General features: G+C 59.0%; 53 protein-coding genes and 1 tRNA gene. 38 read left to right on the top strand and 16 right to left on the bottom strand.

What is annotated here, in order from left to right:
* Positions 1-57: 57 nt before the first annotated feature.
* Positions 58-1,956, top strand: a complete 1,899-nt coding sequence (locus AB1805_08200) for an ATP-dependent DNA helicase (GenBank protein MEW5745400.1) — start codon at positions 58-60, stop codon at positions 1,954-1,956.
* A gap of 49 nt (positions 1,957-2,005) precedes the next feature.
* On the opposite strand, the gene AB1805_08195 is transcribed toward AB1805_08200, so the two are convergent.
* Both AB1805_08195 and AB1805_08190 read right to left on the bottom strand, forming a co-directional pair.
* Complete coding sequence (locus AB1805_08195; protein MEW5745399.1) at positions 2,006-2,866, bottom strand: hypothetical protein; 861 nt, start codon at positions 2,864-2,866, stop codon at positions 2,006-2,008.
* Positions 2,867-3,172: 306 nt separating this feature from the next.
* Positions 3,173-3,649 (bottom strand): OsmC family protein, encoded by a 477-nt coding sequence (locus AB1805_08190; GenBank protein MEW5745398.1) that lies wholly within the window; start codon positions 3,647-3,649, stop codon positions 3,173-3,175.
* A gap of 215 nt (positions 3,650-3,864) precedes the next feature.
* Here AB1805_08190 and AB1805_08185 point away from each other — a divergent pair, with 215 nt between their 5' ends.
* Complete coding sequence (locus AB1805_08185) at positions 3,865-4,500, top strand: PHP domain-containing protein (GenBank protein MEW5745397.1); 636 nt, start codon at positions 3,865-3,867, stop codon at positions 4,498-4,500.
* A gap of 203 nt (positions 4,501-4,703) precedes the next feature.
* Here AB1805_08185 and mgtE read toward each other — a convergent pair whose 3' ends face one another.
* Positions 4,704-6,050, bottom strand: a complete 1,347-nt coding sequence (gene mgtE / locus AB1805_08180) for a magnesium transporter (protein ID MEW5745396.1) — start codon at positions 6,048-6,050, stop codon at positions 4,704-4,706.
* Positions 6,051-6,250: 200 nt separating this feature from the next.
* On the opposite strand from mgtE, the gene AB1805_08175 reads away from it, so the two are divergent.
* Together AB1805_08175 and AB1805_08170 are read left to right on the top strand one after the other, a co-directional pair.
* The gene (locus AB1805_08175; protein ID MEW5745395.1) at positions 6,251-6,457 is read left to right on the top strand and encodes a DUF6516 family protein; all 207 of its coding nucleotides are present in this window, start codon (positions 6,251-6,253) and stop codon (positions 6,455-6,457) included.
* Between the two features lie 79 nt (positions 6,458-6,536).
* On the top strand, positions 6,537-6,905 hold the full coding sequence (locus tag AB1805_08170; GenBank protein MEW5745394.1) for a hypothetical protein: 369 nt from the start codon (positions 6,537-6,539) through the stop codon (positions 6,903-6,905).
* A 144-nt stretch (positions 6,906-7,049) separates the two neighbouring features.
* On the opposite strand, the gene AB1805_08165 is transcribed toward AB1805_08170, so the two are convergent.
* Positions 7,050-7,123, bottom strand: a tRNA-Met gene (locus tag AB1805_08165).
* 245 nt (positions 7,124-7,368) lie between these two features.
* Between AB1805_08165 and nifH the strand changes: the two genes are divergently transcribed.
* From nifH to AB1805_08070, 19 genes are all read left to right on the top strand, one after another.
* Positions 7,369-8,211: a nitrogenase iron protein gene (nifH, locus tag AB1805_08160; GenBank protein ID MEW5745393.1), complete on the top strand. Its 843-nt coding sequence runs from the start codon at positions 7,369-7,371 to the stop codon at positions 8,209-8,211.
* A 103-nt stretch (positions 8,212-8,314) separates the two neighbouring features.
* Complete coding sequence (gene nifD / locus AB1805_08155) at positions 8,315-9,742, top strand: nitrogenase molybdenum-iron protein alpha chain (protein ID MEW5745392.1); 1,428 nt, start codon at positions 8,315-8,317, stop codon at positions 9,740-9,742.
* Positions 9,739-11,262, top strand: coding sequence for a nitrogenase molybdenum-iron protein subunit beta (nifK, locus tag AB1805_08150; GenBank protein ID MEW5745391.1), 1,524 nt, complete (start codon positions 9,739-9,741; stop codon positions 11,260-11,262). Before nifD ends, nifK begins: the two co-directional genes overlap by 4 nt.
* A 422-nt stretch (positions 11,263-11,684) precedes the next feature.
* Entirely contained in the window at positions 11,685-12,902 is a 1,218-nt protein-coding gene (locus AB1805_08145) for an efflux RND transporter periplasmic adaptor subunit (protein ID MEW5745390.1), read from the top strand.
* A gap of 66 nt (positions 12,903-12,968) precedes the next feature.
* Positions 12,969-13,661, top strand: coding sequence for an ABC transporter ATP-binding protein (locus AB1805_08140; protein MEW5745389.1), 693 nt, complete (start codon positions 12,969-12,971; stop codon positions 13,659-13,661).
* Positions 13,648-14,805 (top strand): FtsX-like permease family protein, encoded by a 1,158-nt coding sequence (locus AB1805_08135; GenBank protein ID MEW5745388.1) that lies wholly within the window; start codon positions 13,648-13,650, stop codon positions 14,803-14,805. Before AB1805_08140 ends, AB1805_08135 begins: the two co-directional genes overlap by 14 nt.
* Positions 14,805-15,971: an ABC transporter permease gene (locus tag AB1805_08130; GenBank protein MEW5745387.1), complete on the top strand. Its 1,167-nt coding sequence runs from the start codon at positions 14,805-14,807 to the stop codon at positions 15,969-15,971. Before AB1805_08135 ends, AB1805_08130 begins: the two co-directional genes overlap by 1 nt.
* Positions 15,972-16,209: 238 nt before the next feature.
* Positions 16,210-17,256: a hypothetical protein gene (locus AB1805_08125; protein ID MEW5745386.1), complete on the top strand. Its 1,047-nt coding sequence runs from the start codon at positions 16,210-16,212 to the stop codon at positions 17,254-17,256.
* 18 nt (positions 17,257-17,274) lie between these two features.
* Positions 17,275-19,347 (top strand): hypothetical protein, encoded by a 2,073-nt coding sequence (locus AB1805_08120; GenBank protein ID MEW5745385.1) that lies wholly within the window; start codon positions 17,275-17,277, stop codon positions 19,345-19,347.
* A 221-nt stretch (positions 19,348-19,568) separates the two neighbouring features.
* Positions 19,569-19,913, top strand: coding sequence for a hypothetical protein (locus tag AB1805_08115; protein MEW5745384.1), 345 nt, complete (start codon positions 19,569-19,571; stop codon positions 19,911-19,913).
* 162 nt (positions 19,914-20,075) lie between these two features.
* The gene (locus AB1805_08110; GenBank protein ID MEW5745383.1) at positions 20,076-20,522 is read left to right on the top strand and encodes a pyridoxamine 5'-phosphate oxidase family protein; all 447 of its coding nucleotides are present in this window, start codon (positions 20,076-20,078) and stop codon (positions 20,520-20,522) included.
* Positions 20,523-20,599: 77 nt separating this feature from the next.
* Entirely contained in the window at positions 20,600-21,403 is an 804-nt protein-coding gene (locus AB1805_08105; protein ID MEW5745382.1) for an inositol monophosphatase family protein, read from the top strand.
* Positions 21,396-24,077 carry an AMP-binding protein gene (locus AB1805_08100; GenBank protein ID MEW5745381.1) on the top strand — a complete coding sequence of 894 codons (2,682 nt, stop codon included), beginning with the start codon at positions 21,396-21,398 and terminating at the stop codon, positions 24,075-24,077. The genes AB1805_08105 and AB1805_08100 overlap by 8 nt, the downstream gene beginning before the upstream one ends.
* 64 nt (positions 24,078-24,141) lie before the next feature.
* A complete protein-coding gene (locus AB1805_08095; protein MEW5745380.1) occupies positions 24,142-25,557 on the top strand; it encodes an MASE3 domain-containing protein in 1,416 nt (471 codons plus the stop codon).
* Positions 25,558-25,806: 249 nt separating this feature from the next.
* Complete coding sequence (locus tag AB1805_08090) at positions 25,807-26,172, top strand: hypothetical protein (protein MEW5745379.1); 366 nt, start codon at positions 25,807-25,809, stop codon at positions 26,170-26,172.
* A gap of 9 nt (positions 26,173-26,181) precedes the next feature.
* Positions 26,182-26,442, top strand: coding sequence for a glutaredoxin family protein (locus AB1805_08085; GenBank protein ID MEW5745378.1), 261 nt, complete (start codon positions 26,182-26,184; stop codon positions 26,440-26,442).
* Entirely contained in the window at positions 26,439-26,795 is a 357-nt protein-coding gene (locus AB1805_08080) for a ferredoxin-thioredoxin reductase catalytic domain-containing protein (protein MEW5745377.1), read from the top strand. Before AB1805_08085 ends, AB1805_08080 begins: the two co-directional genes overlap by 4 nt.
* Complete coding sequence (locus AB1805_08075) at positions 26,792-27,166, top strand: DVU0772 family protein (GenBank protein MEW5745376.1); 375 nt, start codon at positions 26,792-26,794, stop codon at positions 27,164-27,166. Before AB1805_08080 ends, AB1805_08075 begins: the two co-directional genes overlap by 4 nt.
* Positions 27,167-27,281: 115 nt before the next feature.
* Entirely contained in the window at positions 27,282-27,470 is a 189-nt protein-coding gene (locus AB1805_08070; GenBank protein ID MEW5745375.1) for a Rho termination factor N-terminal domain-containing protein, read from the top strand.
* 44 nt (positions 27,471-27,514) lie between these two features.
* Here the strand turns inward: AB1805_08070 and AB1805_08065 are convergent, their stop codons facing one another.
* Together AB1805_08065 and AB1805_08060 are read right to left on the bottom strand one after the other, a co-directional pair.
* Positions 27,515-28,174 carry an HAD-IA family hydrolase gene (locus AB1805_08065; protein MEW5745374.1) on the bottom strand — a complete coding sequence of 220 codons (660 nt, stop codon included), beginning with the start codon at positions 28,172-28,174 and terminating at the stop codon, positions 27,515-27,517.
* On the bottom strand, positions 28,171-28,731 hold the full coding sequence (locus AB1805_08060; GenBank protein ID MEW5745373.1) for a hypothetical protein: 561 nt from the start codon (positions 28,729-28,731) through the stop codon (positions 28,171-28,173). The genes AB1805_08065 and AB1805_08060 overlap by 4 nt, the downstream gene beginning before the upstream one ends.
* Before the next feature lie 116 nt (positions 28,732-28,847).
* Here AB1805_08060 and AB1805_08055 point away from each other — a divergent pair, with 116 nt between their 5' ends.
* The 9 genes from AB1805_08055 (at position 28,848) to AB1805_08015 (ending at position 39,369) form a co-directional block, all read left to right on the top strand.
* Positions 28,848-29,585: a 3-oxoacyl-ACP reductase family protein gene (locus AB1805_08055; GenBank protein ID MEW5745372.1), complete on the top strand. Its 738-nt coding sequence runs from the start codon at positions 28,848-28,850 to the stop codon at positions 29,583-29,585.
* A 22-nt stretch (positions 29,586-29,607) separates the two neighbouring features.
* The gene (locus AB1805_08050) at positions 29,608-30,609 is read left to right on the top strand and encodes an aminoglycoside phosphotransferase family protein (GenBank protein MEW5745371.1); all 1,002 of its coding nucleotides are present in this window, start codon (positions 29,608-29,610) and stop codon (positions 30,607-30,609) included.
* Complete coding sequence (locus tag AB1805_08045) at positions 30,603-31,346, top strand: HAD family hydrolase (GenBank protein MEW5745370.1); 744 nt, start codon at positions 30,603-30,605, stop codon at positions 31,344-31,346. Before AB1805_08050 ends, AB1805_08045 begins: the two co-directional genes overlap by 7 nt.
* Positions 31,343-32,089: a dethiobiotin synthase gene (bioD, locus tag AB1805_08040; GenBank protein MEW5745369.1), complete on the top strand. Its 747-nt coding sequence runs from the start codon at positions 31,343-31,345 to the stop codon at positions 32,087-32,089. Before AB1805_08045 ends, bioD begins: the two co-directional genes overlap by 4 nt.
* Positions 32,090-32,389: 300 nt before the next feature.
* Positions 32,390-33,310, top strand: a complete 921-nt coding sequence (locus AB1805_08035) for a DmsE family decaheme c-type cytochrome (protein MEW5745368.1) — start codon at positions 32,390-32,392, stop codon at positions 33,308-33,310.
* Between the two features lie 11 nt (positions 33,311-33,321).
* Positions 33,322-35,475 (top strand): MtrB/PioB family outer membrane beta-barrel protein, encoded by a 2,154-nt coding sequence (locus AB1805_08030; protein MEW5745367.1) that lies wholly within the window; start codon positions 33,322-33,324, stop codon positions 35,473-35,475.
* Positions 35,476-35,688: 213 nt separating this feature from the next.
* Positions 35,689-36,627: a DmsE family decaheme c-type cytochrome gene (locus AB1805_08025; protein ID MEW5745366.1), complete on the top strand. Its 939-nt coding sequence runs from the start codon at positions 35,689-35,691 to the stop codon at positions 36,625-36,627.
* A 13-nt stretch (positions 36,628-36,640) separates the two neighbouring features.
* The gene (locus AB1805_08020; protein MEW5745365.1) at positions 36,641-38,824 is read left to right on the top strand and encodes an MtrB/PioB family decaheme-associated outer membrane protein; all 2,184 of its coding nucleotides are present in this window, start codon (positions 36,641-36,643) and stop codon (positions 38,822-38,824) included.
* 149 nt (positions 38,825-38,973) lie between these two features.
* Positions 38,974-39,369, top strand: a complete 396-nt coding sequence (locus AB1805_08015) for a nucleotidyl transferase AbiEii/AbiGii toxin family protein (GenBank protein MEW5745364.1) — start codon at positions 38,974-38,976, stop codon at positions 39,367-39,369.
* 3 nt (positions 39,370-39,372) lie between these two features.
* Here the strand turns inward: AB1805_08015 and panD are convergent, their stop codons facing one another.
* The 9 genes from panD to AB1805_07970 all read right to left on the bottom strand — a co-directional run bounded on the left by panD (position 39,373) and on the right by AB1805_07970 (position 49,090).
* Positions 39,373-39,723 (bottom strand): aspartate 1-decarboxylase, encoded by a 351-nt coding sequence (panD, locus tag AB1805_08010; GenBank protein MEW5745363.1) that lies wholly within the window; start codon positions 39,721-39,723, stop codon positions 39,373-39,375.
* A gap of 114 nt (positions 39,724-39,837) precedes the next feature.
* Entirely contained in the window at positions 39,838-40,125 is a 288-nt protein-coding gene (gene gatC / locus AB1805_08005; GenBank protein MEW5745362.1) for an Asp-tRNA(Asn)/Glu-tRNA(Gln) amidotransferase subunit GatC, read from the bottom strand.
* A gap of 22 nt (positions 40,126-40,147) precedes the next feature.
* A complete protein-coding gene (locus AB1805_08000) occupies positions 40,148-42,268 on the bottom strand; it encodes a DUF3553 domain-containing protein (GenBank protein ID MEW5745361.1) in 2,121 nt (706 codons plus the stop codon).
* Between the two features lie 64 nt (positions 42,269-42,332).
* Complete coding sequence (gene glmS / locus AB1805_07995) at positions 42,333-44,159, bottom strand: glutamine--fructose-6-phosphate transaminase (isomerizing) (protein ID MEW5745360.1); 1,827 nt, start codon at positions 44,157-44,159, stop codon at positions 42,333-42,335.
* A gap of 39 nt (positions 44,160-44,198) precedes the next feature.
* The gene (gene glmU, locus AB1805_07990; GenBank protein MEW5745359.1) at positions 44,199-45,650 is read right to left on the bottom strand and encodes a bifunctional UDP-N-acetylglucosamine diphosphorylase/glucosamine-1-phosphate N-acetyltransferase GlmU; all 1,452 of its coding nucleotides are present in this window, start codon (positions 45,648-45,650) and stop codon (positions 44,199-44,201) included.
* A 1-nt stretch (position 45,651) separates the two neighbouring features.
* Complete coding sequence (locus AB1805_07985) at positions 45,652-46,296, bottom strand: DUF502 domain-containing protein (protein MEW5745358.1); 645 nt, start codon at positions 46,294-46,296, stop codon at positions 45,652-45,654.
* Between the two features lie 57 nt (positions 46,297-46,353).
* Entirely contained in the window at positions 46,354-47,106 is a 753-nt protein-coding gene (locus AB1805_07980; protein ID MEW5745357.1) for a YebC/PmpR family DNA-binding transcriptional regulator, read from the bottom strand.
* A gap of 245 nt (positions 47,107-47,351) precedes the next feature.
* The gene (gene mtnP, locus AB1805_07975) at positions 47,352-48,137 is read right to left on the bottom strand and encodes an S-methyl-5'-thioadenosine phosphorylase (protein ID MEW5745356.1); all 786 of its coding nucleotides are present in this window, start codon (positions 48,135-48,137) and stop codon (positions 47,352-47,354) included.
* Between the two features lie 89 nt (positions 48,138-48,226).
* On the bottom strand, positions 48,227-49,090 hold the full coding sequence (locus tag AB1805_07970; protein ID MEW5745355.1) for a M28 family peptidase: 864 nt from the start codon (positions 49,088-49,090) through the stop codon (positions 48,227-48,229).
* A 222-nt stretch (positions 49,091-49,312) separates the two neighbouring features.
* On the opposite strand from AB1805_07970, the gene AB1805_07965 reads away from it, so the two are divergent.
* Both AB1805_07965 and AB1805_07960 read left to right on the top strand, forming a co-directional pair.
* Entirely contained in the window at positions 49,313-51,442 is a 2,130-nt protein-coding gene (locus AB1805_07965; protein MEW5745354.1) for a Tex family protein, read from the top strand.
* A 38-nt stretch (positions 51,443-51,480) separates the two neighbouring features.
* Entirely contained in the window at positions 51,481-52,989 is a 1,509-nt protein-coding gene (locus tag AB1805_07960; GenBank protein MEW5745353.1) for a diguanylate cyclase, read from the top strand.
* Positions 52,990-52,995: 6 nt separating this feature from the next.
* On the opposite strand, the gene AB1805_07955 is transcribed toward AB1805_07960, so the two are convergent.
* The gene (locus AB1805_07955; GenBank protein MEW5745352.1) at positions 52,996-53,787 is read right to left on the bottom strand and encodes a lysophospholipid acyltransferase family protein; all 792 of its coding nucleotides are present in this window, start codon (positions 53,785-53,787) and stop codon (positions 52,996-52,998) included.
* A gap of 190 nt (positions 53,788-53,977) precedes the next feature.
* On the opposite strand from AB1805_07955, the gene hemL reads away from it, so the two are divergent.
* The 4 genes from hemL (at position 53,978) to AB1805_07935 (ending at position 57,493) form a co-directional block, all read left to right on the top strand.
* Positions 53,978-55,267 (top strand): glutamate-1-semialdehyde 2,1-aminomutase, encoded by a 1,290-nt coding sequence (gene hemL, locus AB1805_07950; protein MEW5745351.1) that lies wholly within the window; start codon positions 53,978-53,980, stop codon positions 55,265-55,267.
* A gap of 136 nt (positions 55,268-55,403) precedes the next feature.
* A complete protein-coding gene (locus tag AB1805_07945; protein MEW5745350.1) occupies positions 55,404-55,655 on the top strand; it encodes an AtpZ/AtpI family protein in 252 nt (83 codons plus the stop codon).
* Positions 55,630-56,010 carry a hypothetical protein gene (locus tag AB1805_07940; protein MEW5745349.1) on the top strand — a complete coding sequence of 127 codons (381 nt, stop codon included), beginning with the start codon at positions 55,630-55,632 and terminating at the stop codon, positions 56,008-56,010. The genes AB1805_07945 and AB1805_07940 overlap by 26 nt, the downstream gene beginning before the upstream one ends.
* A gap of 154 nt (positions 56,011-56,164) precedes the next feature.
* Positions 56,165-57,493 (top strand): glucose-6-phosphate isomerase, encoded by a 1,329-nt coding sequence (locus AB1805_07935; GenBank protein ID MEW5745348.1) that lies wholly within the window; start codon positions 56,165-56,167, stop codon positions 57,491-57,493.
* The last annotated feature ends 178 nt before the right edge of the window (positions 57,494-57,671 follow it).

The following is a 57,671-nucleotide window of genomic DNA, read 5'->3' as shown; positions in this document are numbered from 1 at the left end:
GCCTTTCAGAGAGGCAAGGTGAGCAGGTGCGGGAAGGTCGGAGAGAAGAGATTCGGGATGGACGGAATAGAAGAGCGTAACAGGGGCGAGGCGCCGGCCCTCGCCGGGCGGGCGGCGTGGTTTCTGAAAGAGGTGGTGGGCAGCGCCCTGGACGACTACGAGATCAGGCACTCCCAGGTGACGATGATGGGGGCCTGCGCCGGCGCGATAGAAGAGGGAGGGATGCTCCTGGCCGAGGCAGGGACCGGAACCGGCAAGACCTTCGCCTATCTCATCCCGCTCCTCCTCTCGGGCAAGCGGGCGACCATCTCGACGCGGACGATCAACCTCCAGGAGCAGATCGTTACGAAAGATCTCTCCCTGCTCGCTTCCCTGAGGGAGTTCGATTATGCGATCGCAAAGGGCCGGAGCAACTATCTCTGCCTCCGGCGGCTCGCTGCCTTCAGGACATCGGACGACAACAGCAGGGGAGAATACCACGAGCTGGTGCAGTGGGGAGCGAAGACCGAGACCGGCGACAGGGAGGAGTGGGGCGCTCTGAAGGCCGGGGTCTGGGATGCAGTGTCGTCGGACGCCGACGCCTGTAAAGGAGCGCAGTGCGGCTTCTTCAGGGACTGCTTCTATTTCAAGGCGCGGCAGCAGTGGGGAAAGGCCCGGATCGTCGTCGCCAACCACGCGCTCGTCGGCATCAACGCGCTGCTCGAGCGCGAATCCCGCCTGCTGCCCGAGACCGAGGTGCTCATCGTCGATGAGGCGCATGCGCTCGACAGCGTCCTCTCCGAAGTTGCCGGCGTGACCCTCGCCGCACGGGGATTCGACCGGATCTTCAGCACCCTTCTGCGTATGGATGAGCGCGGCGCATACAAAGGCATCCTCTCGAACTCGCCGCACCTCTTTCCCGCAGCCGAAGGGATAAAGACGGCGATGGGGGAGCTCTGGATGCGCGTTCGGCGCGAACTGGGCCACCGGGAGACCGTGCAGGGTACCTGTATCCTCGAAGAGCCGCTCGAGTCCGTCGCCTCTTCGCTCCGGGACTTTACCCGTCAGATACAGACGACCACCGTGGGGCTTTTCCTCGAGGATGACGAGCTCGAGCTCAAGGCGGCGATCGGCAAGCTCACCGCCTTCGCCGACGGCATGGAGGTGTTTGCGGAGGGGATGCCCGATTCCGTGCGCTGGGCGGAGATCGAAGAGAGAAATACGGCCCTCAGGATGGCGCCGGTCTATCCGAAGGATTTCGTCCGGAACAATCTCCTCCCCGACTACCGCTCCGCCATTTTTACGTCAGCCACGCTCTCGGTCTCGGGCGATTTCGGTTTCATCGGCCGGGTCCTCGGCCTGGAGGATGCACGGACGATAACGGTGCCCTCGCCGTTCGACCTCAGCGCACAGGTCTCCGTCGACATCAGGCGGGAGATCGATCCCCGGGATGTGGACAACGCCGAGAAGCTCGCCGCAGTGGTCCTCACGGAGTGCGCGAAACGGGACGGCGGTGTGCTCGTGCTCTTTACGTCGCGCGAGACGATGAAGAGGACCTGGGAGCTCGCCGCAGGATCTCTCGAGGCGCTCGGGCTCAACCCCATGCTCCAGGGCGAGCTGCCGAACAGGACGATGCTCGAGATCATGCGGGAGAGCAGGGACAGCATCATCTTCGGCCTCGACTCCTTCTGGGAGGGCGTTGACGTGAAGGGCGATGCACTGAAGTGCCTCATCATCACGAAGCTTCCGTTCGAAGTGCCGACCGAGCCGATCGTCAGGGCCAGGACCGAGGAGATAGAGAAGAGCGGCGGCAATGCCTTCTACGCCTATTCGCTCCCGCGGGCGGTGCTGAAGTTCAAGCAGGGCTTCGGCAGACTGATACGCTCCGGGAGCGACCGCGGCAGGGTGGTCATCTGCGACGGAAGGATAAAGACCAGGGCGTACGGCAGGACCTTCATGGAGAGCCTGTATCGCTGAGTGATCAGGGAGGGGCTGCCGGCAGCCGCGCCGGCAGCCCCTTCCCTTGTTAGAAGCGGTAGGTCAGGGCAGCGCCCGCATAGATATTGTCGTCGTCGCCGTCGAAACTGGCACGCTTCAGGGCATCCTCCGCGTCATTGCTGAGCGGCGTACTGAAGCCGATCTTCGGCTCGAAGGTGATCGTCGTGGTGAGCGGAATGTTCATGGCAACGGCGGCCTCGATATGGTGAAAGTTGGTATAGTCGTCACCCGCTCCCATGAGCTCGTTGTCCAGGTTGACGCTCATCAGCGCCGCTATGGTGAGGGTCGTCTCCTTGGGGAGGTTGAAATAGGGGACGTTGCGGGCCACGTCGAGGACATGGCTGAGCGACAGCGTGAGGAATCCGCCCTCGCCGTCATCGATATCCCCGTAAATGGTGAGCTTCGGGGTGATGATCGGGTGCTCATAGGCTGCGCTCACGAATATCTCGTGGGTATTGCCGCGGAAGAAGAGTGAGGGGCCGCCTGCCTCGAAGTTCCAGTTGTAGAAGGCATAGCCGAACCCGAAGGTAAACCTGTCCATCGGATACGTGTAGGTCAATATGACATCCGTTTCGGTGAGGTCGTTCTGGTTTTCGTCGTAGTTGGTCCAGATGCTCGCGCCGAATCCCCTGCTCTGCACCCCGACCACCGGCTGGAAGACGACGCCGTCGCCCAGCTTGAAGCCCCTCCAGAGATAGGTTGAAAAGAACCCCAGGGAGGCCATTCCCCTGGTGTCCTGGGTTCCCTTGGCCTCCACTGCGCCCCTGGTCTGCCGCTCGAGCGTCTGCGTCTGGGGAAATTTGGTGCCCAGAAGCTCCTGAGCAAAGAGACCGCTCGTACTCAAAAGCACTGCTGCGACTGCCGCTGCAACCGTCCTTAACCCTTTCATGACCGCACCTCCAGATAGTTAAGATGGAATAATTGCCGATAGGTAACGCGTTCCCTGTCTGTCGAGCTCCGTATCCGGGACAGAGGTGTGCACGTCGCATCATTGTTGAAAAGGCGCTTCTTCGAATACGAACAAGATTCCCCTGATGTCCTTAATGAATGGTTATCAGCAGCCGCACCTCCCGGTCACTGTGATGAGCGCAGTAAAACTGCAGCAGAAAGAGCGTAAGCAGCCCATTATGCAAATTATCTTCCAGGAGACGCTCTCTGTCAAGGAGTTTCTGCGCTGCCGGAAAGAAGGGAGCGACTAGATATCTCCCCTGAACCCCTGCTGTCCGGCGACAAAGGCATCTTCGGCAAGGTGCGACTGTATGGTGATCCCGTCGCCGAGCATGCGATGGACAGGGCAGTGCTTCGATACCCGGTAGAGCCGCTCCCGCTGATCGGGGGTGAGGTCGCCCGAGAGCCGGATGTCCATGGCGACCTGCTCCATGTACTCGCCGATCTCCTCGCAGTCCTTGCAGTCCTCTCTATAGAGGCGCTGGTAGTCGAGGACGATCTCTACGTCGTCGAGGGCGACATCGTGGTGCTGTGCGTATGTATGAAGGACGACGGCGGTGCAGGTGCCGAGGCTCGCCAGGAGCATTCCGTAGGGAGTGAGGTCGTGAAGATGCGCTACCGACCGGGGCTCCCGCGCTTCCGGCGATTCGGGGTCTGCGGGGTCGAGCGCCCAGTACGCGGTCTGAAAATCTTTGTCCTGGTGGACGATGACTCTCTCTGCCATTGGCGCCTCCGGGATAGAGGAGTGAAAGAGGTTCCGAGCAGTGGGGCGAAACGAGCGGTATGACTCGGGCAAAGGCATCTCCTTATCGCTGCTGCAGGAGGTCCTCCTTCCTGCTTAAAAAGTAGCGCATTAAGGCTATGCTGTCAAATTGAGCTTTGCCGAAGCGGTGAAGAAAGTCGTGGAAAGCTGCGGCGGTCCCTGCTAAGATAGGTGGTATGAAATCGAGGATCGATCTGCATGTCCATTCGATGCACAGCGGCGACACCGATGCCGACCCCGAAGAGATGATTATCCGCGCCGTCGAGCAGGGGCTCCAGGGCATCGCCTTTACCGAGCACTACTCGTACGAGGCGTCGGAGCCGGCCGAGCGGCTCAGGGAAAAGTACGACGGGAGCATCAGGATATTCCGGGGAGTCGAATTTTCTTCCGCCGAAGGCCACTGCCTCGTCTTCGGGGTGGATACGGATACGCTGGCCCTGAAGTATGCGCCGGTGAGCGAGCTGATAAAGGCGGTCAACCGCCGCGGCGGGGTGGTCATCCCCTCGCATCCCTACCGCAAAGGGAACAGCCTGGGCGCGCTGGTCGAGACGGTGCAGGGGATCTGCGCTCTCGAGGGATACAACGGAAGCAATATGCAGCTCTACAACGAAAAAGCGATCGAGTCCGCCCTGAAGCTCGGCATTCGGTACACCGGCGGGTCAGACGCCCATGAGCCGAAGGAGGTGGGCGCTTGCTACACGGAGTTCGACGGCGAAGTGACCTATGAGAACTTCCTCGAAGTGCTGAAACGGGGCACGTATCACGGCGTCGATGCGAGAAAGACGGGGAAACTGTTCGGCTTTCTTAAATAGCCCCGATGAGCCTGATGGAGTAAGCGGGGAGAGCGGGAATATGCGGCTCTCTGTCGGGCGTGAATTTGTCGTTGATGCCTGATCGAAGCAAGTACGGAATACAGAACTTTACTCACGAGCAAAGGGGCGGGGGCAAGACCCTGCTTTGCCTCCAGAGAACCCGGACACGCCCGCCAAAAAACCGCATATCCCTACTCCCAAGCCTATGATCCCAGGATTCTTGTGGCTACGGAGAAGTAGATGAGCAGCCCCGCGACATCGGCTACCGAGGTGATGAGGGGATTGCTCGCGACCGCCGGATCGAGCCGGAGCTGCACCAGGAGGAAGGGGAGTACGACGCCTATGAGGTTCGTGACGGCGACGATCGCGACCATCGAGAGCGCGACGACGGCAGCGATCTCGACACCGCCTCTGACGAAGCCGATCGCCCAGGCGGCCAGGCCCATGGTGATGCCCAGAATGACGCCGATCCCGACCTCTCTCCCCACTGCCCAGAGCCAGTGCTTCATGGTGACGTCGCCGGTGGCGATGGCGCGTATCATCAGGGTCGCCGACTGCGCGCCTGCATTGCCGCCGCTCGCGATGAGCAGCGGAATGAAAAAAGCGAGGGCGATGGAGGCGGCGAGCGTCTCTTCGTATGCGGCGATGACCCCTGCTGAAACGAGGTTCACGAGCACGAGACCGGCGAGCCAGCCGATCCTCTTCCGGTAGAGCGACCAGATATTCGATTCGCGATAACTCGTCTTGAGCGGGGCTACTGCCGCTGCTTTATGGAAGTCCTCGGTGGTCTCCTTCTGGGCCACATCGAGGACATCGTCGACCGTTACGATGCCGAGCAGCACTCCCTGGGAATCGACCACCGGAAGGGCATAGAGATCGTAATGCTGTATCATCCGCACCGCTTCCTCCCGGTCCTCGAACGCCGCTATGCTGACGAAGGAGTAGTCCATGATCTGCTGCACCGTGGCGGAGGGCGGGGCGAGGATGAACCTGCCGAGCTCGAGGGAGTCGAGCAGGGTCCAGGACGCATCGGTCACGTAGATGACATTGACCGTCTCGCTCCGCTTGCCCCTGCTCCGTATATGCTCCAGGGCCTGCTCGATGGTCCAGTCGGGCCGGACCGCCACATAATCGGGCGTCATCAGCCTGCCCACGCTCTCTTCGGGATAGCCGAGGAGCTGGCGCGCCTCCCGCAGGTCTTCATAGCTCAGCAGATTCAGCAGCCGCTGCGTTGCCTGTCCGGGGAGCTCGGAGAGCAGGTCGGTCCGGTCGTCGGGGCTCAGGTTCGAAAGGATGTGGCGCGTCTCCTCATCGGTGAGGTCCTTCAGGAGACTGTCCTTATCCGCCGCGTCCATGTAGGAGAAGACCTCGGACGAGAGCTGCCGCGGCAGGAGCCGGAAGAGCAGGACCCGTTCGGGTTTCTCCAGATCGCGGAGGAGCGCGGTGATATCGGGAGCCGGGTAGCCCACGAGTATCTCCCGCAGGTCGGTCCACTTGCGCTGCTCGATGAGCTCCTTGATCTTTGGGCTGAGGACTTCCGGTTCCGTCATGCGTGCACGTATCCTTTAAGCGCGGGTTTTCTCAGCAAGAGAGGGCATACCTCTATTGTAGCGAAAAAGAGAAAGGGTGCAACGGAGGCTTTCGATCGACCGGCAACTGTTTCGCGTTGCTTTATGTCGGTACGTTGGGAAATCGGTTAGAAGGAGGGAGAATTGACAGGGCGCTTTTTAAGGGTATACTATACCAATAGATGAAGGCCGATTTGCTTGAACATACAAAGCTCGTAGACGATGCGGGCAATATTGTCGAGATTAAGTTGTGGAAATTGCAGGCGCCGACCACAGATAAGCCGCATGGCTATAAGTATTCTCTGGTCTACATAGTCGATGATCTCAGGGTGATTGGCTATGACAATGCAGAGAGCAAAGGAGACCCCGGCATATTAGAGAGGTGGTGAGTACGTACCGATTTATCGATGTCGATAGACTGATACGGGACTTTTTCGGGGATGTCGAGAAATATAAGAGAGGTGAGTTGTGAAAGTGAAGAAGATAAAAATAGGCATCAAGGATTTAAAGACAGCACTTAATGAGTTTGCAGAAAAAGCCAAAGCTATTGAGCGGGGAGAGAAGGTAAAGAAAGAGACCGGACTCTATTTCACCAGCTTTGAGGCGTTCAGGAAGGCGCTGACGCCGAAGAGGCTCGAGCTGCTGCATATCATCAAGACGCGGAAGCCTTCTTCCATCAACGAGCTCGCACGGATGGCAAAGAGAGATGTAAAGAACATCGCCGATGACGTGAACTACCTGGAGCGGATAGGGCTCATTGAAAAGAAAGCGACCGATCACAAGACGGCGCCGGTGATCACCTACGATAAAATATCGCTGGAGATAGCAGTCGGGTGAGGCGCCCTGTAATGCCGGACGGTGCAGAGCTTCTGGAAGCATCGTTCACATCTGCTGGAATGTCCGCTGAAAATCCTGCCCGAAAAGCAGTAAGGCTATCCGACATCCGTCGGATAGCCTTATAAAGTAAACCTTTCTGTTTAGTGGCGGGGAGAGGATTCGAACCTCTGACCTTCGGGTTATGAGCCCGACGAGCTACCAGGCTGCTCCACCCCGCTAAAGAATAATATAACGTACAAAGGCGGCGGATGTCAACGAGCGGCGCGCCGCTCGTCCGGGAAGACTCGTCCCGGCTGCGTAATTATTGTAGCATACGAAACAAAAATGTTTTAATGCATACCAAAATGCAGCAAGGCGGTCCTTCAGGGCACCGCTGTTTCTCGTTGCATATCAACCCCCGCCTCCGCTGGCACGACAGTTGCTCTGAGAGGGCATCGGTCACTAACTGCACGAGGAGGGTTCCATGAGACAGATAGCGATTTACGGCAAAGGCGGCATAGGAAAGTCGACGACCACGCAGAACACGGTGGCGGGGCTTTCAGAGGCAGGGTACAAATGCATGATCGTGGGCTGCGACCCGAAGGCTGACGCAACGCGGCTGATACTCCACAAGAAAGCCCAGGCGACGGTGATGGATATGGCGCGGGAGCGCGGCACGGTCGAGGATCTCGAGATAGACGAGGTGCTGCTCACCGGTTTCAAGGGCATCCGGTGCGCCGAGTCGGGCGGGCCCGAGCCGGGCGTCGGGTGCGCGGGCCGCGGCGTCATCACCGCCATCAACTTCCTCGAGGAGAACGGCGCCTATGAAGCGGACACCGACTTCGTCTTCTACGATGTCCTCGGCGACGTCGTCTGCGGCGGGTTCGCGATGCCGATCAGGGAGGGGAAGGCGAAAGAGATCTACATCGTCACCTCGGGCGAGATGATGGCCATGTACGCGGCGAACAACATTTCGCGGGGCATCCTCAAATACGCGCAGAGCGGCGGGGTGAGGCTCGGGGGCCTCATCTGCAACAGCAGGAAGACCGACAAGGAGTACGAGCTCATTTCCGAGCTCGCCAGGAGGCTGAATACCCAGATGATCCATTTTGTCCCGAGGGACAACCAGGTACAGCGGGCCGAGCTGAGGAGAATGACCGTGATCGAATATTCGCCCGAACACCCGCAGGCGGACGAGTACCGGGCGCTGGCCAAGAAGATCGCCGAGAACAGGAACCTGGTGATTCCGACCCCGCTCAGCATGGACGAGCTCGAACAGCTGCTCATGGATTTCGGCATACTCGAGAACGAAGAGGCGGCAGCGTAAAAAACAAATCCGAAAAGCGAAGCACGAAACTCTAATACTTCTGAAGTTTCGGATTTCGATATTCGTATTTCGAGCGTGACACCATAAAGGAGGAATGAGGACGATGAGCACGGCGATCAAAGATACGCAGAAAATGATAGAGGAGGTCCTGGAAGCCTACCCGGAAAAGGCGAAGAAGGACCGGGCGAAGCACCTGGCTGCCAACGATCCGAGCGGCCAGTGCAGCGCCTGCCAGGTCAAGTCGAACATCAAGTCGCGGCCTGGCGTCATGACGGTCAGGGGATGCGCCTATGCAGGGGCGAAGGGCGTCGTCTGGGGACCGGTGAAGGACCAGATCACCGTCAGCCACGGCCCCATCGGGTGCGGGCAGTACAGCTGGTGGTCGCGGAGGAACTACTACAACGGACAGACCGGTATCGATACGTTCGGCGCCATGCAGTTCACCACCGACTTCCAGGAGAAGGATATCGTCTACGGAGGAGACAAGGGGCTCGACGCGGCGCTGCACGAGCTGAAGGAGCTCTTCCCGCTCGCCAAAGGCATCGGGATCCTTTCGGAATGCCCGGTAGGACTCATCGGGGATGACATCGAGGCAGTGGCGAAGAAGGTGCAGAAGGAGTTCAAGATGCCGATCGTGCCGGTGCGGTGCGAGGGGTTCAGGGGGGTGAGCCAGTCCCTCGGGCACCACATCGCGAACGACACGATCAAGGACCATGTGCTCGGCACGGGACAGCTCGATACCTCGACTCCTTACGACGTGGCGCTTATCGGCGACTACAACATCGGCGGCGATGCCTGGGCGTCGAGGAAGATCCTCGAAGAGATGGGTCTCAGGGTCATCGCCCAGTGGACTGGGGACGCCTCGGTCAACGAGATGGGCATCGCCCACAAGGCGAAGCTGAACCTCATCCACTGCTACCGTTCGATGAACTACATCTGCCGGCACATGGAAGAGGAGTACGGGATACCCTGGGTCGAGTTCAACTTCTTCGGCCCGACCAAGATATACGAGAGCATCAGGAAGATCGCCTCCCTCTTCGACGATACGGTAAAGGAGAAGGCCGAGCAGCTGATCGCGAAGTACAAACCCCTGATGGACGAGGTGATCGCAACGTACCGGCCGAAGCTCGAAGGCAGGAAGGTGATGCTCTATGTGGGCGGCCTGCGGCCGCGGCATACGATCGGCGCCTACGAGGACCTCGGGATGGAGGTCGTGGCGTCGGGCTACGAGTTCGGCCACAGCGACGACTACAAGAGGACCTATCCCGAGATGAAAGAGGGCGCGGTCATCATGGACGACGCCACGCTCTACGAGCTGGAGGAGCTCACGAGGAGGCTCAGGCCCGATATGGTCGGCTCGGGCATCAAGGAGAAGTACTCCTACCATAAGCTGGGAGTGCCCTTCAGGCAGATGCACTCATGGGACTACTCGGGCCCCTATCACGGCTTCGACGGCTTCCCGGTATTCGCGCGCGATATGGACATGACGGTGAACAGCCCGACCTGGAGCCTTATACGGAGGAAGAAATGAAAGCGATGAAGCTGATGCAGGTGAAAGACCACAACGACCTGTTCCGGGAGCAGGAGTACCTCGAGCAATTCGAGCGGAAGAGGGAGTTCGAGAGGCCGTGGCCTGCCGAAACGGTGCAGGAGGTCGCGGAGTGGACGAAGACCGAGGAGTACAAGGAGAAGAACTTCGCCCGGCAGCACATAAAGATCAACCCTGCCAAGGCGTGCCAGCCGCTGGGGGCGATCTTCTGCGCAGCGGGGTTCGCCGGGACCATGCCGTTTGTCCAGGGAGCGCAGGGCTGCGTCGCCTACTTCAGGAGCCACCTGAACCGGCACTTCAAGGAGCCGCTGGCAGCGATCTCTACCTCGATGACCGAAGACGCAGCCGTCTTCGGAGGCCTCAACAACATGCTCGAGGGCCTCGAGAATGCGTACGCCCTCTATAAACCCAAGATGCTCGCCGTCTCGACCACCTGCATCGCCGAGGTGATCGGCGACGACCTGAATGCGTACGTGAAGGCGGCGCGGGACAAGGGCGCCATCCCGAAGGACCTGCCGGTGCCCTTCGCCCATACGCCGAGCTTCGTCGGCTCGCAGATCACGGGGTACGACAACCAGCTCAAGGCGATCCTCTCGACCATCACCGCGGGCAAGAAGGGCGAGCCGAACGGCACGGTCAATATCATCCCCGGCTTCGACACCTACACGGGAGACTACCGCGAGATGAAGCGGCTCCTCGACATCATGGGCGTGAAGCATACGATTCTCGCGGATGTGAGCGACACCTTCGATTCGCCCAACACGGGCGAGTACAAGCTCTATCCCGGCGGCACGCCGCTCGCCGGCGCGGCGGACTCGATCAATGCACGGGCGACCATCGCGCTCCAGAAATATTCGACCCTGAAGACCATGGAGTACATAAGGAAGGAGTGGGAGCAGAAGACGGCGGTCCTGCCCCCGATCGGCATAAAGAACACCGACGCCTTCTTCGAAGCACTGAGCGCCATCACCGGGAAGCCGGTACCCCGGGAGATCGAGGATGAACGGGGCCGGGCGGTCGATGCGATGGTCGACTCCCATGCCTATGTCCACGGCAAGCGGTTTGCGTTCGTGGGCGATCCCGACCTCCTGCTCGGACTGATCGGCTTCGTGATGGAGATGGGCGGCGTCCCGGTCCACATCGTCTGCACCAACGGCGACAGGAAGTTCGAAGAGGAGGCGGCCGCCCTCCTCGCGGAGAGCCCGTTCGGCAGCGAGGGAAAGGTCTACGTCAACAAGGATATGTGGCACCTGCGCTCCCTGCTGTTCACCGATCCCGTCGATCTGCTCATCGGGAACTCCTATGCGAAGTTCCTCTGGAGGGATACCGGCACCCCGCTCGTCAGGATAGGGTTCCCCCTCTTCGACCGGCATCATCTCCACCGCTACCCGGTCATCGGCTACCAGGGCGTGATCAACCTCGTGAACTGGGTGGTCAATACGGTCCTCGACGAGATGGATCGAAAGACCATGCACACCACGAGCTTCGACGTTATCAGATGAGACAAGGGCGGAGCCTTCCGGCTCCGCCCTTGTCTCCTTGCCTCTCCGGGCAATGCTTTTTTCCATAACTGCCTCGTGCGTTCGTAGAGCGCTAACTGAATGAGCAGGGGAGTCAGACGAGGCACAGTATGTTCGCTCATTCTCGGACGGCATCCAGCCGTCCTCCGAGGCACCAGCCCGCTCCATCATCCATGATTCCGCTCGGGCTGCTGATACCGCTCCACATACTATACCTCGTCCGACTCCATGCTGCATTATTTTGTTAGGGATTCTTATTCTGCGCTTTCCCGTAAGCAACGCTGCTATTTGCTATAATTGTTTAGAGCCCCTAACGAAATGACCGACTCCCCCTCCTCATTCCGTTAGACGCTCTCAGTAATGTTTCGCATGCTGTTTACCGGAAAGGGAGAGTACCGCACCCTATGGCCAATGAGGATCTTTCGAAATTACGTATTGATAAATCGTCCGCGGGATTCCGTCCTGCACGGCGCAGGAAACCGTTCTACTGGATAGCGGCGGGTGTCGTCATCCTCGCGCTGGTCGTTCTCTATGCGAGCGGCGTCTTCACGCCTGCGGCAGCGGTCAGGGTGGCGACCGTTTCGCAGACCTATCCCTACCAGGCGCAGACGGTCCTTAACGCGAGCGGGTATGTCGTGGCCCAGCGCAAGGCCGCGGTCTCGGCGAAGACCACCGGCAGGCTCGTCTGGCTCGGCGTCGAGGAGGGGAGCCGCGTAAGAAAAGGAGAGATCATCGCCAGGCTCGAGAGCGAGGATGTGGCAGCAGCGAGGAACGAAGCAGCCGCCCGGCTGAACGTGGCCCGCTCGGAGCTCGAGCAGGCGCAGGCCGAGTTGCGCGATGCCGAAGCCAGCTTCACCCGCGAGAAGGGGCTGCTCGAGCAGGGCTATACGACCAGGGCGGAGTACGATGCCGCGCTCGCCCGTTACCGGAAGGCGGAGGCCGCGGTCGAAGGTGCCCGGGCCGCGATCAGGGCTGCACAGGCTGCGCTCAGGAGGGCCGATGTCAACGTGGAGTATACGCTGATCCGCGCTCCGTTCGACGCCGTCGTCCTGACGAAGAATGCCGATGTAGGAGACATCATTACCCCTATCGGCGCTGCCGCCAATGTCCAGGCTGCGGTCGTGACCATCGCCGATATGGAGTCGCTCCAGGTCGAGGCCGATGTCTCCGAATCGAATATCGGCAAGATCAGGACGGACCAGCCGAGCGTAATACAGCTCGATGCGCTGCCCGAGAGCCGCTTCGACGGCGCAGTTCATATGGTCGTCCCCACTGCGGACCGGACCAAGGCGACGGTCATGGTCAAGGTCCGTTTTCTCGAGAAGGATAAACGCATACTGCCCCAGATGAGCGCGAAGGTCGCCTTCCTCTCCCAGCCGGTGCCCGAGAAGGAGCAGTATCCGCGGGTGACGGTGAATCCCGCTGCCGTCGTCTCCCGCAACGGCAGGAGCGTCGTATTCGTGGTAAGGGAAGACCGGGCGGTGCTGACCGCGGTTACGCTCGGAAGCCGCATCGGCGATGTCGTCGAGGTCCTGAGCGGGGTGAAGCCGGGCGACCGGGTCGTCGTCAACCCTCCCGAAGGGCTCAAGAGCGGCGCAGCGATAACAATCGAAGAGAAATGAAATAAAAAGCCGAAACCCTGAGCACGAAACTCCAGGCGAAGAGGAATGACCGGGATACCAGCGCAGATGGAACAAACAAGACACCCTATCGTCGAGATCAGGAACATCTACAAGTCCTACCAGAGGGGCAGCCAGGTCATCCCGGTGCTCGAAAACATCACCCTCGATATCGCCGAGGGTGACTTCCTCGCCCTGATGGGACCCTCCGGCTCGGGGAAGAGCACGCTGCTGAACCTCATCGCCGGCATCGACAGCGCCGACAGCGGGAGCATCACGGTGGGCGGCGTCGAGATCACGGCCCTGCCCGAAGCGGAGCTCGCCCGGTGGCGGGCGACCAACGTGGGCTTTATCTTTCAGTTCTACAACCTCATCCCGGTGCTGACCGCGTTCGAGAACGTGGAGCTGCCGCTGCTGCTGACCGGACTCTCGAAGCAGGAGCGGCGGGAGCATGTAGCGATGGCGCTCCAGGTGGTGAATCTCGCCGACAGGATGGACCATTATCCCTCGCAGCTGTCGGGCGGGCAGCAGCAGCGGGTGGCGATCGCGCGCGCCGTCGTGACCGACCCGACGGTGCTGGTCGCGGACGAGCCGACGGGCGACCTTGACCGCGTCTCGGCAGGCGAGGTGCTGGGTCTCATGGACCGCCTGAATGCCGAGTCGGGCAAGACGATCATCATGGTGACGCACGATCCCAGGGCAGCGGAAAGGGCGCATCACATGCTTCATCTCGAGAAGGGTGTCCTGAATGTATCTTCTTAAGCTCCTCGTCAGGAACGCCTTCCGGCACAGGCTCCGCTCCTCGCTCACCATTCTCGGCATGACCGTCGCCATCCTCGCCTTCGGCCTCCTGCGGACGGTGATCAGCGCCTGGTATGCCGGGGTCGAGGCGTCCGCAGCCAACCGCCTGGTCGTCAGGAACGCCATATCGCTCGTCTTCCAGCTGCCGATCTCGTACAAGGAGAAGATCCGCCAGGTCGAGGGTGTCGAGATCGTCTCCGCCGGCAACTGGTTCGGCGGCATCTACATCGACGAGAAGAATTTCTTCGCCAATTTCGCGGTCGAGCCGAAGCCCTATCTCGAGCTCTATCCCGAGTTCGTCCTCCCGCCCGGTCAGGAGACCGACTTTGTCCGCGACCGCAAGGCCGCGGTGGCGGGGCGCACGCTCGCGCAGAAGTACGGATGGGAGATCGGCGATACTATTACGCTGAAAGGCACCATCTATCCCGGCAACTGGGACTTCGTACTGCGCGGCATCTACACCGGCCGCTACGAGAGCACCGACGAGAGCCAGTTCTTTTTCCACTGGGACTACCTGAACGAGATGATGAAGAAGGTGACGCCCCGCCGCGCGGACCAGGCCGGGTTCTTCCTGGTTGGCATCGACAACCCGAACCGCGCCGCCGAGGTGGCGGTGGCGATCGATGCCCTGTTCAAGAATTCTCTCGCCGAGACGCTCACCGAGACCGAGAAGGCCTTCCAGCTCAGCTTCATCTCGATGACCGAGGCGATCGTCATGGCCATACAGCTCGTCTCGTTCGTCGTGATCATCATTATCATGGCGGTCGTCGCCAATACCATGGCGATGACCGCACGGGAGCGGATCGGGGAGTACGCCATATTCAAGGCCCTCGGGTTCCGGAGCTATCACATCGCAGGGCTGATCTTCGGCGAGTCGCTGGTCATCTCGCTGCTCGGCTGCGCCCTCGGGATTGCGGCGACCTTTCCTGCTGCAGAGGCCTTCGGCAACGCCCTCAGCACCTATTTCCCGATCTTCAATGTGGCTGTCGAGACCATCTATATGGATATCGCCGCCGCGTTTGTAGTCGGTATCGTCGCTGCCATAGTGCCGACCTGGCGGGCCGTCAGCATACGCATCGCCGACGGCCTGAGGAGGATCGGCTGATGACGGTGCCGATATCCTACAGCGTTCGGAACCTCTGGACGCGCCGGCTCACCACCGTGCTCACCGCATCGGGCATGGCCCTCGTCGTCTTCGTCTTCGCCTCGATCCTGATGCTCGCCGAGGGCCTGCGGAAGACGCTGATCGCCACGGGATCGTACGACAATGTCGTGGTCATCCGCAAGGGATCGAACTCCGAGGTCCAGAGCGGCGTCGAGCGCGAGCAGGCGGCGATCATCGAGGCGCAGCCCGAGGTCGCGATCGGCCCCGACGGGCAGCGTCTCCTCGCAAAGGAGGTGGTGGTGCTCATCAGCCTTCCGAAGCGGGGCAGCGACAAGCCCTCGAACGTCGTGATCAGGGGTATCTCGGAGCAGTCGCTGAAATTGCGGCCGCAGGTGAAGCTCGTAGAAGGACGCATGCCGAAGCCGGGCTCGTCCGAGATCATCGCCGGCCGGAGCATCGCCGCGCGGTTCAGGGGAGGCGGCATCGGGGAGACACTCCGCTTCGGCATGCGAGACTGGACCGTGGTGGGGGTCTTCGATGCAGGGAGCACCGGCTTCAGCTCCGAGATCTGGGGCGATGCCGACCAGCTCATGCAGGCCTTCCGCAGGCCGGTCTACTCGTCGGTGCTCTTCAAACTGCGGGACTCCTCGGAGTTCACTCAGGTGCGGGAGCGCATCGAGAGCGACCCGCGCATGACCGTCGAGGCCAAACGGGAATCGCTCTACTATGAGGAGCAGTCGAAGGCGATGGCGACGTTCCTCCGCATCCTCGGCATGTCGCTGACGGTCATCTTCTCGATCGGCGCGATCATCGGGGCGATGATCACCATGTATGCCGCCGTGGCGACCCGCACGGGAGAGATCGGCACCCTGCGCGCCCTGGGGTTCCAGCGGCGGAGCATCCTGGCAGCCTTCGTCATGGAGTCGCTTTTCCTGGGCTTCATCGGCGGGCTGACCGGGCTCTTCTTCGCCTCCTTCATGCAGCTGATTACCATCTCGACCGTCAACTTCCAGACCTTTTCGGAGCTCGCCTTCTCTTTTTCGCTCACCGCCGATATCGTCGTCCGCTCCCTGCTCTTCTCCCTCGTCATGGGGTTCATCGGCGGCGTGCTCCCCGCGATCAAGGCCGCGCGGATGAATATCGTCGACGCCTTGAGAGCGACATAGAATCGAGCGGACAAATCATTTGTGCATCCACTGCACGCCCCCAATTGTGATGAACATCACAGGAATACCAAAATAGTCGCTCCTCCTGTCTTTTTTGGATTGAAAAGTAGTGCGGACATGGTATAGTACGCCTGCCCGGCCGGATATATATAGCAGCGACAAAAGTGCGGATGCGTCGGGGCTCCGCTTAGCACTATAAAGATGCCTTTCAGCATTTAAGCCTGAATGGAGGTTTGTGATGAAAGCTGACAGCCGTGTGTTTTTGATGGCGCTCCTTTCTATTCTTGCTTTTAGCCAGCCTGTGTATTCAGAAATTTTTGCCGGCGTAAATACTATTGAGCCTTATTCCCCTCAAAAGAGAATAAAACCATCCCGGGATTTTTTGACTTATTGTTACGATATATTCACAGGTACGCATGTGCCGTGTCCCTTTGAAGTGTTTCTCAAGGGAGAGCCCGAGGAGTGTCCCCAGCCGGAATCACTGCAGTGCGGACATGTCGATGTCCATCATGCACCCGCACATCGTAACGACATGCCTGAAAGCAGCAAAGTATCGAATCTCGGTGGCGTTACCGACCAGTGGCAGACGGCTCCCAGCACCTCTTTGCCGGAGCGATACACCACTACGCTGGCCCCTGATTACAGGTTCACCTATCATTCAGGAGCGCTTTCGGGAAGAATGGAAGTCAGTATTTTTGCGAGCCGTCCTCCAGCGGGATATTACTTTTTGTCTCCTCCGTGTGAAAGCAATCAAACGTGTACGGTATATAGCGTCATGGACGTAGGATATAAAGGTTTTTCCGAATTGCCTGCGCCGCTTCCGCGCACATCTTCAGGGGTATCGCTTGATGACGGCGAGTGGGACGGTTATGTTCGGTGCGGCAGAACCGCACGCTGTTCTGAGCCTGTTGTGGATGACCCCTATAATTGGCCCGCTCATCCCCATGTCCATTGGGGAGAGGACTATGTTATCGATGCATTATGGTGTCTCAGCAGAGAATGGTATGCAGCGTGTGGAACCGATCTGGTCATATCGGATATGAGCCTTCCGAAAGGTGGGCTTCTCGACGTAAATGAAAATTGGAGCACTCCTCATAAAAGCCACCGGATGGGAGAGGATACCGATATATCGGCCAAGAGTGTTCCCACAAATGGCATATGCGGACCGAGGCCTTCTGGCGGGACGTTTGACCCGGTATGGAAAGATACAGTATTGCGTAGACTTGCAGGCCAATGCATGCTGCGGCCACTGAAAGGAGATCCAGGCCACTTAAGGCGTGATTAAGGAGAGAACCGGAGGTTGATGATGAAGCTGAGGAATAGTCTATCTACTTTTACGGTTTTGGTGATTGTTATACTGTTTGCGGTAGAATTTGTTGATGCCCAAATTGCGCCACCATCTCCACTTGATAATGTAAAAATTCAGGCACGTGCTACTCTTGATGACACAGGCAAGTATAATTACTACTACACAGTTAGCAATCCGCAAGAAAACACTCTGAGCATTAGCGAGATTGCGCTTGATGTCGAGGTATCTCCCGGCGGGGTCAAACCCTCCGAGCTATATTCTCTACCGATGGGATATAAAAAGCCATCCTTCTCACAGCTTGTTCTTGCCGAGCAGAGAGGGTATCGTGTTGTGCCCTTTGCTGCCTTGTCGGTGTCGGGCTGGGATTCTTACGGGCTTACCTTTGAGCATAAAAAAGGGGTTTCATTGCTAGGCTCTCGCGTGGCGGCGTCCTGGGCTCGCTGGAGGGAGTCTGTACCGCCTATTATGCCTGGCCAGACACTTGGTGAGTTTCAGTTGATTAGTTATGGGCTTCCTGGAATTCGTAACATGGTAGCCAAACCGGATGTTTTTAAATTGAACCTGCCGGATGACTGGACTGAGCAGGAAGATGACACAAGTGAGATAATGGATGAGAAGTGGCGCAAACAAGAGAGTCTAGGCTATGTAATAAAAACCATTGGGCCTACAGCGCTTCCTGCTGCTTTCCTGCCCGTCGAATTTAATAGGCTGATTCAGGGCTATGTGGAAGAGGCAGCATTGCTCGGATGGCTCAGAGATGCTGTTCTGGCGCAGAAAGTAAGAGAATTGTTGGCACAAAGCGATCACGCTTTAAGAGAGGAACGCTATGTTGATGCGCAGACGATTCTCCAGCAGCTCATTACGCTTGTCCACGAGGGAACACATGAGCAGAGGACGGATGAGGCAGCGGCACTCCTCTATTACAACATGCAGTATTTATATGATCGGATTGTCGATTATATCCCTACCGCCATCGAGATATTAACGCCTCGCACTATAGAGCGTACGTTAAATGAAATCCATAAGACTGAAGTGCGGGTTATGGACGGCATACAACCTGATTCAAACTACCCTCTCCATGCAATGGTTGTCGCCGGACCTCACCAAGGACTTGAATGGTATGGCAGTTCGGATGACCAGGGGAAGTGGAGCTTCAGTTACAAGGGAGAGAGAATTGGGACCGATAAGATCATCTTTGTGAGCATGCTCGCCTATAATGCAGATTACTACTGGAGTGGAGAGGGAGAGAGTGCGCCTATATATGTCACATGGAAAGGCGGGCCTGATCTTATGCTGAGGACTTTTTTCCCGCCTCTCATTAAAATTCCTTTTGGCCGCCCGACTATCCCCCTCGAAGAGACGACGATAAATATCGGAACAGTTGCCGTACCTCCCAGTAAGACACGGTACTACCTTTCCAAGGACCAGCAGTTAGATATGAATGATATGGTTATCGGAGAGCGTCTGGCTCCGGAGCTGGCAGTTGAACAGTTCAGTGAGCATAAGGAGGAAGTGCCGGTGCCTCAGGACTTGGAGCCGGGTTTGTACTGGCTCTTTGGGTGCACCGATGCTGCCAAGGAGATTGCAGAGCTGAATGAGGAGAACAACTGCCGGACTCTAGTGGTGCAAATGTTTGGTTTTGTTGAGTCCACAGGGAATAATCCGCCGGATTGCTCCCGGGCGAAGCCCTCGCCAGCATCGTTGTGGCCGCCTGACCATAAGTTTAGAGCGGTATCGATAAACGGTATTACTGATCCTGATAACGACCTTGTAAGCATAACTATAAGCAGTGTTCATCAGGATGAGCCGGTCAATGGCCTCGGAGACGGTGACACCGGCCCTGATGGAGCTCTTCAACCACTCCAGATCCGTTCCGAGCGCTCTGGCAAAGGCAACGGAAGGATATATCGTATAGGGTTTACTGCCTCTGATAGGAGAGGTGGTGAATGCAGCGGGGTCGTGACAGTCTGCGCGCCGCATGACCAAGGGAAGAGAGCCCAATGCATTGATGAAGGACCTCTATATGACTCAACACACTCTGAAGGCGTACTGGACAAAAGACAGTGATTTCTCCAGGGCTTCAAGTCTCCTGTCATAACGAGATGAATACTTTTATCGCTCAACGGTTCGCGGATGAATATCGTCGACGCCCTCCGCGCGAGCTGAGCATCCCGATCGATCCGCTGCATACCATGTCAAAAATCTTCCGAATAGTGTAGAGTACCGATACCCATGAGATGTGGCGTTACCGCCGCAAGGAAAGGCCGGGGCGAAAAAAGGAGCGTGTCGTGGACCAGAAGAAACTGATGTTCCGCATCAAGAACAAGACCGATCAGGAGAAGCTCACCATAAGCTCGATGATGTACTTTGTCGCCGATACCGCGGTCTTCACCGTGACCGATATGATCCGCCAGAAGTGCTCGCTCATGATGGCCTGGCTCGAGGAGGATGCGCTCAAGATGAAAGTGCTCTATGAGCCGTCTGCAGCGGTTACGATAGGCAAGATGCTCAACAAGAGCGATAAGGGGATTCATATCGTCATGCTCTCCGACGGCGCCCTCGTGATCCTCTCGATGAAAGACCCGAAGGGCGTTGCTCCCCAGGTGGTGAAGCAGCAGGCGAAGTTCTCGTAGACGGCGTGACTCTCGTGATGCACGCCGCAGGAGAAGCGCGATAACGGGTGTATGATGCTCGCTTCCCTGTCTTGCCAACACTATATATCTGGTCTATGATATGAATAGAGAACGGACACCGTGATGAACGCTGCAGCGGTGTACGGGAGGAATGGGGGGCGCATGGATACGACCGACGAGATACGGGAGAACATAACCTCTTATCTCCAGTCCCATAAAAAGATGACCCTCGCGACCGTATCCGCGAACGGCAGGCCGATGGCGCACACGGTCGAGTATGCCTCCGAGGGCGTCACCGTCTATTTCGCCACGAATAGGAGCTCGAGAAAGGTACAGAATATCCGCAAGAACCCCCATGTGGCGTATACGGTCGATGAGGATTACGAGGACTGGTTCACGATCAAGGGGGTCCAGGTGGAGGGCGTCGCCACCGTGCTTGCGGAGAGGACCGAGATCGGCAAGGCGGCGCGGCTCTATATCGAGAAGTTCCCCTTTATCGTCAGCTTCCCGCAGAGCTTCGAGATCGTCTTCGTCAAGATCGAGCCGGTCTCCGGCTTCTACCTCGATTATTCGAAAGGCTTCGCTCACAAGGAGAGGGTGGAATTGTAGCTGGCTCTCCCCCTCGGCGTTCTTTTATGCTATCATCATGAATAACCCGACGGCCGCACCTGATGCAGGAGTTTGCCATGAACGTGGAGAACCTTAGAAAGATCGGCAGGGAGCTCTTCTTCGAGATAGGAGAGACGAGACTCAAACCGTTCGCCTCCGAATCGATCGGCAAAGGGGCGGCCGGCGACAAGACCTTTCCGATCGACCGGCAGGCCGAAGAGATCATCGTCGGCTCCCTCGAATCGCTCGATGAGCCCATGACCATCGTATCGGAAGAGATGGGCATCAAGGAGTCTGCGCGCGAGGGGATGACCGGAAACGGCACCATCGCCGTGATCGATCCGATCGACGGCAGCAAGAACGCCGTCAGCGGCGTCCCCTTCTACTGCTCGTCCATCGCGATCGCCGAGGATACCACGGTGGGCGGCGTCTCGCTCGCCTATGTTATCAACCTGCTCTCGGGCGACGAATTCTGGGCGGAACGGGGCAAGGGGGCGTTCTTCAACGGCGAGCCGGTGCACGCGCAGGAAAGCGATATCTTCAATCTCATCGCCTACGAGACGCCGAACCCGAAGCTCGATCTTCCCCGCATACTCCCGCTCCTCGCCGAGGCGAGGAGGACCCGCTGCCTCGGCGCTACGGCGCTCGACCTGTCCTATCTCGCGTACGGCTCCATCAGTATCTTCGCCATGCCCTCGCCCTCGCGGCCCTTCGATTTCGCTGCCGGCTACCTGCTGGTAAAGGAGGCGGGCGGCCTCTGTACGGATATGGACGGCAATTCCCTCGACGGGGTCTCCCTCGGCGTCGAGCGGAGCGTTCCGCTGCTCGCAGCAGGAAACCGGGCACTCCATGAAAGGGCATTGACGCTTTTGCATGGCTGAGACGATCCCCTCGCTGTTTCTTGCCGCTGCAGAACGCAACAACGACCGAATCGCTTTCACCTACTTCGCCGGCTCCTGGCGCTCCATGAGCTACGGCGAAGTGCGCTCCCTGGTGCAGTATATTGATGACCTGCTGGGAGGGTGCGGTGCGCGGCGCGGCGACCGCATCGCCCTCGTCGCGGAGAACAGGCCCGAGTGGTGTGCGGCGTATCTCGCGATCGTGCAGCGCGGCGCTGTCGCCGTACCCATCGACATGCAGCTGGGCGCCGGGGAGATCGGTACGCTCATCACCGCTGCGGAAGCAACGATCATCGTTTACAGCGCCAGGACAGCGGCGAACGTTGCCGCGGCGCTCAAAGGACGGGAGGGCCTGGACCTCGACGAGGTCGCTGCCTCCCGGAGCGCCGCCGGCGAGGGCGACCCTGCCGCAGCGCAGCCGCCCTCTCTCTCTGCAACAGCCTCCCTCTCCCCCGATGATATCTCCTCGATCATCTATACGTCCGGGACGACGGGAACGCCCAAAGGAGTGGTGCTCACCCACCGCAATTTCTGCTCGGATGCGGAAGCGGTCATCGCAGCCCGCGTCGTGACCCATGAGGATACGGTGCTCTCGATCCTTCCCTTGCACCACACCTATCCGTTCATGTGCACCTTTCTCGTCCCCCTTTTCCTCGGCGCTGCCGTCACCTTCGGCCCGGGGCTGAAGTCGGCAGAGCTTATCGGAGCGATCCGGGATACCCGCGTGACCGTCGTCGTGGGGGTGCCACGCCTCTACGAGATGATCCGCAACGGCATTACGGCAAAAATGAGGGAGAAAGGGGCACTCGCAGGAGCTCTCTTCAGGATGATGCGGCTCTGCGGAGCTGTCCGGAAAGTGACGGGCCTCAATATAGGCAGGATCGTGTTCGGCTCGGTCCATGCCAGCTTCCCCGCGGTGCGGTTTTTCGCGAGCGGCGGCGCGCGGCTCGACCCCGCGGTGATGAGGGATCTCGAGGCGCTCGGGTTCACGGTGCTCGAGGGATACGGGCTCACCGAGACGGCGCCGGTGGTCACCTTCACTCCCCCGGAGCGGCGCAAGCCGGGGTCGGTCGGCAGACCGCTGCCCGGAGCGGAGATCGCGCTCAGCGATGCCGGAGAGGTGATGGTGCGGGGGCCCATGGTGATGAAGGGCTACTACCGGAATCCGGTCGCCACGGCCGAGGTGATGAAGGACGGCTGGTTCCTGACCGGGGATATGGGTGCGCTGGACAACGAAGGATACCTCTTCATCACGGGCCGCAAGAAGGAGGTGATCGTACTGAGCTCGGGGAAGAACATCTACCCCGAGGATGTCGAGAAGGCCTATATGACCACCCCGCTCATAAAAGAGATGTGCGTGGTGCCTGCTCCTTCTGGATTGGCGGGATCGGCGGCAGCCGATTCGATTCATGCCGTGATCGTTCCCGATGTCGAGTATGCGAAGAAGGCGTCGATCGGGAATATCACCGAGGCGCTGAACGACGCGATCACCGCCGTCTCCCTGAAGCTCCCGGAGTATATGAGGATCAGGGGCTTCACGCTCGTCTCCGATCCGCTCCCGCGCACGCCCCTGGGCAAACTGCGGCGCTTCATGGTGCAGGAGATGCTTGCGAAGAGGGAGCGCACTGCAGGACGGCCGGAAATGCAGCCCGGGATTCTCACGGAGAGCTCCCTGCTCCGGGATGCGACGGGAAGAACGGTCGTGGAGGGCATCAGGACAGTAATGGGAGAGGAGGTCCCCCTCCGCGCCGCCGACAATCTCGAGCTCGATCTCGGCTTCGATTCCCTGAAGAAGATAGAGTTCGTATCTTTCCTCGAGAGCGCCTTTTCCATAGACCTGCCCGATACGTTTCTTGCCGGGGTGCAGACCGTGGGCGAGATTGTCGCGGCGGTGAAGACCTACCGTGAGGACGAGGGAGCTGCCGGAGGGGCTGCGGTGGCATGGAAGGATATCCTCGGCCGTGAGCCTTCGCCGGCAGAGGCGGAAAGGATCGGCTATGCGCAGGGCCCCCTGGCGCTGGGCATCACCTTCGGCCTGTTCATGCTGCAGAAGTCTTTCTTCAAGCTCTTTTTCCGGCTCAGGGTAGAGGGGGCCGATCGCATACCGGAAGCGGGAGCGTTCGTCATCACCCCCAACCACACGAGCTATCTGGACGGCTTCATCATAGCCGCCGCCGTCCCCTTCAGGACGTTCAGGAGGCTCTACTTCCTCGGCCTGCAGGAGTACTTTACCGGGACGCTCACCTCATGGTTCGGCCGGCTGGCGCATGTGATCCCCATCGATTCCGAAGTGTACCTTACCAAGGCGCTCCAGCTTTCGGCATACGTGATCCGGAGGCGTCAGTCCCTCTGCATATTCCCCGAGGGGACCCGCTCCTCCACGACAGAGGTCCTGCCCTTCAAGAAAGGGATCGGCATCCTGGCCCTCGAGATGGGGGCGCCGGTCGTCCCCGCCGCTATCGAGGGAGCCCACAAGGCCCTCCCGCGGGGTGCGGCCTTCATAAGACCTTCGCGCCTGCGCGTCGTCTTCGGGGCGCCCCTCCTCCCTTCCACCGCAGAGGCTGCAGGCGCAGAGACTGCAGGACCGCAGGCTGACCGGTATCAGGCCTTTGCCGATACGGTTCGCGAAAATGTTATAATGCTTTTGCAGAAGTGACCACGGTACGGCCGGACCGCGGCCTGCCGGTACCCTGCCAGTACCCTGAATGAGAGAGAGTATCATGGAGAGACAATCGTCGCTGATCCGCACCGTGCTGACGATCCTCGTCGGCGTTCTTGTCCTCCTGGCGCTCTACATTATTCAGGTCAGAAATTATCTTCTTTTCCATACTATCGCCGAGATTTTCAGCATCGTCATCGCCTGCGGCATGTTCATGATCGCCTGGCACTCGCGGCGCTTCATGAACAACGACTATCTCCTGCTGCTGGGGGTCGCCTATCTTTTCGTCGCAGGCCTCGACCTGCTCCACACGCTCGCCTACAAGGGGATGGGGGTCTTCAGGGGATATGATGACGATAACCTCCCTCCCCAGATATGGCTCGTCGCCCGCTATGTGGAGAGCGTTTCGCTCCTCGTCGCCCCCTGGTTCATCAGGAGGAAGCTGCATGCGCCGGCAGCGTTCTTCGTCTACGCTGCCGTGAGCGCGCTCATGCTGACGACCATTTTTTACTGGCAGGTGTTCCCTGCGGCCTTCGTCAAGGGGGTGGGACTGACGCGCTTCAAGATCATCAATGAGTACGTCATCTGCGCAATCCTCCTCGGGGCGATGGTGCTCCTGCTGCGCCAGCGCCGGGAATTCGACCCGCGGGTGCTCCGCCTGCTGGTGCTCTCGATCATCGCGACGATAGGAACGGAGCTCTCCTTCACGATCTATGTCCACCTCTACGGCTTCTCCAATATGATCGGCCACTATCTCAAGATCGTTTCGTTCTATTGCATCTACAAGGCGATCATCGAGACGGGGCTCGAGCAGCCGTACAATCTCCTGTTCCGCAAATTGAAACAGAGCGAGGAGCTGCTCAGGGAGCAGAAGAATAAGCTGCAGGAATACCTCGACATCGCCGGCGTCATCCTGCTCGCGATCGGCGCGGACCAGAAGGTGGCGCTTATCAACCGCAAGGGCTGCGAGGTCCTGGGGCTCCGGGAGCAGGATATCGTGGGAAAAAACTGGTTCGATCTCTTCGTGCCGGAGCGGATACGGGGCAGCGTAAGAGCCGGGTTCGAGAGGCTGATAGCCGGAAATGTCGAACCGGCCGACTATTTCGAAAATCCCGTCATCACGAAGAAGGGAGAGCGGCTGATCGCCTGGCGCAATGCGGTGCTGCGGGACCGGCACGGCGCTGTCGCGGCTACGCTCAGCTCCGGAGAGGACATCACCGAGCGCAAGCAGGCCGAGGTCGAGCGGGAGCAGCTGATCGCGCAGCTGCGGGACGCGCTCGCGCGGGTGAAAGTGCTGAGCGGGCTGCTGCCTATCTGTGCCTCCTGCAAGAAAATCCGCGATGACCGGGGGTACTGGAACCAGATCGAGGTCTATATCCACGACCACTCCGATGCGGTCTTCAGCCACGGCATCTGCCCCGAATGCGCCAGGAATCTCTACCCCGATATCTGCAAAGACCTCCCCGAAGCCTCGTAAGCTGAACAATATAGATGCAGCATGCAGAGGAGGGGGCGAGGCGGAGCATTTGTGCTCATTCTCGGACGGCATCCACGCCGTCCTCCGAGGCGGGGCAGCCCGCTCTGCCATCCTGGCTTCGCCTGGGCTGCCCATGCTGCTCCAAATGCCTCACCTCGCCCCCTCCTCTGCATGAGCAAACGCCGTCCATAGCTAAAAGGTTCTTCAGTGTGGTAAAGTTTATTACCTATCTCTCGTGAAAGGAGTTTTATGCCCGATCCCCAGTACAAGCAGTATACGCCCGAAGAGGACAAGATCTATAACGAAGCAATGGCGAAGATAAAGCAGGGCATGCAGAACGGGCTCTCCTTCAACGAGGCCTGCGCTGCTATAGATGTGCCGGATGAGGAGCTGAAGACATATATTCTCGACGACGCTCTCAAAGTCCAGATTGCCGAGCTGCATTACGGCAAAGGGCTGGCGCTCCCCCAGGTCGCCGAGACCCTGATGGTGCCGCTCACCAGGGTCGCTGCCGCCCACCGGGAGATGCTCGAAGACGTGGGCCTGACCGCGGCAGAGCTCTACCGCCGGAGCAGTCCCGATATGCCGGAGGGCGGCCCGGTCGGCAATGCGTAGCACGCACCCATGGCCGAACAGAAGAAGAGCGTAACCGTTTATGCCCTGAGCACCTGTCCGATGTGTAAAAGGGTGCGGCGTTTTCTCGAGCAGAACGGCATCGCGTTCGACCTTGTCGAAGTGGACCTCCTCGACAGCGGCGAACAGTGGCTCGCCTCCAAGGAGGTCAGGAAGTACAACCCGTCCGGCAGTTATCCGACGGTGGTCATTCGTGAAGTGATCACCGGCTTCGACGAAGAGCGGTTGAAAGCAGCGCTGCTCGCCCCATGACGCCCGAGCGCCTCTATGAGCTCCTTGCCCGGTATGCCGCATCGCAGGGCATCCGGCTCAACAGCGATAAAGAGTATGTAATGGAACTGCTGGAGGGCCTGCTCGCCAATGAGCAGCGCTACGGCTACCGCTCCTGCCCCTGCCGCCTCGCTGCGGGAACCAGGGAGGGGGATAATGATATAATATGTCCCTGCGTCTATAAAGATCCCGATATAGACGAGTACGGAAGCTGCTACTGCGGCCTGTACGTGTCAGAGGCGTGGAACCGGGGGACAGTGAGACACCGGAGGGTGCCCGAGCGGCGGCCGCCCGGAAAGGACAGCAGTGAGGAAGAAGGAGGCAGGAAGCCATGATGTTCAGCGAGATGTTGTCACTGGAGCAGATCAAGAAGGAGCAGTTCGTCATCGACCATATACGGTGGGACCTCGAACCGAAGGACCTTATGGAGCCGCGCTGCAAGGCGGGCGACGAGGGGCCCACGTTCCGCGAGCCGATCAAGGGGTATATCTTCTATATCGATGCAGCGGATAAGAAGCCGCAGCTCTTCCTGATGCGCCACACGGCAGCGGAGTATGCCGAGACCCTGGCCAAGATCGATGAAGTACCCGAGGAGCTTCTGCTCGAGGCGATGGAGGAGAACAAGGAGCGGGCGTGCTTCAGGATGTACCCGATCAGCAAGAAGATCGAGGCCTGGCTCAAAAAGGAGCTGGGCATCGCCTCCTAGCGCCCGCCTCACTCCCCCTCTTCTGATGCGTGTTGCCGCAATGAAGAGTTGCTAAACAGGGAGAATGTGCTAAAGTTTAAAGAGGTCGCTGCTCATCACTTTTCAGGAGGGGGATATGAAGCTGCAGGAGATCAGGGAGATCGCGAAGGAGCGGGGCATCAAGGGCGGTAAGATGAAAAAGCAGGAGCTCATCAGGGCGATTCAGCAGGACGAGGGGAACGAGCCATGCTTTGCTACCGGGAGGATCGAGACCTGCGAGCAGCACGGCTGTCTCTGGCGCAACGACTGCTCCGACAGCGCATAAGCGCTTCTCTGCCGGCCGAACGGCCGCAGGCCGGAGCAGTGCCTCTACGCAGCCGGCTCCAGGAGCTCCCGGTAGTCCTTGAGGATGGGGAACTCGTGTGAGGGAGCGTCTTTCTTTTTCGAGTTCGCCCCGATCTTGAGAAAGAGATATTTGATGCCGAAGGCCTTTGCCGTCCTCAGCACCCCGGGCGTATCGTCGATGAAGAGCGACCGCTCCTTATCGAACCCCAGGAGCTGCTGCGTCTTTTCCCAGAATTCGAGCATCTCCTTCGGATAACCCATCTCGAACGAGGTGATGCACCGGTCGAAGTACCCGCCGATCTCGGTCTTCTTCAGCTTGATATCCAGGACCTTGTAGTGGGCGTTGGTGAGCAGGCAGACCTTTTTGTTCTTCTCTTTCATCGCGCCGAGGAAATCGATCACGTGGGGATGTACCTCGATGAGGTGGCGGATCTGTTCTTTGAGGGCGGGGATGTCGAGGTGCAGCTCCCGCGACCAGAAGTCGATGTCGGTCCAGTTGAGCGTCCCCTCGTGCGCCTTGTACAGGGCGAGCAGCACCTCCCTCGCCTTGCCGAAGGTCACCTTGTGCTTCTCGGCGTACTTCTCGGGGACGAGGTGCTCCCAGAAGTAGTCGTCGAAGTACCGGTCCAGGAGCGTGCCGTCCATATCGAGGAGCACGAAGTCGATGGCGTGCAGCGGTATCATTCCTCCCCGCTGTACCAGGTGTGATCGATATAGTCGCGTGTCCGCTCGTTGATGAGCTCGAGCACTCCCTTGAGCTCGGAGAATATCTGTTCGAAGAGGTCGCTGTCCGCAACGTCTTCGGCCTCGACATCGTAGGAATAGGTGATCTCGTACTCCTTGACAGGCTCGTCGCTCGGGATCATCTCCCGGGCGATGAGGAGGGGCTGCGTGTCGGGGTAGTTCTCTTCGATCTCGTCGAGGAGCCCTTCGATGTGGGGATAGGCCACCAGCACCGGCAGCTTGACGGTGATCTCGAGCTCGAACGATGTATCGATATCCCCTTCTCCCTCTTCCGGCGAGCTGTCCTCGTAGAGCGTTATGCCGGTCTGGAAGGCGTCATAGGTGAAGGATACCGTGGCCGAGAGGGGATAAGGGGGCTCCATATCGGGAAGGGTCAGAGAGAAGACGCTCTCCCGGTCGAGCGTAAACTGTTCTATGAATACCTGCATGTTGAATATCTCGAGGTAGTTCTTAGCCGTCTCGGCTATCTTCATCTGGACTTCTTCAAAACGCGTCATGGGCCCTCCGGGACGTTTTGAGCGTAATGCGTCAAGCGCCGTGTGTCAAACTGCAGAAGACCATGGCGCTTGACGCATTACGCTCAAAGCCTGTTAAAATTGTCTGAAATTATACCATGAATAGACACCTTATGACGAACAGGGTCGCTGTTGTCACCGGCGGTACGCGAGGGCTCGGGAGGGCTCTCGTTGCGGCCTTTTCCGAGCAGGGATACCGGGTCGTCGCGAACTACCACCGGTCCGAAAGCGACGCCCGCGAGCTTGCCGCGCATACGCCGGACCCTGTGCGAGGCAGGGTGCTCCCGATCCGGGCCGACGTAAGCAGCGCTGCCGAGGTCGGCTGCATGGCCGAGCGCGTGCTCAGGGAGTGGGGGCGCATCGATGTCCTGGTGAATAACGCCGGCATCACCCATGATGCGCTGCTGCTGCGGCAGCGGGAAGAGGAGTGGGACCGGGTACTGGCGGTGAACCTGAAGGGCATCTTCAATACCGTACGCGCTTTTGCGCCCCATATGGAAAAGGGAGGGCATATCATCAACCTCTCCTCCTATTCGGGGCTCAAGGGCAATCCGGGGCAGGCGGCTTACAGCGCCTCGAAGGCCGCGGTCCTCGGCCTTACCCGTACCCTGGCCCTCGAGCTGGCCGAACGGGACATCAGGGTGAATGCGCTCTTGCCGGGGTACCTGCCCACGGACATGGGAAGGGCCGCGGGCGACGCGCTGGAACGGGCGCGTGCGGCGAGCCTGCTCCGGACGCTCTCCGACCCTGACGAAGCGGCGCGCTTCGCCGTTTATCTCGCCGGCACCGGGAATATCACCGGTCAGGTGTTCTGCATTGACAGCAGGATCATATAATGAAAAATGATAGAATTACTCTATGAGTAATGGGTACCTCGGGACACTCGATTATGCGGATCCGCTGTATGAAGTCCTCACCACCCAGGTCTGCCGGGAGGTGGAGGAGCCACGGTTCCATGTCAGCAGCACGTCGTCGCGGCGTGTATACAAATACACCGAGGAGAAGACGCAGCGCGCGCTGATCGGCAAATTCTTTCACCTGCAGGACGCCGGATCGGATCGCATGCTGAGGCTGAAGGCCGAGTATGACAACCTCCGGAAGATACGGGGCTTCGGCTTCGATTCCTCTCCCCACTATGTCGTGCGCCCCTTCGCCCGGCACGAGGCGATCGGGCTCGCCGTTGTCGAGGAATATATCGAAGGGAAGCCCCTGGACCATTTCTTCAAGCGCGCGGCCTTCAGGGGAGACGGCCCGCTGCTGAAAGAGAAGCTCTCGGCGCTCGCCTCGTTTCTCTTCGCGCTGCATACGAGGACCGCCACGGCCCTTGCCGTGGACCTCGAACCGGTGGAGGACTACTTTATCAAGGTGCTCGACTCCCTCTACCGCCACGGGATTGTCACTGCCGGCGAGGAGCGGACCTTCCTGATGCTCATGGACGCATGGCTGGAACAGCCGCTGCTCCGGAGGGCGGAGCGGGTGATCGTCCACGGCGACGCCACGCCGACCAATTTTCTCTTCACCGGCAAGGGCGAGGTGGTCGCCATCGACCTCGAACGGATGAGGGAGAGCGATGCCGCCATCGACGTGAGCATGATATGCGGCGAGCTGAAGCATGCCTTTCTGTGGCGCACCGGCAGCGCCGCCGCGTCCGAGCCGTTCATCGGGCACTTCCTCGAGGCCTATGCGCGTCATTCCCCCGATCCGCAGACGGTGTTCCATCGCTTTACCGCGCGGAATCCCTTTTACATGGCATTGACCGAGCTGAGGATCGCGCGGAACAGCTATCTCGACCGGGGGTACCGGAGGCGGCTGGTCGCCGAGGCGATGGCGTGCCTCGACGGAGGGCTCGGACGGTGGTAATCAGGGCGGTGCTCTTCGACCTCTACCGCACGATCATCGACATCACCACGGATGAGCACGATCCGGTGGTCTATGAAACGCTCGCCCGGTATCTTGCGTACCACGCGGTGAAGATCGCTCCCGGCGAGCTGAAGGCCGCGTATTTCGCCGGCGTGAAGAAATGCCAGGAGGAGAGCGGGGAGCAGCATCCCGAAGTCGATGTCTACAAGATATTCTCGGACCTCATGCACCGGTACGGCCGGTACGGCCAGTACGGAAAAAGCTGCTATGCGAAGAGCACGATCGTCGATACGGCCGTGCTCTTCAGGGCATTGACGATCAGGAATTTCGGTCTCTACGACGGCTGCTACGACACGCTCCACGACCTTACGAAGCGCTACAGGACGGCGCTCGTCTCCGATGCCCAGTGGGTCTTCACCGAGCCCGAGATGGCGATGTGCGGCCTCGACCGGCTCTTCGGCGCCGTACTGCTCTCGTCGCGGCTCGGCTTCAGGAAGCCCGACGCCCGCCTGTTCACCGCTGCGCTGGAGCGGCTGGGCGTCCCCCCGGGCGAGGCGGTCTACATCGGGGATAACCCTTCGCGCGACCTCGTCGGTGCAAAGAGGGCGGGTATGCGGTGCCTCCTCTTCAGGCCCGAGTCGATGCGCTATGACGGCATCGAGGCGGACGGAGGGTTCGACCATTACCATGAGCTCGCCGCTGCCCTGAAGGGATTGGAGGAAGAGAGAGCGCAATGAAAAAGGGTGTCTTCATAACCGGCACGGATACCGGCGTGGGAAAAACCATTATAGCCGCGCTTGTCATCCGGCTGCTCCGGCAGCGGGGCGTTCGCGCCGGCGTGATGAAGCCGATAGAGACGGGATGCGAATCGATCTATGGCGCCCTTATGCCGAAGGACGGGACCTATCTCAGGGCCATGGCCGAGGCGGATGACTCCATTGACCTGGTGACGCCGCTCCGGTTCCGCTATCCCCTCGCTCCCCTGGTGGCCGCGGAACTGGAGGAAAAGCCGGTCGACCTCTCCAGGGTAATGAGCGCTTACGAGGCCCTCTCGAAGCGTTACGAATTCCTCGTCGTCGAGGGAGCGGGCGGCCTGCTCGTGCCGATCGCACGGGACGCCTCACCACTTCCCGCTCCGCATCATGGGTCGCCTTATTTCATGAGAGATCTCGCCAGGGATATGGAGCTGCCCCTCGTCATCGTCGCGCGGGCGACCCTCGGCACGATCAACCATACCCTCCTCACCGTGGAGCACGCCCTGAGCGAAGGGCTGAACGTGCTCGGCGTCATCATCAATTACTCCTCCCCCGGCGCCGGCGGCATAGCCGAAAAAACGAATCCCGATGCCCTGCGCGAGCTCTGTCCCGTACCCATCCTCGGGACGGTCCCTTATATCGAGGGCATCACCAGAGGTATCCTCGATACCCTCGCGCTCACGGCCGGCGACTCCCTCGCCGCGAGCCTTCTCGGGCGTACATAGCATCTCACCGCTCTTAGTCCGCACCCCCACACTGCCTCTCCCTTCCTCAAGCCCTCTATGTCTCCGAAATCTCCCCGGATGTCCATGCAAGGCGGTCAGAGCTTACCCTAAAGTTGCGATTGCCACATGTTCTCCTGGATATATATTTAGAGATATAAAACAAACACTTAATTCAAGAGAAATGAATTTAAGTCGATAACGGATTAGTGATGCAGGTCACAAGAGAGTGGCCTCTGCAAGAAGGGCATGCATGGACGTGCTTTCAATTGATAGCGGTGAAATCTGCAAAGGAGGCAGTGTATGAAACGCTTCTTACCGGTCGTACCCATCCTGCTGCTGGTCTGCACGATGGCTTTTTCATCTCAAAGTGCTGCTGAAGGCGGCAAAGGTTATGCAGGCGCCGATACCTGTAAAGGGTGCCACGAGGCGGCGTACGAAAGCTATGCGCACTCGATCCATGCGAAGAAGTCCATTCCCGGCAGCCCGGCAACGGGCGCGGGCTGCGAGTCCTGCCACGGCTCCGGCGCCGCCCATGTGGAAAAGGGCGGCGGAAAGGATACCGGCATTATCAGTTTCGACCGGAAGGAAAAGGCGAAGGCGAAATCGGCTCAATGCCTCTCCTGCCACGAGGAATCCAGGCACCTTGCGTTCTGGAATATGAGCAAACACAAATCCGCCGGCGTCTCCTGCGATCAGTGCCATTCCGGCCACGGCGGCGGCTACAAAGGCCTGAAGGAAAAACAGACCGAGCTCTGCAACAGCTGCCACCGCGACATAAGGCACCAGACGAACAAGCAGTCCCATCATCCTATAAAAGAGGGGAAGGTCTCGTGCAGCGACTGCCACGACCCGCACGGCTCCTTCGGCCCGAAAATGGTGAAGGCGGATACCGTGAACGAGCTCTGCTACAAATGTCATGCAGAGAAGAGGGGTCCGTATATGTTCGAGCATCCTCCGGTCGAGGAGAACTGTATGATCTGTCACACGGCACACGGCAGCAATCATAACAAGCTCCTGACAAAGAAGATGCCTAATATCTGCCAGAGCTGTCACGACTGGACCCAGCATCCCGGTGTTCCTTATACAGCTGAGTTCGGCTTCGGAGGGGCAGGGTCGTTATCGAGCAGGAACAAGCTGGTCGCACGCTCGTGCCTCAACTGCCATACGAACATCCATGGTGGCTTCGGAGTCGGCAGAAGAGGCCCTAAATTCACCAGATAGGAGGAACGGGAATGAAAAAGATATTAACATATACGGCAGTTCTCTGCGCGCTCTTCTTGCTGAGCACCGGAGCCTATGCAGATGAAGCGAAGCCCTTGAGCGGCGAGATCAAGGCTGTCGGGAAGCTTGTGAATGTGGACGGAAACGAGGCGAAGTTCAATGAATACCGGGATCTCCAGGACGGAGTGTATGGAGATATCCGCCTGAAGTACGACAACAACCGGTATTTCATGAAATTCAATGCAGGTGATATAGCGTACGATACCCAGAGCTACAAGCTTGAAAGCGGCATGTGGGGAAAATTCAAGTTCTATCTCAAGTACAATGAAATTCCCCATAATATTACCTATAATGCCAGAACAATCTTCAGCGGGGCCGGAACATACAGGCTGACGACCGGCGCTGTTCTGGTGCCAGCGAATGCAGATCCCACCAATTTTTTTGATTACTCGGTAGACAGAAAGCAGTTCGAAGCAGGCGTTAAACTGGATGTGTTGAAACCGCTTTACCTTGATCTATCCTACGCCAGAGAAGATCGTGACGGCATCAAGCCTGCCGGGGTAGCATTGAGAACCGGAGGCGGTTCGTTCTTTGCAGAGATCCCGGAGCCGGTTGACTATGTAACGAACAGCCTCAAGGCCGAAGTAGGATATGCAAAGAATCCCGTGTTCTTTTCATTTGCGTACTTCTACAGTGAGTTTTCGAATGAGCAGGATAAATTATTCTTTGTGAATCCGAATAGCATTAACACCTTGAATGCTACGCGAGACGACTATTTAACGCTCCCGCCAGATAACAAGTACCATAATTACAGCTTCAAAGGTGTAGTAAAGCTTCCCCTCTACAGCGCCTTGAATGTCAATATTGCCCGTTCAGATACAAGATCGGACTTCGCGTTCCCCATGTTGAATGCCACCAAAAGCTACTGGGTAAGAGATGTCGCTGGCGGCATTCAGGAGGTTACTTTAACCGATTCGGAATTTGACGGTAAGCTCACTGCTAATAGTTACTCTTTTGTCCTTACCTCACGACCAGTGGGTTTTCTCGGCGCAAAAGCATTTTACAAGTACTACGATAAAAAGAACAAGTCCGACGAGATTGGTCACACAGATTCTAACGTCAACGGCGGAAGCCAATTTTTTAACCACCTCTTTGATTACGAGAAAAGGAGCTACGGAGTGGAGCTCGATGTCAAGCTCCCGGCCAAGTTCTCCTTGACGCCGGCCTATTCGCGTCTGAACACCAAGAGGAACAGGACGGATTTGCCCGAGACGACCGATAACATCTATGCAGTGGATTTGAAGTGGAGCGGCGTGGACTTTATGACCGCGAAGGTCGGGTATGAGAGGCTGGACAGGCAGTCTACGAAAGGGAGAACGGAAACCCTCTTTGCAACCGACCAGGCTGCTGCAGATGTTGTAGAGCCGTATATCAGGCGTTTCGATGCCGCTCCAATGGATCGTGATACCTATAAGGCATCGATTGATATCTATCCATTGGACACACTTAGCTTCGGTCTGCATTACAAAAACAAGAAATCCGAATTCACCGATACCGTCCTTGGCCTGAGAGATGATAAGACGAATGAGTACGGTATAGATGCTGATTGGAGAATAAACAGTTTTATTGCGGTGAGCGGCTATGTAGAGTACGAGGAGACAAAGGTATCACAGGTGCAACGCGCGAGCACCTCAAGTGCGGGCCTCGATCCGAACGCCGCCAGTTTCTTTACCAATACCACTACGTATCAGTATACGTGGCGACTGGATCAGAAGGACAAGACCTATAATTACGGTATAGGCGCTGAAATAGACGCGATCCCACAAACGTTAGTCTTCAATGTGCAGTTTGATCGTATGAAGTCGGACGGGTTTGCGGATTTTTCCTTCTTTGATGGGCCGCCTCCCCAAACTAGTGATATTTCGAACTGGGATGACTACAGGAAGACTGCGTTCAGCGTGAAAGCGAAGTATGCTGTCAGCAAAAGGCTCGGCATAACCGGGGGGTACGCTTACGAGAAGTTCACCTATAACGATATCGCTGTAGATGGATATCAGTACTCCTACGGTACCGCGGAGGCGAATGTGAGCACATTAACCGGGGCCTACAGCGCACCGTCATACAGGGCGAACATACTCTTCGCAGGATTGGTGTACAAGTTCTAGCAGCCATTCCGGCAGTCCCCTGCAAAAGGAGAGGGCTCCGGCCCTCTCCTTTTTGGTTTTTACCCGCCGATAAAAATTTCTTGACAAGCTACAAACCTTTGCTAAGATTTAAAGTAGCGGTTCCTTAAAAATCACTGACGACATCGTTGATGAACGACTATGCCGGTTTGATGAAAAACCGGACAGGGAAACTTTGTGCGCTCGAGGGGGTTGATGATGAAAAAGGTAATCTTGTTGCTGGTCATATTTCTCTCCTCGCTGGTCATCTTTTCGGGGAGCGCCTTGTCGCAGCGCGATACGGCGGGCAAGGCGGGCTATGTCGGCTCCGAAACCTGCAGGGGCTGCCATGAGGCGTACTACGAAAGCTATGCGCGCTCGGTGCATGGCAAAAAGGCGGTGCCCGGCACCCCTGCCAGCAGCTTCGGCTGCGAGTCGTGCCATGGGCCCGGAGCGGAACATGTTCAGAAAGGCGGCGGGAGAGGCACCGGTATCTTCACGTTCGAACGGGGCGTTGCTGCCGAGAAGAAGTCGGCACAGTGCCTGTCCTGCCACGAGGACTCCAGGCATCTCGCCTTCTGGAACCTGAGCGAGCACCAGTCGTCAGGCGTCTCCTGCGACCAGTGCCATTCATCGCATTTCGGCGGCGACGAGAACCTGAGAGGACCGGAGCCCGACCTCTGCTTCGATTGCCACCGGAGCATCAACTTTCAGGTTAATAAACAGTCGCACCACCCCATACGTGAGGGAAAAGTGATGTGCACGAGCTGCCACGATACCCACGGGACCATGAACCCGAAGATGATCAAGGCCGACACGGTCAACGAGCTCTGTTATAAGTGCCATGCAGAAATGCGCGGCCCCTTCATGTGGGAGCATCCCCCGGTCGAAGAGAACTGCCTGACCTGCCACACTCCCCACGGCAGCAACCATAACCGGCTTCTCGATAAGAAACTGCCGCAGCTCTGCCAGAGCTGCCACGAATGGAGCGGCCATCCGGCGACTGCATACACGCAGGCCGATGCCTTCATCAAGCCTCCCGGCGTTACTGTTCCCATATCGAATAAGCTCGTCGGCCGGAGCTGCCTGAACTGCCACACGAACATTCACGGAAGCAACGGGCCCGGGACGCATGGCCTGCGGTTCGTGAGATAGGGGAGGTGATGAAATGAAAACAACGTTGATTACCCTTGCAATCATACTAGGGCTCATGACGCTCTCGTCGAATGCTGTCGCTGAGGAAAAGAAGATGGAAGGCGGCATCAGTGTGACCGGCATGCTCACGGAGGTGAACGGCAGCGAGGCGAAGTTCAATGAGTACCGGGACACCCAGGACGGCGTGTACGGCGACATCCGGCTCGGCTACGAAAGCGGGAGATACTACTTCGATCTCAAAGCGGCGAATTTCGGCTATGCCCATAACAGCGAAGATTGGGGCTTCGACAACCAGCGGTACGATCTCAGCGGCGGCATATGGGGGAAATTCAAATACGATTTTTTCTACGATGAGATTCCTCATAACATCACCTATGGAGCGCGGAGTTTCTATTCAGGCATCGGCACGGGGAGCCTCACCGGAGCGCCTATCCCTCTTGCCCCCGGTGATGTCACGATAGCTGACGCATGGAATGCCTTTGATTACTCCCTGAAGCGTAAACAGTACGGCGGCGGTATACGACTCGACGCGATAAGACCGTTTTTCTTCGATGTCTCGGCAGCGAGGGAAGAGCGGGACGGCATAAGACCGACGGCCGCCTCAACAGGCACCCCGGGACAGGGGGCTGTAGAGCTTCCGGCGCCGATCGACTATGTGACCAATACCTTGAAAGCAGAGGCGGGCTACTCGAGGAAGCCCCTGTATGCATCGGTGAGCTTCCTGTACAGCAACTTCGACAATGACAACGAGGTGTTGAGCTTTCAGCACCCGGTGACCGGCGGCGTCGACAATACGAGTCTTCCGCCCGGCAACGAGTATTACAAGGGAAGTTTTAAAGGAGCAGTCAATCTCCCCTTCAACAGCAAGTTCGATGTCAATCTCGGCTTTTCGAGAAAAGAGTCAAACCCGCTGCTTATTACCTCCTATGTTTTTGAAGGTGCTGCTGCGAGCGTCGATTACGGAGGAAGGACTACGTTTGACGGGAAGATCGATACCCAGAATTACGCTTTTGCCCTGACATCGCGTCCTGTACGCTTCCTGGATACCAAGCTCTTCTACCGGTATTATGAATGGGAAAACAAGTCCGACAGGATAACCCATACCGACAGCGGGAGCGGCGTCACTCTTACGAACCGGCTTTTCGACTATCATAAAAACAGCGCCGGCATCGAGCTCGGCTTCAGGCTGCCGGCGAATTTCCATATTACTCCTGCCTACAAATATGTGAAGACCAACAGGAGCAGGGAGGACCTCCCGGAGACCGAGGACGACATCTACTCGATCGACGCGCGGTGGACCGGGCTCGACTTCCTGACTGTCAGGGCAGGGTACGAGCGGCTCGAAAGGGATGCGGAGCACGGGCAGTTGACGGTCGTTACGGGTGTTCAGGCAGAGCAGGACGTTGCAGATGTGGTCGAGCCTTTCCTGAGGAGGTTCGATGCAGGGCCGCAGGACAGGGATACGTACCGGGCGTCGGTTGAGCTGTATCCCCTGGAAGCTCTTAACGTGGGATTCGGGTTCCAATACAAAAAGTCGGACTATAAGGATACGGTGTTCGGTCTGCATGATGACAAGAGGTATGAATTCAATGTCGATGCGGATTACGCCATAGGGAGATTTGCACGGTTGTTTGCCTACTTCGACTACGAAAGGACCAAGCTGTATCAATTCCAGCGCCAGGCTCCTTTCAATGCGGATGCCGGCTTGATGGATCCGACCGTCCCGCCTGTGGTGCTGGTTCCTCCGCCTCCTCCGGGGGGCCCTGTATTTAACTGGGACGTTACGCAGGTCAACGAGAGCTACGACTACGGAGCCGCTACCGACATCTATCTCATTCCCAGGAAGCTGACGCTTCAGCTCCAGTATAACCATGTGGATTCCGACGGGTCCGCGGACTATACCTACTTCTTTGCCGATGCGCTTACGCTGGGGCGCACCAACGAGAACATCGATATCGACAATTGGGACGACTACCGGAAAGACCTCTTCATAGCCAAGGTCATCTTCAATGTCACAAAGGCGTTTTCTCTCTCCGCGGGATATGCTTATGAGCAGTATAAGTATAATGACGCAACGCTTGACGGATACATATTCGCCTTCCCTATTGCTACACCGAATACGTTCTTGACCGGCGCCTACGCGGATCAGTCGTACAACGCCAACGTGGTCTTCGCCACGGTCGCCTACAAGTTCTAGGGTGCTTTCCCGCCAGGAATGAGCATGGCTCATTTCCTGACCCTCCCTGAAGGAGAGAGCGCAAGCTCTCTCCTTTTGCTTTAGCGCCGCCGACAGTAGACGATCTCAAGAGCGTATGTGAGCATCTCAATAAGGCCGGCGCCAAGTATATCCTGGTAGGCGGTCTGGCGGTCAACTACTATGGGCTGCCCCGTTCTACGCAGGATATTGACCTGCTTGTAGAGGATACCGAGGAGAACATAGAGAGGATCAGAGAGGCCTTATCGTTCTTGCAGGATAAGGCGTCGCTGGAGGTTCGCCCGGACGATGTAAGGAACTATACCGTCGTGAGAATCGCTGATGAGATAGTCATCGGTCTGATCGGTAAAGTCGGGGACTTAACCTATCGGAACGCCGGAATCGAGATATATGACCTGGATGGTATTCCTGTTCCCATTGCCGACCTGAAAACCATGATCCGGAGCAAACAGGGCGTTAGAGAAAGAGATAAGGCAGATCTTCAATTCTTTCTTTTGTTGCAGGAAAAAGAAGAGGGGGAGCGATAAGAGTTACCCGAGGGGGTTATTATTCCCGTCGAGCTTGATGATGACGGGGGAGAACCCTTCCATCTCCGCCTTGTCGAGATAGCAATAGGCGAAGATGATGATCCGGTCGCCGACCATGCCCTTGCGCGCGGTGGGGCCGTTGAGGCAGAATTCGCGGGAGCCCGGCTTCCCGGGTATCACATACGTCTCGAACCGCTCGCCGTTGTTCAGGTTGCTGATCATGACCTGCTCATAGGGCAGTATGCCCGCCTGGTCCATGAGCTCACGATCAATGGTAATGCTCCCCTCGTAGGCGAGGTTCGATTCCGTCACCGTTGCCATGTGAATCTTCGATCTTAAAAAACATCTCAGCATAACTATTACCTCAAACACTGAATCCGAAGCACGGAACTCTAAGCAAAGGAGATTTTTCTTATTATCTGTTTTTGTTTAGGATTTAGAGTTTCGAATTTCGGACTTGCCGTCATTTTATTCTATTATTTTCGGCACCCGGTAGAACTTCTCGGTCCGGTCGGGGGCGTTCCTCAGCGCCTCCTCGCGCGGCAGCGACGCTGCCGGTACGTCCTCTCTCACGACATTGTTCAGGGGCAGCACATGCGAGGTCGGCTCGACCCCGCTCGTGTCGAGCGTGTTGAGCTGCTCCACATAGTCGAGGATCGTGCTGAGCTGGCTGCTGAAGGTATCGAGCTCCTCACCGGAGAGGGCGAGCCGCGAGAGCTTCGCTATGTGGGCTGCATCGTCCCTTGTTATCCTCATCCTTTGCCTCTCACCACGGTCGCTATATCCTCTCCAGGTTTGCATGCTTGACCGAGAGGCGCTTCAGGCCGACGTTCGGGAAGTTGACGGTCACCTTCGTCTCGTCGCCGTCGCCGCAGCAGTCCCGCACGATGCCGATCCCCCAGGAGGGGTGTTTCACCTTGCTCCCGACGATGTAGGCCGGGCCGCTCGGCCGCGCAGGAGCTATCCTGACCGGTTTCGGGGCCGCAACCGGCTTTTGCTGGGGGATAGTCTTTTCGAGCCACTGGCAGCAGTCCCTCGGGATATCGTCGAGAAAGCGGGACGCCTCCTGGTCCTGGACCTTGGAGAAGAGTCTCCTCTTTTTGACGCCGTGGAGGTAGAGCATATCTCTCGCCCTGGTCATGCCCACGTAGAAGAGCCGCCGCTCCTCGTGCATCTCCGCTTCGTCATCAATGGCTTTGAAGTAGGGCAGAATGCCCTCCTCGAGGCCGACGATGAACACGACCGGAAACTCGAGGCCCTTGGCGCTGTGCAGCGTCATGAGCGACACCGCGGCGTCCCTCGGGGTCTCGCCGTCCGCCCCGGTCACGAGCGAGGCGCGTTCGAGAAAGTCCTTGACGCCGATGTTCTCCGCCGAGGCGATCAGCTCCATGATATTCTGGAGCCGCTCCTCCTCGATGTCCTGGATGTATCCTGTCTTCTCGACGATGTCCTTCAGCATCTCGGCAGCGGTCTTGCAGGAGGCGGGAGAGAGGCTGTCGATGATCTTGATGAATTCGCCGAGCTTGTCCTTGAGCGAGACGGCCACGTTATTCGATTTCAGCATCGACGCTATCGCCGTGAGGAGATTGACGGAGTGCTTCTTCGCCTCCTGCTCGATCTTGGCGAGCGTCGAGGCCCCGATCCCCCGCGAGGGGCTGTTGATGATCCTCCTGACGCTCACCGTATCGTCGCGGTTCAGCGCAACCCGCATGTAGGAGATGAGGTCCTTGATCTCTCTCCTCTGATAGAAGCTTATGCCGCTCACCACGGTGTAGGGGATACCCTCTTCGCGCAGGGCGTCTTCGATCGCCCGCGCCTGGAGGTTGATGCGGTAGAGCACCGCGAAGTCGCTGTACTCGTAATTGTTCTTGAGGTACAGGTCTTTTATGGCGCGGGCCACGTACTTCGCTTCGTCGTCCTCGGTGTTGAGCTGGTAATAGCAGACGCGCTCCCCGGGCCCGCGGTCGGTCCAGAGTTTTTTAGGCCGGCGGAGGGGGTTCCTGGCGATGACCGAGCCGGAGACATCGAGGATGTTCTGGGTGGAGCGGTAGTTCTGCTCGAGCTTGATGATCGTCGCCCCCGGAAAATCCTTTTCGAAGTCGAGGATGTTGCTTACGTCCGCGCCCCGGAACTTATAGATGCTCTGGTCGTCGTCGCCGACTGCGCAGATGTTGTTATGAGCCGAGGCGAGGAGGTGCAGGAGCCGGTACTGCGAGCGGTTCGTATCCTGGAACTCGTCGACGAGGATATAGGGGAACAGCTCGACATACTTTTCGCGTATCTTCGGATACTCCTCGAAGAGCCGTACGGTGAGCGTAATGAGGTCGTCAAAGTCGAGGGCGTTGCAGCGCTTCAGCTCGTCCTGGTATTTCAGGTAGACCCTGCCGAGCTTCTCGTCGAAGCTGAACCCGTCTCCCTGCGAGAGGAACTGCTCGGGAGAGATGAGGGACGACTTCAGGATGCTGACGCGCCCGGCGACCCCTTTGTAGAGCGCCTCGTAGATGTTGAACTCCTTGAGGATGTGGCGGATGAGACCGCACTGATCCCCTTCGTCGTAGATCGTGAAGTCGGGCTTGTAGCCGAGGGCCCTGATCTCTCTCCGGAGGATCTTGTTGCACTGCGAATGGAAAGTGCCGATCCAGGCGCTCTTGAGATCGCCGTCGATAAACGCGCCGATGCGTTCTTTCATCTCCTCGGCGGCTTTGTTGGTGAAGGTGACGGTAAGGATCGACGGGGCCGCATACTTCTTCTTCTTGACCAGGTGGGCGAATTTATAGGTGATCACCCGCGTCTTGCCGCTTCCCGCGCCCGCGAGCACCAGGAGCGGACCTTTCGCGTGAAGGATGGCGTCGCGCTGCCGGGCGTTGAGATCGTCTAGTAAAACATCCTTTGACATCATGGCTCCTTAACTATATTAATAAATCCCTGAGAACAAAGACAAGGAAGAGCGGTCCCTGTCCCCTCTATTCAACCGTTACGCTCTTTGCCAGGTTCCTCGGCTGGTCCACATCGCACCCCCGCAGCACGGCGATGTGGTAGGCAAGGAGCTGCAAGGGAACCGTCAGGAAGACGGTGTTCAGATAGTCGTTGCTCTCCTCTATGGTGAGGGCGTACTTCGCGAGGTCCCGTATCCCCCTGTTCCCGGGCGAGGTTACGGCGACGATGGTGCCCCCCCTGCTGCGCACCTCCTCCATGTTCGAGACGACCTTCTCGTACAGCCTCCCTGCGGGGGCGAGGACGACGACGGGGAGTTCCTCGTCGATCAGGGCGATGGGGCCGTGCTTCATTTCGCCCGCAGCATAGCCTTCGGCATGGATGTACGAGATCTCCTTCAGTTTCAGCGCCCCCTCGAGGGCGATGGGATAATTGATGCCCCTTCCCAGGTAGAGGAACTGTTTCGCCTTGAAGAGCTCCTTTGCGATCGTGCTGATCAGCGCCTCCTGTTCCAGCGCGTGCTCCACTTTCGCGGGGAGGTGGAGGAGGTCGTCGATCAGGGCCGCCGCCTGAGCGCCGGGGAGCGTTCCGCGGACCCTGCCCAGGGCGATCGCCAGGAGATAGAGCGCGACGATCTGGGTGGTGAAGGCCTTGGTCGAGGCGACCCCGATCTCGGGCCCCGAATGGGTATAGAAGACGAAATCCGACTCCCGGGAGGCGGTGCTCCCGATGACATTGCAGATGCTCAACACCCTGGCGCCGAGGCGGCGCGCTTCGCGGGAAGCGGCGAGGGTGTCGGCGGTCTCGCCCGACTGCGTTATGGCGACAAAGAGGGTGTTGCGCGTTATGATCGGCGTGCGGTACCTGAACTCGGAGGCGATGTCCACCTCGACCGGTATCCGTGCGAGCTCCTCGATCATGTATTTGCCGGTCATGCCCGCATGGTAGGAGGTGCCGCAGGCGACGATGAATATCTTGTCGATGCTCGTGATCGCCTCGGGGCTGAGGCCGAACTCCTCGATCGCTACGTCGCCCCGCTCGGGAGAGACCCTTCCCCTGATCGTATCGGCGATCGCCCGCGGCTGCTCGAAGATCTCCTTGAGCATGAAGTGGCGGTACCCGCCCTTTTCCGCCATCGAGGGGCTCCAGGAGATGGTCGTGACCGTCTTATCGAGCGGCGCGCCGTCGAGGTCGGTGATCGTGACGCCGTCGCGGTGGAGGATCGCCATCTCGTTGTTGTCGAGGAAGATGACGTCGCGCGAGTGGCTGAGGAAGGCGGGTACGTCGGAGGCGAGGAAGCACTCTCCCTCTCCGAGTCCTATGACCAGGGGGCTCTCCTTGCGCACCGCGAGGATCTTGTCGGGCTCTTTCTCGTCAATGACGGCAAAGGCGTACGCCCCGCGCACCTCCTTGAGCGCGGTCCGCACCGCATCCTCGATCCCGCTGCTCCGGGCATGCTTGTTGATCAGGTGGGCGAGCACCTCCGTATCCGTTTCCGAGGTGAAGACGAAGCCCTCCTGCTGGAGCTGGTGCCGCAGCTCGACGTAATTCTCGATGATCCCGTTATGCACGACGACGATGCCGTCGGAGCGGTGGGGGTGGGCGTTATTGTCGGACGGCTTGCCGTGGGTGGCCCACCGCGTATGGCCGATGGCGAGACTGCTCGCGACAGGGAGCGAGCCGATGATGCTCTCGAGCGCGCTGATCTTGCCCTTGCACCGCTTCACCTCGATACGGTCCCCTTCGATGTAGGCGATGCCCGCCGAGTCATACCCCCGGTACTCAAGGCGCTTCAGGCCATCCATAACGAGAGGAATGGCGTTCTTATTGCCGATATAGCCGATAATGCCGCACATATACTGTAACGAGTAACGCGTAACGGGTGATGGGTTACTCTACCCCCCTTTTTTCATTGGTTTGCGTGCCGTCGCACGCTTTCGGTCCTGCTGTTTCCGCAGCGCCCAGTTCTCGAGCTGCTTCTGCGGGGCCCTGCTCAGGGCGAGGGCGAGGGGCGGGACATCTTTCGTGATGGTGGAGCCTGCGCCTACGTAGGCGCCTTTCCCCACCGTCACCGGTGCGACCAGCTGGGTGTCGCTGCCGATGAAGACCCCGTCCTCTATGGTGGTCTTGTGCTTACGGGTCCCGTCATAATTGCAGGTTATGGCGCCCGCCCCGATATTCACGTCCTTCCCTATCTCCGCATCGCCCAGATAGCTGAGGTGCGACGCCTTGGTCCCTTCGCCGATAACGGATTTTTTGACCTCGACGAAATTCCCTATCTTTGCCGAGGCGCCGATCACCGAGCCCGGCCTGAGATGCGCAAAGGGCCCGACCGCCGCGCTGTCGTGCACCACCGACGACTCGATGACCGTGGAGTCCTTGACAGTGACGGCATTGCCGATAGTGCTGTCGACGATACGCGTATTCGGGCAGATGATGCAGCCGCTGCCGACCGACGTGGCCCCTTCGAGGTGCACGTTGGGGTAGATGAGCGTGCCGGGGCCGACGGTGACCGAGGGATGGATGTAGACCGACGCCCGGTCGACAAAGGAGACCCCTTGCTCCAGGAGCTGCGAAAGGACGCGCTCCCTGAGGTAGTGGCCGGCGCGGTAGAGCTCTTCAGGCGTGTTGATGCCCGTCAACTCCCGTTCGTTACCGAGGGAGTGCGCCCCCACGGTGTATCCTTTCTTCACGGCGATGCCGGCGAGGTCGGTGAGGTAGTATTCACCCTTCACGGGATTGCGCCTGATCTCTTTCAGCAGGGGCAGCAGCGACGAGGCGATGGCGTAGATACCGCTGTTGACCTCGTCTATCTTCTTCTGCTCTGCATCGGCATCCTTGTCCTCCACGATCGCGGCGACCCTGCTGCCCGCCCTCACGATTCTTCCGTAGGAATGCGGACCGCCGGCGACGAAGGAAATCATGGAAAGCTGCTCCCTGTTTTTTGCATGGAGCGCGAGGAGCGTCTCGAGCGTCTCTCCGGTTACCAGCGGGGTGTCGCCGCTGACGACCACCACCGTGCCGTCGAAATCCCGGAGCTTCCGCGCCGCTGTCTTCAGCGCATCGCCGGTGCCTTTCGGCTCTTTCTGGAGGGAGAAGAGGACGGGAAGACCGGCGAGCGCCTTCCGGATGCCGTCATTCGTGGCAGGGCTGACGACGACCACGATGCGCTGCGGCGATACCGCGCTCACCGCTTCGACCACGTACCGGACGAGGGGTTTTCCGTTGATCGTATGCAGCACTTTCGGCAGCGATGATTTCATGCGCGTGCCGAGCCCGGCAGCAAGCACTACCGCTGCCCGTTCCTTTGCCCGTTTCTTGCCCGAGATATGCCGGATGCGCGCCACGCTAGGCGCTCCTCTTCAGGAGGGTGTCGCACGGGACGGAAGGGGCCTCGAGGATCTTCGACGGCGCCGCGATGCCGCCGGAGAGGATGATCCTGATGCCGTTCTCTATGGGAATATCGGTGTGGATGATGCTCCGGTCGTCGAGGAGGACGACGTCGCCGAGATAGAGATTGTTCGTCGGCACATAGACCGCCTTGAGCGTGAGCTCGCGGTCCGCCGCCGTCACGGAACACTCCTTCGTGAGAAAGCCGAAGGCGTAGGAGCCCGGCCGCGGGTATTCGACAATGACGAACTGCTTGAAGGATGCGCTGTTCTCCGGGGAAAAGGCGTCCACGAGCTGCTTTATGGCGTTATAGATGCTCTTGAACACGGGGATATTGAGGAATACCCGCTCCACGCGGCCGAGGACCCTCTTGCCGAACATGTTGGTCGAGAATATGCCGACGAAGAAGACGAGGGCGACGGCGGTAACGAAGCCGAGCCCCGCAACGTGCGTACCGAGGAGCGCGTCGAAAAACGGCCCCAGGATCCCGTCGATGAAATTGAAGAGGCTGACGAGGACGGAGATGGTGAGGACGACGGGAATGGTGATGATGAGGCCGGCAAGGAATTTCCTCTTGAAGGTGATGCGTATCGATTCACTCATATGACTCCCTGGTACCGTTGAGGACGGGCTTACTTCCTGCTGCTCACGTTGTCCCTCTTACTTCTGAAGCGCTACCGATTCGTCGGCTATATCGAAATTGCTGTAGACATTCTGGACATCGTCGTTGTCCTCGAGGGCGTCGATCAGCCTCACCATCTGCTCCGAGGCCTGCCCCTCGAGCGGGACATAACTCTTCGGGAGCATGGTGACCTCCGCAAGGGATACGGGGATGCCCCCCTTTACGACCGCCTCCTTGACCGCGTCGAGCGCGTCGGGAGAGGTGATGATTTCGTAGTTGTCTTCCTTCGGGTCGTTTCTCAGGTCTTCCGCTCCTGCATCGAGGACGAGCGACATCAGGGTGTCTTCATCGGCCCTGGTCTTCTCGACGATGATATAGCCCTTTTTCTCGAACATCCAGGCAACACAGCCGGCCTCCCCGAGATTTCCGCCGTTCTTCGAGAGGATATGGCGTATCTCGGAGACGGTCCTGTTCTTGTTATCGGTGAGCACCTCGATGAGGATCGCCGCTCCGCCGGGGCCGTATCCCTCGTACATCCCTTCTTCGTAGGTGGTGCCGGGCAGCTCGCCCGTGCCCTTCATGATCGCTTTCTTGACGTTATCGGAGGGCATATTTGCCTCTTTGGCCTTTTCGATAGCGGTCCTGAGGCGGGGGTTGCCGCCGGGATCCCCGCCGCCGATCCGCGCGGCAACGGAAATCTCCTTCACGATCTTGGTGAACGCTTTCCCCCGCTTCGCGTCGGTATGGGCTTTTTTATGCTTGATCTGAGCCCATTTGGAATGCCCTGCCATGTGAGGTCCCCCTGTATATAAAAAATTAGGACACGTACTCTGCTGATATGCGCGGTGCAGTTTCGAATGAAGTCTACTTTTTATGATAATAAGATTGTACAAACACTGTCAAGGATACGCGAAACTGGCAGCTAAGAGCGGCGGAACGATCGAAGAGCAAAGAGCGGGAAATAAAAATCAAGGAGCTCCTTGTTTTTAAACTTTTTCTTTTGATTTCCGCTCTTTCCGCTGCTGCGGGCTATCGGTTACAGTTTCGCGTCTTTGAGGGCTTCGCCGCAGGAGCAGGCGCGCCGGGGAGGGATGCGGACGAGGGCTTCCCTGACCAGCGCCTTTATGCGCTCGAGGGAGCCCTTCATGGTCTCGACCACCTCGGTCGTGGTCAGCTTCTTTTCGACCATGCCCGCCGCATAGTTCGTCACCACCGCGATACCCGCGAGGCAGAGCTCGGCCTCGCGGGCGAGCGCCGCCTCGGGCATCGCGGTCATGCCGACCACATCGGCGCCGATCGAGGAAAAGAAGGCGATCTCCCGCGCTGTCTCGAGGCGGGGGCCGTTGACACAGATATAAGTCCCTGAATCGACAAGGGGCAGGTCGCGCTGCAGCGCCGCCTCCATGATGGCGGTCCGCATCTCGCTGCAATAGGGAAACGTGAAATCGACATGGACGACCTCCTCGCCGTCGAAAAAGGTCGAGGCCCGGGCCCCCTGGGTCATATCGATGATCTGGTCGAGGAGCACGAGCGAGCCCGGGGACATTGCCCGGTGTATGCCGCCGACGGCGCTCACGGCGATGAGGCGCTCGACTCCCAGGGATTTGAAACCCCAGATATTGGCGCGGTAGTTCACCTTGTGAGGAGGGAGCCGGTGCGGTATCCCGTGGCGGGCGAGGAAGACGACGTCCCTGCCGTCGAGCGTACCGAGCGCATACGCCGACGACGGTTCGCCGCAGGGCGTCGAGAGGGTAACCTCCCTGGTGATCTCGAGCCCCTCGATCCCATACAGCCCGCTGCCGCCGATGATTCCCAGTGTCATGGCTTTATTGTAGGTCATGGGAGAAGAGGAGCGCAAGGCTTGGTACGCACGGAAGAGCGAGCAGTCGGCTTCCCCTCGGAGTGCAGGGGCTACAGCATGCGGAGCGCACGGGAGAGGGCTTCGACAAGCCGGGACATCCGTTCGTAGTCGAGGGTTTCGGGGGTGTCGCCCGGCCCGTGGTAGTGCGGATTCCTGAAGAAGGCGGTATCGGTGATCATGAAGGCGGGATAGCCGCATCTCCAGAAACTGCAGTGGTCCGAAAAACTGATCCCGGGGATAAGGGGCGATGCATTGAGCGACTCGACGGGAAAGGGCGAGACCGCGTTCAAGGCGCTCTTTACTTCGAGCGTAAACGGGCGGGACGTGGTATTTCCCACGAAGGCGATGAAGTTGCCGCGGTCGGGGTACCGCCACTGCAGGAGCGGGAGCGGGTACAGCTGGGAGCCCCGGGCGTCGGTATAGTAGCCGAGCATCTCGAGGGAGATCATTCCGTAGACATCCCTCTCTTTTTCTCTAAGGCTTCCGGCGTAGACATAGCTTCCCATCCTGCTCGTCATGAAGGCCGGGGGCTCTTCCAGGGTGAAGGCGGCGAACTGTACCGTCCTCCGCAGCGGCTCTGCGGCGGCAAGCCGCGCCAATTCGAGCAGGCCCGCAACGCCGCTCGCGTTGTCGTCGGCGCCGGGCGTCCCTGCAACGGTATCGTAATGCGCGCCGATGACGAGGTCCCCGCCGGGTGCGGAGCCGGCGCCCCGCACCGACGTGATCACATTGTAATAGGTGTTCCCTTGATACGTGAAGGCCTGCCTCTCTGCCACGAGATCATAAGAACGGAAGGTCGCCTCTATATAATCGGCGGTCCTGTTCAGCTTCTCGACCTCGCGATAACTCCGCGTGCCGATGGTATGGGCCAGGTGGTGAACCGTAGCAGAGAGATGCTGTAGGGTAGCGCTCAAGGTTTGCTTATCCCGCATGCCGGCAGTGCATGATATGAATTCTAGCGAAAAAATCTGCCGGACACAACGTACAGGGCCGGCGATGCGGCAGCGCCTGCTGCGGGACTATCGCCCTCCGTTCCCCTGTTTCTCCCCCCGCCCTTTACTCCCCTGCGTTTCTTCTGGTAATCTACCTCCCTTTACGTGTATGCAATTCTGCACGAGAACGGTGTGAAGGAACCTATGAACGAGGCACATATTGCAAAGATCGCACACGAGCGAACGCTTGCGCCGAAGCAGGTAAAGGCGGCAGCGGCGCTGCTCGGGGAGGGCGCCACCGTGCCCTTTATAGCGCGCTACCGGAAAGAGGCGACGGGCAGCCTGGATGAGGTGGTTATCGCCGCCGTCCGCGACCGGCTCGTCCAGCTCGAAGAGCTGGATAAGCGGCGCGCGGCGATCCTTGCCTCCCTCGAAGGGCGCGGGCTGCTCACCGATGAATTGCGGGAGAGGATCGGGGCCGCCGCGACCATGGTCGATCTCGAGGATATCTATCTGCCGTACCGGCCGAAGCGCCGCACCCGTGCTGCCATCGCCAGGGAGAAAGGGCTGGAGCCCCTTGCCGGGATCATCTTAGCCCAGGATGAGCGGGACCCCGCAGCAGAGGCTGCTGCGTTCATCGATGCCGGAAAGGGCGTCGGGACGGCAGAGGAGGCCCTCGCCGGCGCGCGGGACATCATTGCCGAGCGGGTGAGCGAGGACCGGCATGCCCGTGCAGCGATGCGTGATCTCTATGCAGCGAAAGGCGTCTTCAGGTCAAGGGTGATCGCCGGCAAAGAGGGGGAAGGCGTCAAGTACAAGGATTATTTCGAGTGGGAAGAGCCGGTTGCAAAGGCGCCCTCGCACCGGGTCCTCGCTATGCGGCGCGGAGAGAGCGAGGGCGTTCTCATGCTCCGGATCGTGCCGCCTGAGGAGGACGCGGTACCGCTGCTTGAGGCAGTGTTTGTGAAAGGCGGGGGGGCTTCCGCACAGCAGGTGAGGGCGGCGGTGCATGACGGTTACAAGAGGCTCCTTTCGCTGTCCATCGAGACCGAGATGCGCCTTGCGACAAAAGAGCGCGCCGATGAGGAGGCGGTCAGGGTCTTCGCCGAAAATCTCCGGCAGCTTCTCCTTGCTCCCCCCCTGGGGCAGAGAAGCGTGCTCGCCCTGGATCCCGGCTTTCGCACCGGCTGCAAAATGGTATGCCTCGACCGGCAGGGGAAATTGCTGCACAACGAAACCATATATCCCCACCAGTCGGAGCGGGAGAGGGCAGCGGCTGCGGCCGCGGTGAAGAAGGCATGCGAACGGTTCGGCATCGGGGCGATTGCGATAGGAAACGGCACCGCGGGAAGAGAGACCGAGACCTTCATCAGGGGGCTCGCTCTGCCGAAGAGTCTCACCATCGTCATGGTCAACGAGAGCGGCGCCTCGATCTATTCGGCCTCTGAAGCCGCCCGGGAGGAATTCCCCGAGCACGATGTGACGGTACGCGGGGCGGTATCGATCGGCAGAAGGCTCATGGACCCCCTCGCGGAACTGGTGAAGATCGATCCGAAATCCATCGGGGTAGGACAGTATCAGCATGATGTCGATCAGGGCGCTCTCAAGCGCAGCCTCGATGACGTGGTGACCAGCTGCGTGAACAAGGTCGGCGTGGAGGTGAATACCGCGAGCAAACAGCTCCTCGCCTATGTCTCGGGATTGGGGCCGCAGCTCGCCGGCACTATCGTGGCATACCGGAACGAGCACGGGCCTTTCCGCTCGCGGGAGGAACTGAAGAACATCCCCCGCCTGGGGTCGAAGACCTTCGAGCAGGCTGCGGGGTTCCTGCGCATCAGGGATGGTGAGCATCCCCTCGATGCCAGCGCCGTCCATCCCGAGAGCTACCCGATCGTGGATACCATGGCGGATGACGCCGGTTGTTCGGTGCTCGATCTGATGTGCGACGACGAACTGAGGAAGCGCATCGACCTCGCGCGGTACGTCACCGATACGGTGGGCATGCCCACGCTGAACGATATCATGGCCGAGCTCGCGAAGCCGGGCCGCGACCCGCGCGAGCGGTTCGAAGCGTTCGCGTTCGCAGACGGGATCGAAAAGATCGAGGACGTACAGCCCGGCATGAAGCTGCCCGGGATAGTGACGAACATCACCGCTTTCGGCGTGTTCGTCGATATCGGCGTGCACCAGGACGGCCTGGTGCATATCAGCGAGCTCGCCGGCCGGTTTGTGCGGAATCCCGCCGAGGTGGTTACGGTGCACCAGAAGGTTAAAGTAACGGTGCTGGGCGTCGATAGTGAAAGAAAGAGGATCTCTCTTTCGCTCAAGCGGTAAAACAATGAAGAGGTGCGCCTGCCGGCACGGGAGCGCTTATGAGAGACGAGGACAAATCGAGAGAACAGCTCATCCGCGAGCTCGTCGAGCTTCGTGAGCTGCTCAACGAACTGAGGAAGCCGGTGCCCGGCCCTGTCCTGAACGAGGTGATAGAGCGGCAGACAGGGACCCTCAAGCGGCTGCTCTTCGTGTCCAGGGAGATCACCACCACCACCGACCTGAAGCGGCTCTACCGGAAGGTGGTCGGCATCGCGAAGGAGCTGCTCGCCCTCGATTATTCCACCCTGATGATCCTCTCCGAAGACGGGACCCGGCTCGTGATCGAGGACACGCTCGGCTATCCCGAGTCCCTGATCGGCAGCTTCTTCGTTGTCGAGGGGGAGGGGCTGGCCTCGTATGTGGCCAAAACCCGGCAGCCCGGTACGGTCCTCGATTTCAGGACAGAGACCCGCTTCGAAGTGCCCTCGGTGGTGAGAGAGAGGGACATTACTTCCGCTATCGGCGTGCCCATGATGATCGAGGAAGAGGTCTTCGGCGTGCTCGTCGGCCATATCCGTAATCGCCGCGTCTTTACCGGCGAGGAGATATCGCTCTACCAGAACATCGGCAACCATGCTGCCGTGGCGATCAAGAACTCCATGCATGTCGCCGCGCTGCGGGAGAGCGAACAGTACCTCAAGACCGTCATGGATGCGATCCAGACCGGCATCCTGATCATCGATGCGGAAACACATCGCATCGTCGAGGCGAATCCCGTGGCGGTCAGGGCCATCGGCCTCGCCAAGGAGGAGATCATCGGGAATATCTGTCACCAGTTCGTCTGTCCCACCCAGGCGGGCGAGTGCCCCATTACCGACAGGGGCCGCACCGTCGACAATGCGGAGCGGGTATTGCTGCGAGCGGACGGTGAAAAAGTTCCCATCCTGAAGACGGTCGTCCCGGTGATGCTCCACGGCAGGAAGTACCTCATCGAGAGTCTCGTCGACATCACCGAGCGCAAAAGGATGGAGGAGGCGATCACCTACCAGGCGAACCACGACCTGCTCACCGATCTCCCGAACAGGGTGCTCTTCATGGAATGCCTCAACAGCGCCCTGCACCAGGCCGGCCGCACGCACGCGATGCTGACCGTGATGTTCCTCGACCTCGACGGGTTCAAGGCTATTAATGACTCCCTGGGGCACGCCGTCGGTGACCAGCTGCTGAAGGAGGTCGCCGGCAGGCTCAAATGCTGCACACGGAAATCGGATATGGTAGCCCGAATCGGCGGCGACGAGTTCATCATGGTGCTTACGGAGATCCAGTGCGCCGAGGACGCGTTCGTGGTGGCCGGAAAACTGCTCGCCGTGTTCCAGGAGCCTTTTGCCATCGAGGACCGGGTGCTCCGCGTCACGGCCAGCATCGGCCTGAGTCTCTACCCGGAAGACGGCGAGGATGCCGAGACCCTTCTGAAGCGGGCCGACATAGCGATGTACCATGCCAAGCAGCGGGGGCGGAACACCTATCAATTCTATGAGGCCGAGATGGGGGGAGGCGCGCTGCGCTGAGCGGCGTCAGGGGCGGGGCTGCCGAGTCCACTCCCGCAGCCTGCTCTCGATGAATGCGATGATCGCCTGATGCTCCCCGGTCCCCCGGTCCGCAACCCGGAGCGGCTCGCCGAAAGAGAACCAGACCTTTTTCGAAGGGTCGATCCTGCCGAAATCCCTGATATGCTTCCCGTTGCCCCAGGCATCGGTCTTGAGCGCGATGGGGACTGCCGGGACATCCGCTTTCCTGGCGAGCTTGATCCCGATGGTGTTGAAGGCCGCGGCGTCGAAGTCCGCTGTCCGGGTCGTCTGCGGAAAGATGATGACCGATCTGCCGGCATGCAGCCGTTCGGTCCCTCCCTCCAGCACCGCCTTTAGATCTTCGCGGGGATTCGTCCTGCCGACCACGACCGGGTCCCGCGAGCGCATCACATGCCTGAAGACGGGGTAATCGATGAGGCTCTGCTTCACCACGAAGGTCACTTCCCGGAAAGGGGCGATGATGCAGGGCAGGACAAAGGTTTCGAGGGTGCTCATGTGATTGGCGATGAATACGCAGGGCTCCGCGAGGCCGGCCACATGCCCGGCACCGGTTATCTCGAAGACGACGCCCGACGCTTCGAGGGCATCGAGGATGGCGCGGCTGCTCTCCGCCCACTCGGGGGTCTTGTACTGCCCGCGCTTCGCCAGCCTGCTCGACCTGAGGACGATCCCCGCCATTCTCCGGTAGAAGCTTGCGGAGGGCAGCGCCTTCGCCAGGGGCGACGCCTTGCCCGGCTCCGTTATGTATATCCCGTTTTTGAAGGGTAGCGGTTCCATTGCGTGCTCCTCCGGGGGTGAATCCACCACTTTAATTTTTTTACCGTCCCCTTGTCAATAAAAGAGGCGCTGCAAGAGAGTATAATTAAGTACGCGGCAGTTTTTGACATGCCGTCGAAACTTATGCTACATTCAGTGAAAACTATTGAATTTCCAGAGGCCAGAGGCCAGAGGGATGAAGATGAAGATGATGAAACAGTCCAGGTCGAAGATGCTCTTTCAGAAGGCGCAGGCAGTGATGCCCGGAGGGGTGAACAGCCCGGTGCGGGCGTTCAAGGCAGTGGGGGGCTCGCCGCTTTTCATAAAAAAGGCGAAAGGTTCCAAGATTTACGATGTGGACGGAAACGCCTTTATCGATTATGTCCTCTCCTGGGGTCCCATGATCGTGGGGCACGCCCATCCTGCGGTCGTCAAGGCGCTCAAGAAGGCTGCGGAGAACGGGACGAGCTTCGGCGCGCCGACACCCCTCGAGGTAGAGCTCGCCCATATGGTGATGAAGGCGTATCCTTCGATCGAGAAGATCCGCATGGTCAATTCGGGAACCGAGGCGACTATGAGTGCCATACGCGCAGCCCGCGGGTTCACCCGGCGGGACAAGATCATCAAGTTCGAGGGCTGCTATCACGGCCATGCCGACGGCCTGCTCGTCAAAGCGGGGTCCGGCGCTGCCACCTTCGGGCTCCCCGACAGCCCGGGTGTGCCGGCCTCGTATGCTGAGAATACGATAACGCTTCCCTATAACGACATCGACGCGTTCAAGGAGATGCTCGGGAAGGCGGGAAAGGAGATAGCCTGTGTCATTGTCGAGCCGGTGGTGGGCAATATCGGCTGCGTGCTCCCCCGTCCGGGCTTTCTCGAAACGCTCCGGACCGAGACGGAGAAGTACGGCATTGTCCTCATCTTCGACGAAGTGATGACAGGGTTCAGGGTCGCCTACGGCGGCGCCCAGGCGCACTACGGGATAACCCCTGACCTGACCTGCCTCGGCAAGGTGATCGGCGGCGGGCTGCCGGTCGGCGCCTACGGCGGCAGGAAGGAGATCATGTCCATCATCTCTCCAGAAGGGCCGGTCTACCAGGCCGGTACGCTTTCGGGGAATCCCCTGGCGATGACCGCGGGCATAGAGACCTTGAAGATACTCTCGAAGCGGGGGACTTACAAGACGCTCGAAAAAACGATGCAGCGCCTCGAAGAAGGGCTGAAAGATGCTGCGGCCAGGGCAGGGGTTGCGGCGAGGTTCTACCGCGCGGGCACCATGTTCTGCACCTATTTTACCGACCGGGAGGTGGTCGATTACGAGACCGCCAAGACCGCGGATACGGCCCTCTTCTCCCGCTTCTTCAGGGCGATGCTCGAGCAGGGGGTCAACCTGGCGCCCTCGCAGTTCGAGGCGGGGTTCATTTCGCTCGCCCATACCGCGGCTGATATCGAAAAAACGATCAGCGCCGCCTATAAAACACTGAGCGGGTTCAGGAAGTGATCCGTATCGTCCGGCGCCATCCCGGTGCCGGCCGATACAGGTGAGGCGTCCTGCAATCCCCGCTATTTTTTTTCGGCAAATCCGTTACAATTATAGTAATTATCAAATTCTTTTATCAGAGCCTCTGACACAACCGATGGAAGAAAAGAAGCCCGAAAAATCGGTATTTGCGCAGCTCCTCGATGCGAGCACCATCGGCATCCAGCTCGTCGTCTCGACCTTTGTCGGGCTCGCCATGGGATACGGCCTCGACTATCTCTTCGGAACGGAGCCTTATCTCACGTTCGTCTTTCTCATTCTCGGTATAATTGCAGGATTCAGGGAGCTTGTCAAAATGGCCCGCAAGCAGCAGGGAGGGAACAATGGAAACAATAATCAAACGGGTTAACGTCCAGTCAGCGCTGGTCCTGATCCCGCTCGCGCTCCTCTCGCTGCTCACTCCCTGGGGCGGCCGGCGCTTCGCCCTCGGTGTTCTTGTCGGCGGTCTCGTTGCGGCAAGCAACCTGAAGGGACTGGCGTGGAGCGTGACAGCCCTCATCGGCGTCGAGAGGCCCCAGGGAAAAATCGTGTTCCTGAGCATCTTCAGGCTTCTCGTTGTCTTCGCCTTTCTCCTGGTCCTCGCTGCGCTGAAAGCGATCGACCTCTTCGGCCTGCTCCTCGGCCTGACCGTGGTCTTCATCATCATTCTCAAAGAGGGGCTGGTTGCAGCACGTAATGGTGAAAGGTTAAAAACTAAAAGTTAAGAGCCCCTAACGAAATGAACGAGCTTGGAGTCGGGCAAGGTAGAGTACATTCGCTCAACTCCCTCTCCGCATTCAGTTAGGCAGTTAGGCGCTCTAAATAGCTCCTCAGTTTCTGCTTCTTGTTTTAATTTTCATTTTCGAAGGGAGACCCATAATGATCCGAATCGACTGCTCCAACCTGATGCGGGATTCCATCGGCGAAAACGGGCTCACGACCGACGACTTCAGACAGATCGACACCGCCAGATTCGACGGCATGCTCCGGGCGAGGCGGTATGCCGAGCTCGGGTGGCTCGACCTGCCCGGTCAGGATATCGCCCCCATAAAAGAGATGGGGCGCTTCGCCGGCCGCTTCGAGACGCTCCTTATCCTCGGGATCGGCGGCTCGGCCCTGGGGCCGCGCTCGATCCTCGAGGCCCTGCACCCCTTTCATAACCTGCGCGCTGCGCCGAAGGTCTTCATTTACGACAATGTCGATCCGATGACGCTGGCCGCCATACTGGATATGACCGACCTCGGCAGGACCGTCATCAACGTCATCACCAAGTCGGGCAGCACCGCGGAAACGATCGCCTCGTTCATGATCCTCTGGCAGCGGCTGCAGGAAGCCGCTCTCGAGCCGGAGGAGCATATCATCGTTACCACCGATCCTGCCAAGGGGAATCTCAGGAAGATCGTCCAGGACCATGGCCTGAAGTCGCTGCCCATTCCCCCGGGAGTAGGGGGACGGTATTCGGTCCTGAGCGCCGTCGGCCTGCTGCTTGCCGAAGCGGTCGGCATCGATGCAGCGGAGCTGCTCAGGGGGGCGCGGGACATTCATGCGCGGTGCACGCATGAGGATTTCCGGCAGAACCCCGCGTACCTGATCGCCTCGGGCATCTCCCTCATGCAGGCGAAGAGAGGCAGAACCATGACGGTCCTGGTCCCTTACGCCGACCGCCTGAAGTCCTTTTCCGAGTGGTTCTGCCAGCTCTGGGGCGAGAGCCTCGGCAAAGAGGGAAAAGGCCTGACGCCGTATCCCTCGACCGGGACCACGGACCAGCATTCGCAGCTGCAGCTCTGGATGGAGGGGCCGCAGGACAAGGTGGTCGTCTTCATCGCGGTCGAGGAGTACGGGACGGACATCCGGATCCCCCCGGTCTTCAAAGAGATGGAAGGGCTCAATTACCTCTCGGGCCATACGCTCGCCGAGCTCATCAAGGTCGAGCAGGAAGCCTCGGAGATCGCTCTCGCCAAGAACGGGAGGCCGAGCATCACCGTGACCGTGCCGAGGATCGATGCCTACCACCTGGGACAGCTGTTCCACTTCTTTGCGGTCGTCACCGCGCTTACCGGCGCCCTCATCGGCGTGAACCCGTTTGATCAGCCCGGCGTGGAAGAAGGGAAGAACCTCACCTACGGCATGATGGGCAAGAAGGGATATGAAGCGAAGAGAGAGGAGTTCGAAAAATACCGGCAGCGTAAAAATAGGATCGGGGTGTAATCTTTCGGGAGAGGGAGCGCACTCGGAGCTTTACAAATGCAACGTTGGATTATCAGTATGCCCTTACGGCGATAGGATCATTGGTTGTTTCATCTCCCCCTGTGGTCACCTTGAGTCCACTCACGCTCAAACAACCTCCCGGGTTACTATCGCTCCAGGGCATGTTCAGCGGTGTTGC

The sequence above is a fragment of the Nitrospirota bacterium genome (assembly GCA_040752355.1).
Classification (GTDB): Bacteria; Nitrospirota; Thermodesulfovibrionia; order Thermodesulfovibrionales; family Dissulfurispiraceae; genus JBFMCP01.
Note: the sequence above shows the minus strand (reverse complement) of the source record. Positions and strands in the feature narration are given on the sequence as shown.

Bases quoted from the DNA above. Each gene is read 5' to 3' on its own strand.
- AB1805_08200 (MEW5745400.1), top strand. From the start codon at position 58: ATGGACGGAATAGAAGAGCGTAACAGGGGCGAGGCGCCGGCCCTCGCC.
- AB1805_08195 (MEW5745399.1), bottom strand. From the start codon at position 2,866: ATGAAAGGGTTAAGGACGGTTGCAGCGGCAGTCGCAGCAGTGCTTTTG.
- AB1805_08190 (MEW5745398.1), bottom strand. From the start codon at position 3,649: ATGGCAGAGAGAGTCATCGTCCACCAGGACAAAGATTTTCAGACCGCG.
- AB1805_08185 (MEW5745397.1), top strand. From the start codon at position 3,865: ATGAAATCGAGGATCGATCTGCATGTCCATTCGATGCACAGCGGCGAC.
- mgtE (MEW5745396.1), bottom strand. From the start codon at position 6,050: ATGACGGAACCGGAAGTCCTCAGCCCAAAGATCAAGGAGCTCATCGAG.
- AB1805_08175 (MEW5745395.1), top strand. From the start codon at position 6,251: ATGAAGGCCGATTTGCTTGAACATACAAAGCTCGTAGACGATGCGGGC.
- nifH (MEW5745393.1), top strand. From the start codon at position 7,369: ATGAGACAGATAGCGATTTACGGCAAAGGCGGCATAGGAAAGTCGACG.
- nifD (MEW5745392.1), top strand. From the start codon at position 8,315: ATGAGCACGGCGATCAAAGATACGCAGAAAATGATAGAGGAGGTCCTG.
- nifK (MEW5745391.1), top strand. From the start codon at position 9,739: ATGAAAGCGATGAAGCTGATGCAGGTGAAAGACCACAACGACCTGTTC.
- AB1805_08145 (MEW5745390.1), top strand. From the start codon at position 11,685: ATGGCCAATGAGGATCTTTCGAAATTACGTATTGATAAATCGTCCGCG.
- AB1805_08140 (MEW5745389.1), top strand. From the start codon at position 12,969: ATGGAACAAACAAGACACCCTATCGTCGAGATCAGGAACATCTACAAG.
- AB1805_08135 (MEW5745388.1), top strand. From the start codon at position 13,648: ATGTATCTTCTTAAGCTCCTCGTCAGGAACGCCTTCCGGCACAGGCTC.
- AB1805_08130 (MEW5745387.1), top strand. From the start codon at position 14,805: ATGACGGTGCCGATATCCTACAGCGTTCGGAACCTCTGGACGCGCCGG.
- AB1805_08125 (MEW5745386.1), top strand. From the start codon at position 16,210: ATGAAAGCTGACAGCCGTGTGTTTTTGATGGCGCTCCTTTCTATTCTT.
- AB1805_08120 (MEW5745385.1), top strand. From the start codon at position 17,275: ATGATGAAGCTGAGGAATAGTCTATCTACTTTTACGGTTTTGGTGATT.
- AB1805_08110 (MEW5745383.1), top strand. From the start codon at position 20,076: ATGGATACGACCGACGAGATACGGGAGAACATAACCTCTTATCTCCAG.
- AB1805_08105 (MEW5745382.1), top strand. From the start codon at position 20,600: ATGAACGTGGAGAACCTTAGAAAGATCGGCAGGGAGCTCTTCTTCGAG.
- AB1805_08100 (MEW5745381.1), top strand. From the start codon at position 21,396: ATGGCTGAGACGATCCCCTCGCTGTTTCTTGCCGCTGCAGAACGCAAC.
- AB1805_08095 (MEW5745380.1), top strand. From the start codon at position 24,142: ATGGAGAGACAATCGTCGCTGATCCGCACCGTGCTGACGATCCTCGTC.
- AB1805_08090 (MEW5745379.1), top strand. From the start codon at position 25,807: ATGCCCGATCCCCAGTACAAGCAGTATACGCCCGAAGAGGACAAGATC.
- AB1805_08085 (MEW5745378.1), top strand. From the start codon at position 26,182: ATGGCCGAACAGAAGAAGAGCGTAACCGTTTATGCCCTGAGCACCTGT.
- AB1805_08080 (MEW5745377.1), top strand. From the start codon at position 26,439: ATGACGCCCGAGCGCCTCTATGAGCTCCTTGCCCGGTATGCCGCATCG.
- AB1805_08075 (MEW5745376.1), top strand. From the start codon at position 26,792: ATGATGTTCAGCGAGATGTTGTCACTGGAGCAGATCAAGAAGGAGCAG.
- AB1805_08070 (MEW5745375.1), top strand. From the start codon at position 27,282: ATGAAGCTGCAGGAGATCAGGGAGATCGCGAAGGAGCGGGGCATCAAG.
- AB1805_08065 (MEW5745374.1), bottom strand. From the start codon at position 28,174: ATGATACCGCTGCACGCCATCGACTTCGTGCTCCTCGATATGGACGGC.
- AB1805_08060 (MEW5745373.1), bottom strand. From the start codon at position 28,731: ATGACGCGTTTTGAAGAAGTCCAGATGAAGATAGCCGAGACGGCTAAG.
- AB1805_08055 (MEW5745372.1), top strand. From the start codon at position 28,848: ATGAATAGACACCTTATGACGAACAGGGTCGCTGTTGTCACCGGCGGT.
- AB1805_08050 (MEW5745371.1), top strand. From the start codon at position 29,608: ATGAGTAATGGGTACCTCGGGACACTCGATTATGCGGATCCGCTGTAT.
- bioD (MEW5745369.1), top strand. From the start codon at position 31,343: ATGAAAAAGGGTGTCTTCATAACCGGCACGGATACCGGCGTGGGAAAA.
- AB1805_08035 (MEW5745368.1), top strand. From the start codon at position 32,390: ATGAAACGCTTCTTACCGGTCGTACCCATCCTGCTGCTGGTCTGCACG.
- AB1805_08030 (MEW5745367.1), top strand. From the start codon at position 33,322: ATGAAAAAGATATTAACATATACGGCAGTTCTCTGCGCGCTCTTCTTG.
- AB1805_08025 (MEW5745366.1), top strand. From the start codon at position 35,689: ATGATGAAAAAGGTAATCTTGTTGCTGGTCATATTTCTCTCCTCGCTG.
- AB1805_08020 (MEW5745365.1), top strand. From the start codon at position 36,641: ATGAAAACAACGTTGATTACCCTTGCAATCATACTAGGGCTCATGACG.
- panD (MEW5745363.1), bottom strand. From the start codon at position 39,723: ATGCTGAGATGTTTTTTAAGATCGAAGATTCACATGGCAACGGTGACG.
- gatC (MEW5745362.1), bottom strand. From the start codon at position 40,125: ATGAGGATAACAAGGGACGATGCAGCCCACATAGCGAAGCTCTCGCGG.
- AB1805_08000 (MEW5745361.1), bottom strand. From the start codon at position 42,268: ATGATGTCAAAGGATGTTTTACTAGACGATCTCAACGCCCGGCAGCGC.
- glmS (MEW5745360.1), bottom strand. From the start codon at position 44,159: ATGTGCGGCATTATCGGCTATATCGGCAATAAGAACGCCATTCCTCTC.
- AB1805_07985 (MEW5745358.1), bottom strand. From the start codon at position 46,296: ATGAGTGAATCGATACGCATCACCTTCAAGAGGAAATTCCTTGCCGGC.
- AB1805_07980 (MEW5745357.1), bottom strand. From the start codon at position 47,106: ATGGCAGGGCATTCCAAATGGGCTCAGATCAAGCATAAAAAAGCCCAT.
- mtnP (MEW5745356.1), bottom strand. From the start codon at position 48,137: ATGACACTGGGAATCATCGGCGGCAGCGGGCTGTATGGGATCGAGGGG.
- AB1805_07965 (MEW5745354.1), top strand. From the start codon at position 49,313: ATGAACGAGGCACATATTGCAAAGATCGCACACGAGCGAACGCTTGCG.
- AB1805_07960 (MEW5745353.1), top strand. From the start codon at position 51,481: ATGAGAGACGAGGACAAATCGAGAGAACAGCTCATCCGCGAGCTCGTC.
- AB1805_07955 (MEW5745352.1), bottom strand. From the start codon at position 53,787: ATGGAACCGCTACCCTTCAAAAACGGGATATACATAACGGAGCCGGGC.
- hemL (MEW5745351.1), top strand. From the start codon at position 53,978: ATGAAACAGTCCAGGTCGAAGATGCTCTTTCAGAAGGCGCAGGCAGTG.
- AB1805_07945 (MEW5745350.1), top strand. From the start codon at position 55,404: ATGGAAGAAAAGAAGCCCGAAAAATCGGTATTTGCGCAGCTCCTCGAT.
- AB1805_07940 (MEW5745349.1), top strand. From the start codon at position 55,630: ATGGAAACAATAATCAAACGGGTTAACGTCCAGTCAGCGCTGGTCCTG.
- AB1805_07935 (MEW5745348.1), top strand. From the start codon at position 56,165: ATGATCCGAATCGACTGCTCCAACCTGATGCGGGATTCCATCGGCGAA.